This is a genomic window from Halodesulfovibrio spirochaetisodalis (genome assembly GCF_001672295.1).
Taxonomy (GTDB): domain Bacteria; phylum Desulfobacterota; class Desulfovibrionia; order Desulfovibrionales; family Desulfovibrionaceae; genus Halodesulfovibrio; species Halodesulfovibrio spirochaetisodalis.
Genome location: NZ_JXMS01000025.1, coordinates 1 through 53747, shown reverse-complemented (window position 1 = coordinate 53747; position 53747 = coordinate 1). Strand labels below are relative to the sequence as shown.

41 protein-coding genes and 2 pseudogenes are annotated in these 53747 nt (G+C 42.7%); 20 read left to right on the top strand and 23 right to left on the bottom strand.

The features are described from left to right. Positions 1-43 precede the first annotated feature (43 nt). The 3 genes and pseudogenes from SP90_RS12800 to SP90_RS12790 all read right to left on the bottom strand — a co-directional run bounded on the left by SP90_RS12800 (position 44) and on the right by SP90_RS12790 (position 1749). Positions 44-307 (bottom strand): hypothetical protein, encoded by a 264-nt coding sequence (locus tag SP90_RS12800; protein WP_066856948.1) that lies wholly within the window; start codon positions 305-307, stop codon positions 44-46. 215 nt (positions 308-522) lie between these two features. Further along, positions 523-1299, bottom strand: a pseudogene (locus tag SP90_RS12795) (hemagglutinin repeat-containing protein); the annotation flags it as partial. A gap of 129 nt (positions 1300-1428) precedes the next feature. Then, positions 1429-1749, bottom strand: a complete 321-nt coding sequence (locus SP90_RS12790; RefSeq protein ID WP_066856942.1) for a hypothetical protein — start codon at positions 1747-1749, stop codon at positions 1429-1431. 956 nt (positions 1750-2705) lie between these two features. Between SP90_RS12790 and SP90_RS12785 the strand changes: the two genes are divergently transcribed. The 3 genes from SP90_RS12785 (at position 2706) to SP90_RS12775 (ending at position 5003) form a co-directional block, all read left to right on the top strand. Then, complete coding sequence (locus tag SP90_RS12785; RefSeq protein WP_066856939.1) at positions 2706-3101, top strand: RNHCP domain-containing protein; 396 nt, start codon at positions 2706-2708, stop codon at positions 3099-3101. Next, the gene (gene rsgA / locus SP90_RS12780) at positions 3098-4174 is read left to right on the top strand and encodes a ribosome small subunit-dependent GTPase A (RefSeq protein ID WP_082936444.1); all 1077 of its coding nucleotides are present in this window, start codon (positions 3098-3100) and stop codon (positions 4172-4174) included. Before SP90_RS12785 ends, rsgA begins: the two co-directional genes overlap by 4 nt. Before the next feature lie 511 nt (positions 4175-4685). Next, positions 4686-5003 (top strand): YrhK family protein, encoded by a 318-nt coding sequence (locus tag SP90_RS12775; protein ID WP_066856936.1) that lies wholly within the window; start codon positions 4686-4688, stop codon positions 5001-5003. A gap of 237 nt (positions 5004-5240) precedes the next feature. Here SP90_RS12775 and SP90_RS16535 read toward each other — a convergent pair. From SP90_RS16535 to dgcN, 7 genes and pseudogenes are all read right to left on the bottom strand, one after another. After that, positions 5241-6277, bottom strand: a pseudogene (locus SP90_RS16535) (IS3 family transposase); the annotation flags it as partial. A 3-nt stretch (positions 6278-6280) separates the two neighbouring features. Further along, positions 6281-6547 (bottom strand): Imm32 family immunity protein, encoded by a 267-nt coding sequence (locus SP90_RS12760; protein WP_066856931.1) that lies wholly within the window; start codon positions 6545-6547, stop codon positions 6281-6283. 299 nt (positions 6548-6846) lie between these two features. Then, positions 6847-7146, bottom strand: a complete 300-nt coding sequence (locus tag SP90_RS12755) for a hypothetical protein (protein WP_066856926.1) — start codon at positions 7144-7146, stop codon at positions 6847-6849. Positions 7147-7239: 93 nt separating this feature from the next. After that, complete coding sequence (locus SP90_RS12750; RefSeq protein ID WP_066856922.1) at positions 7240-8139, bottom strand: thermonuclease family protein; 900 nt, start codon at positions 8137-8139, stop codon at positions 7240-7242. 344 nt (positions 8140-8483) lie between these two features. Further along, positions 8484-9329: a D-amino-acid transaminase gene (locus SP90_RS12745; protein ID WP_066856918.1), complete on the bottom strand. Its 846-nt coding sequence runs from the start codon at positions 9327-9329 to the stop codon at positions 8484-8486. Positions 9330-9361: 32 nt separating this feature from the next. Beyond that, entirely contained in the window at positions 9362-10348 is a 987-nt protein-coding gene (gene dgcA / locus SP90_RS12740; protein WP_066856915.1) for an N-acetyl-D-Glu racemase DgcA, read from the bottom strand. Then, positions 10339-11340, bottom strand: a complete 1002-nt coding sequence (gene dgcN / locus SP90_RS12735) for an N-acetyltransferase DgcN (protein ID WP_066856911.1) — start codon at positions 11338-11340, stop codon at positions 10339-10341. Before dgcN ends, dgcA begins: the two co-directional genes overlap by 10 nt. 770 nt (positions 11341-12110) lie before the next feature. On the opposite strand from dgcN, the gene SP90_RS12730 reads away from it, so the two are divergent. From SP90_RS12730 to SP90_RS12675, 12 genes are all read left to right on the top strand, one after another. After that, entirely contained in the window at positions 12111-13400 is a 1290-nt protein-coding gene (locus SP90_RS12730; protein ID WP_066856908.1) for a capsular polysaccharide export protein, LipB/KpsS family, read from the top strand. Further along, positions 13393-14757 carry a hypothetical protein gene (locus tag SP90_RS12725; protein WP_157471294.1) on the top strand — a complete coding sequence of 455 codons (1365 nt, stop codon included), beginning with the start codon at positions 13393-13395 and terminating at the stop codon, positions 14755-14757. Before SP90_RS12730 ends, SP90_RS12725 begins: the two co-directional genes overlap by 8 nt. 142 nt (positions 14758-14899) lie before the next feature. After that, entirely contained in the window at positions 14900-16627 is a 1728-nt protein-coding gene (locus SP90_RS12720; protein ID WP_066856902.1) for an ABC transporter ATP-binding protein, read from the top strand. 42 nt (positions 16628-16669) lie between these two features. Continuing rightward, complete coding sequence (pseB, locus tag SP90_RS12715; protein WP_066856899.1) at positions 16670-17671, top strand: UDP-N-acetylglucosamine 4,6-dehydratase (inverting); 1002 nt, start codon at positions 16670-16672, stop codon at positions 17669-17671. Between the two features lie 4 nt (positions 17672-17675). Next, a complete protein-coding gene (gene pseC, locus SP90_RS12710) occupies positions 17676-18791 on the top strand; it encodes a UDP-4-amino-4,6-dideoxy-N-acetyl-beta-L-altrosamine transaminase (RefSeq protein WP_066856896.1) in 1116 nt (371 codons plus the stop codon). A gap of 92 nt (positions 18792-18883) precedes the next feature. Continuing rightward, on the top strand, positions 18884-19576 hold the full coding sequence (gene pseF / locus SP90_RS12705) for a pseudaminic acid cytidylyltransferase (protein ID WP_066856892.1): 693 nt from the start codon (positions 18884-18886) through the stop codon (positions 19574-19576). After that, on the top strand, positions 19576-20562 hold the full coding sequence (gene pseG, locus SP90_RS12700) for a UDP-2,4-diacetamido-2,4,6-trideoxy-beta-L-altropyranose hydrolase (protein ID WP_066856889.1): 987 nt from the start codon (positions 19576-19578) through the stop codon (positions 20560-20562). Before pseF ends, pseG begins: the two co-directional genes overlap by 1 nt. A 51-nt stretch (positions 20563-20613) precedes the next feature. Further along, positions 20614-21189: a GNAT family N-acetyltransferase gene (locus SP90_RS12695; protein ID WP_066856885.1), complete on the top strand. Its 576-nt coding sequence runs from the start codon at positions 20614-20616 to the stop codon at positions 21187-21189. A gap of 31 nt (positions 21190-21220) precedes the next feature. Then, the gene (locus SP90_RS12690) at positions 21221-21439 is read left to right on the top strand and encodes a hypothetical protein (protein ID WP_066856883.1); all 219 of its coding nucleotides are present in this window, start codon (positions 21221-21223) and stop codon (positions 21437-21439) included. A 98-nt stretch (positions 21440-21537) separates the two neighbouring features. Continuing rightward, the gene (locus SP90_RS12685; RefSeq protein ID WP_066856881.1) at positions 21538-22533 is read left to right on the top strand and encodes a 3-oxoacyl-ACP synthase III family protein; all 996 of its coding nucleotides are present in this window, start codon (positions 21538-21540) and stop codon (positions 22531-22533) included. 55 nt (positions 22534-22588) lie between these two features. Further along, entirely contained in the window at positions 22589-23626 is a 1038-nt protein-coding gene (gene pseI, locus SP90_RS12680) for a pseudaminic acid synthase (RefSeq protein WP_066856879.1), read from the top strand. A gap of 156 nt (positions 23627-23782) precedes the next feature. Then, positions 23783-24238: a cytochrome P460 family protein gene (locus SP90_RS12675; RefSeq protein WP_066856876.1), complete on the top strand. Its 456-nt coding sequence runs from the start codon at positions 23783-23785 to the stop codon at positions 24236-24238. 24 nt (positions 24239-24262) lie between these two features. Here SP90_RS12675 and SP90_RS12670 read toward each other — a convergent pair whose 3' ends face one another. Further along, complete coding sequence (locus SP90_RS12670; protein ID WP_066856873.1) at positions 24263-25918, bottom strand: cation:proton antiporter family protein; 1656 nt, start codon at positions 25916-25918, stop codon at positions 24263-24265. 330 nt (positions 25919-26248) lie between these two features. Here SP90_RS12670 and SP90_RS12665 point away from each other — a divergent pair, with 330 nt between their 5' ends. Together SP90_RS12665 and SP90_RS12660 are read left to right on the top strand one after the other, a co-directional pair. After that, positions 26249-27337 carry an efflux RND transporter periplasmic adaptor subunit gene (locus SP90_RS12665; protein ID WP_066856870.1) on the top strand — a complete coding sequence of 363 codons (1089 nt, stop codon included), beginning with the start codon at positions 26249-26251 and terminating at the stop codon, positions 27335-27337. 12 nt (positions 27338-27349) lie between these two features. Beyond that, positions 27350-30427, top strand: a complete 3078-nt coding sequence (locus SP90_RS12660; RefSeq protein WP_066856867.1) for an efflux RND transporter permease subunit — start codon at positions 27350-27352, stop codon at positions 30425-30427. Positions 30428-30599: 172 nt separating this feature from the next. Here the strand turns inward: SP90_RS12660 and SP90_RS12655 are convergent, their stop codons facing one another. From SP90_RS12655 to SP90_RS12635, 5 genes are read right to left on the bottom strand one after another with little or no spacing between them, the layout of a single operon-like run. Continuing rightward, positions 30600-31643 carry a hypothetical protein gene (locus SP90_RS12655; protein WP_066856864.1) on the bottom strand — a complete coding sequence of 348 codons (1044 nt, stop codon included), beginning with the start codon at positions 31641-31643 and terminating at the stop codon, positions 30600-30602. An 8-nt stretch (positions 31644-31651) separates the two neighbouring features. Continuing rightward, positions 31652-32623 (bottom strand): tetratricopeptide repeat protein, encoded by a 972-nt coding sequence (locus SP90_RS12650; protein ID WP_197498799.1) that lies wholly within the window; start codon positions 32621-32623, stop codon positions 31652-31654. A gap of 50 nt (positions 32624-32673) precedes the next feature. Then, positions 32674-33468 carry a hypothetical protein gene (locus SP90_RS12645; RefSeq protein WP_066856861.1) on the bottom strand — a complete coding sequence of 265 codons (795 nt, stop codon included), beginning with the start codon at positions 33466-33468 and terminating at the stop codon, positions 32674-32676. Next, positions 33458-34075, bottom strand: a complete 618-nt coding sequence (locus SP90_RS12640) for an isoamylase early set domain-containing protein (protein WP_066856858.1) — start codon at positions 34073-34075, stop codon at positions 33458-33460. Before SP90_RS12640 ends, SP90_RS12645 begins: the two co-directional genes overlap by 11 nt. Beyond that, positions 34068-34628 carry an RNA polymerase sigma factor gene (locus SP90_RS12635; protein WP_066856855.1) on the bottom strand — a complete coding sequence of 187 codons (561 nt, stop codon included), beginning with the start codon at positions 34626-34628 and terminating at the stop codon, positions 34068-34070. The genes SP90_RS12640 and SP90_RS12635 overlap by 8 nt, the downstream gene beginning before the upstream one ends. A 962-nt stretch (positions 34629-35590) precedes the next feature. Here SP90_RS12635 and SP90_RS12630 point away from each other — a divergent pair. Then, positions 35591-37963, top strand: a complete 2373-nt coding sequence (locus SP90_RS12630) for a hypothetical protein (RefSeq protein ID WP_066856852.1) — start codon at positions 35591-35593, stop codon at positions 37961-37963. Between the two features lie 971 nt (positions 37964-38934). Then, on the top strand, positions 38935-41274 hold the full coding sequence (locus SP90_RS12625; RefSeq protein ID WP_066856850.1) for a hypothetical protein: 2340 nt from the start codon (positions 38935-38937) through the stop codon (positions 41272-41274). A gap of 133 nt (positions 41275-41407) precedes the next feature. On the opposite strand, the gene SP90_RS12620 is transcribed toward SP90_RS12625, so the two are convergent. Further along, positions 41408-41638: a hypothetical protein gene (locus SP90_RS12620; protein WP_066856847.1), complete on the bottom strand. Its 231-nt coding sequence runs from the start codon at positions 41636-41638 to the stop codon at positions 41408-41410. Positions 41639-41958: 320 nt separating this feature from the next. Here SP90_RS12620 and SP90_RS12615 point away from each other — a divergent pair, with 320 nt between their 5' ends. Beyond that, positions 41959-42408 carry a methylglyoxal synthase gene (locus SP90_RS12615; protein ID WP_066856844.1) on the top strand — a complete coding sequence of 150 codons (450 nt, stop codon included), beginning with the start codon at positions 41959-41961 and terminating at the stop codon, positions 42406-42408. Positions 42409-42512: 104 nt separating this feature from the next. On the opposite strand, the gene SP90_RS12610 is transcribed toward SP90_RS12615, so the two are convergent. The 6 genes from SP90_RS12610 to SP90_RS12585 form a co-directional block, all read right to left on the bottom strand. Beyond that, a complete protein-coding gene (locus SP90_RS12610) occupies positions 42513-43745 on the bottom strand; it encodes an outer membrane homotrimeric porin (protein ID WP_066856841.1) in 1233 nt (410 codons plus the stop codon). Between the two features lie 553 nt (positions 43746-44298). Next, positions 44299-45621, bottom strand: coding sequence for an HlyD family type I secretion periplasmic adaptor subunit (locus SP90_RS12605; RefSeq protein ID WP_066856838.1), 1323 nt, complete (start codon positions 45619-45621; stop codon positions 44299-44301). Continuing rightward, positions 45618-47729, bottom strand: coding sequence for a peptidase domain-containing ABC transporter (locus tag SP90_RS12600; RefSeq protein ID WP_066856835.1), 2112 nt, complete (start codon positions 47727-47729; stop codon positions 45618-45620). The genes SP90_RS12605 and SP90_RS12600 overlap by 4 nt, the downstream gene beginning before the upstream one ends. Continuing rightward, on the bottom strand, positions 47722-49056 hold the full coding sequence (locus SP90_RS12595; RefSeq protein ID WP_066856832.1) for a TolC family protein: 1335 nt from the start codon (positions 49054-49056) through the stop codon (positions 47722-47724). The genes SP90_RS12600 and SP90_RS12595 overlap by 8 nt, the downstream gene beginning before the upstream one ends. A gap of 67 nt (positions 49057-49123) precedes the next feature. Beyond that, positions 49124-50179: a calcium-binding protein gene (locus tag SP90_RS12590; RefSeq protein ID WP_066856829.1), complete on the bottom strand. Its 1056-nt coding sequence runs from the start codon at positions 50177-50179 to the stop codon at positions 49124-49126. A 110-nt stretch (positions 50180-50289) separates the two neighbouring features. Next, positions 50290-53747: beta strand repeat-containing protein (locus SP90_RS12585; RefSeq protein ID WP_269449360.1), on the bottom strand; the 3458-nt coding region annotated here is incomplete at its 5' end.

Below are 53747 nucleotides of genomic sequence, written 5' to 3'. Positions count from 1 at the left end.
AATAACAGCAAAGGCTCCCAACTTAATATGGGAGCCTTTGCTGTTAAAGTGGCGTTGGTGGTATGATTTTTATGTTATATTTTTTTATAATATGTTCAACATCTTGAAGCGTGACGAACCCTTGATTTTTTCTAAAATCATCCCAGGCTACTTCAATCCCTTCTTTTATATAGCCGAGGGTCTCAAGATAATCTATTAAGTCTTCGCCTTTTTCATCGTCAAAGATGTCCTCTAGTGATAACCATGTTGCGTCACATTCCTCACATGCGTATATTACTTGTCCCGTTTTTTTTAGTAAAATCTTCATAATTCTTCCATCTTGAAAGCCTGGGCAATAAATTTGACTAGATTTACCAACTACAATGTTTTTTATATTCACTTCTTTCTACCTTACTGGATATGCAGTTTGTATTTTTGTTGTATTCTCTTTTACTACGATGCGTACTTTAGTTTCGCACTTTAGTGCCGATAGCTCGCCCACTGGGATATTATAAGCAGTGTTTCCATATCTGGTAACCCCTTTCATTTTTGACGGCTTAGATGCCCATGCTTCATCAAGTAAAGGAAGGAGCTGTTCTTTAGGTATGCTAAAGACGCTGTGTATATCTTTAGCAGGGTCTGGCTTGGTATGAGATAGAACGTGTTTAATTCTGTTTGGGTGTTTTTTCCAGTGTAGATATTGACCTTCTTGTCACCTATGATGGATGTCTGCTGTTTAACCCATTTGGATTTAGCTTTGCTTTGACCACCTCCAAGACTTCCACCTGCGTTATTTTTTCCGCTTGAGGACAAGCCGCCACTGGCATTAAAGCCGAAGCCGATGGTTACAGACCCTCCAATGCTGAGTTGTGTACTTTTAGAACTTGTTCTTCCTTGAGTACTTGCGACTGTCAGATTCTCGCCAACGTTCATGTCAACAGTTGAACCATGCAGGTTAGCGCCTTGAATGGTAGTGTTTTTTCCAGAAACAACAGAAAGAGTTTCTCCGGCACTGACTTGCGTATTAACCGGAGTGGATATTTTACCTTCACCTTTTTGAAGAGCAAACGATGCAGAGACGGTTACGCCGAAGGCAGGAGTTCCAGCACCGACACTGGCACCAATGCCTGCACGTGCATCTGTATTGGTGGTGCTGAAGGCGGATGTATAAGTGTTGGCAGAAGAGGAGACAGTGACATTTTCTCCAGCAGAGAGAGAAACATCTTTTGCTGCATGTACAACTGCTCCAGTAATGGCGACATCTTTTTGGGCATCAATGGTGATGTTTTTACCGGACTGGATTGTTGAAGCCACAGCTGTTTCAGATGTTTTTTCCTACGTTGTTTTGAAGTGAGTTGAGTAAGTGAGGCTCTTATAATAAAAAAACGCTCTCATATTCCTGAGAGCGCCTTTCGTAGTTTTTTGTTTGTGGTCATGTTCTTTGTGCTACTAGAGCAAAACGACCTTTATTTTATATTTTTCAATAGTATCTTTTACTTCATCGAACTGAACAAACTCTCCATTTTCTAATATGCTATCCCAATCGTCAAAGCCTTCAGTTGTAATGTGCCCTTCATCTTCAAGGTAACCAGTGAAGAAGTCACTTTTCTTCAAAATTATTTCTTCAAGGCTAAACCAAAGGGATTCACATTCTTCACACACAAAAACTTCTTTTTGAATTTTCTTTAGAATAACTTTTTGTATCCGTCCCTGTTCACAGTCTGAACAATATATATATCCTTTTTTGTCTACTTCAATGTATTTTATCATATAATGTTTCTACCTTTTGGGGAACGAAGTGACTACTTGATCTGTGTTTTTGCCCTCAGTGACGATACGGATCGTTCTTTCGCTATTAGTTCTAATGACTCTATCATTGGAAAGCCAGCTTGGCGGGGAAACTTACGATGTTTCTGAGAATGCCTTTTGTGACTTTTTGCTAACAGTAATGTTGGTTGCGCTATTCTAGAACAACGACTTTTATTTTATGTTTTTCAACAATTTCTTTTATCTGTAACATTTCTTTTGATTGCGCCGCGCTGTCTATTATCTAGAATGAATTTAGTCCAGAGCGTCTGATCTTGCGTTTTCTGTCTCTTACGGGCGATGTTGTGCTCTGCATCGTGTCGTTTCTAGTATCTCTTCTGTCATCATTCTTAAAAAGTAAAACAAGTATTGACACTGCTCTGAAGAGCACTTAATTTGCCTTCTGACTGACCGGTCGGTCAGTATAGGGCGAAATAAGTAGCGAGAGCATAGTTATGCTACTTTTTTTGCCAACTTGGTTAGGGTGGCCGTTACTGATAGCTGTTCAATCTTTTTGAATATGCTGTGATCGAACGGCATGTATTATTAATCTCTAAAGGAGTTTTCATGTTTACAAATGTAAAAAAGATGTCCCTGTTCTAGGAACAACTTAAAAGACCTACACACCAACTAATTTGCTGTTCTAGCAAGCTGCGTAATCGCAGCCCGTCTTTTTTGTCATTCCACTCCCGCAGAACAGGGGCATCCTGCACCTGATTGCCATTACCCTGATTAGTTAATTTAAGACTGCTTACCAAAGCAGAGCCGTTGTTTTGCCTTCATTGCGCAAGTAAAGAAACCGTGAATATTTAATGCTTCAACGGTTTTATTTATTGTGCAATCTTGCTGGTAATTCAATGGTGGTTTTAGAAGTGGTTTTATATAGGGCAAATGTCTGTTGCATTTGCAGGAGTAGAGTCATGTCTAGACAACAGAAAACCATTCACTTTGATACAAACCCGTTTATTTGCGTAAATTGCGGGCTCACGGTGCCGTCACCAATGAGCGGAACCAAAAACCGAAATCATTGTATTCACTGCTTGCATAGTAAGCATGTGGATATGAAAATCGGAGATCGCCGCTCAGGCTGTCATGGGATTATGGAGCCTATTGGCTTATGGATAAAAGATAATGGCGAATGCGCTGTTATTCATCGATGCAAAAAGTGTGGATTTATCCGCACTAATCGAATTGCAGGTGACGATAATGAAGTTGTGCTGTTTACATTAGCAGCACGCCTTATAACTCAGTTGCCTTTTCCTGCCAAAATAGCTCTGGAAAAAATCGAAAGGCAGCAAATGGGTGACGACGTATGATAACTATTGATAAGTTAGGTTGGAATTCATTTTTTGACCTTCAGTTTCAAGCAGTTAAATCCGACGGCTTAAGTGTTGGTCGCGTGCTGAAAGAAGTACGTCATCAATACACGTTGTGCACAACGCAAGGCTTTGTTGAAGGTGAGGTTTCTGGACACTTCCATTTTACAGTAGAAAACCGGTCTGATTATCCAACTGTTGGGGATTGGGTGGTTTTTCGATCCTGTGATCACTTTGTTCAGATTGAAAAGGTGTTAGAACGAACAAGCGTTTTTTCCCGAAACAGATCTGGTAACAAAGCAGAGGAGCAGGTGATTGCTGCGAATATTGACTATTTATGCATAGTCAGTGGACTGGACGGGGGTAGAAATTATACTCTCAGAGGTATTGAGCGGTATATCACCCTGGCTGTTGATGGCGGAATTAACCCCATCATCGTATTAAACAAGTCTGATCTTTGTGCTGACGAAGACATAGCGTTATTGCAGGCCAGAAGTGTTGCGGAAGATATTCCGATTCATTTGGTCAGCACCGTGACAAAAGCAGGCATAGATAACCTCTCGATGAGTTTTCCTGAGGGAGCTAGTGTGGCTTTTACTGGCCCTTCAGGTGTTGGGAAGTCTTCCTTGATTAATTGTTTGGTCGGAACGGAGAGCGCGAAAACTGGAAAGCTGCGAAGGAGTGATCTGAGAGGAAAACATACGACCTCTCATAAGGAGCTGTTCTTTTTACAAAGCGGCGCTATGATAATAGATACTCCTGGCATGCGTGAACTTCAATTATGGGGAAGTCAGAATAGTTTAGAAGATGTTTACAGTGAAATCCATGAGGCAGCTCAGCGATGTCGTTTCAACGACTGCTCCCACCGGAATGAACCTGGTTGTGCAGTACTTGAGTTGCTCGTTGATGGTTCACTTGAGATGGAACGGTATGAAAACTATTTAGATCTGCACTCAGAACTTGCTTTTATTGAACCCAAAGTGAATGAAAATAAGAAGCTGGTAAGGAAGGCCAATGCAAAAGAGCTTTCCAAATTGATTCGAAAATCACAAAGGATTCCTAAAAGGCAATAAAGAAGGTTACGCCATCAACACGTTGGAAGTTGTCACATTGTTTTGTCTTAACGCATTGCAAGACATCTTCAAGGCTTAGAATAAAAGGCTCTGGTAACTCCAGAGCCTTTTTTGTTTTGCCTTTACATAAAGGTTATACCGCTTTCTAGCTTGAGATGTTTCAATTGTATTGAGTGAGTATTTATAAGGAAGATGTTGTAGCATCTATTTTGATAATTTGTAGAAGAACTGTTTGATGACAAAAATGAAATTAGAGCGTAAATCTTTTTTGATTTATTTAATGATGAGTAAAGGTTGTTGAACAGGGTGACGCAATGAGTGCGTCAATGGATGTATTTAACTACATCATTTCTTTTGGCAATAAGCACTGCATAGCAGTAAGAAAAAAGCAGATGGTCGATGTTTTCGTTCTAAAGCGGTGATGACAACTTTTTGTCCAATAAAGTCTGTGATGAGTTCAGTAGCCTGAAGAAACGTAAATGAAAATTATGAAAGTTCGGAATCGTGCAGTATGAATACATCTAATAAAGGTCGACTTGAAATTGAATTGGGTCAGAAGCATATTATAATTCAAAGACGTTATGAGGCCGTAGGTGCCTTTAATGATCTGCTTATTGCAATCTGGTTTTTGATCGGTAGCTTTTTTTTCCTTTCCAGTAGTCTTGTTACTGACGGTACATGGCTTTTTGTCGCTGGCAGTGCGCAACTTCTCATCAAGCCCATTATTAAACTTACCAGCTTGATACATGTGAGTAGGGTGTTACGTACTCAGGATAAAACAACAGATGTCACATGTGTAGCAGATCCTGATTATAAAATGTCTGCCTAGTTCAGCAGTCTCTTTGTATTTTCATGCAAGAAGCAAAGCTCCCGGGAATTGGTACTGGGAGCTTTTTTATTAAGCAGTGTCTGGTCGTTCCAGACGTAAGAATAAGTCTGCTGTACGGATCAAAGCGTTCTTTTTTGAATTTCAGATAGACAGCACCTTCTTTCCTGAGGAGTTTTTAAATAAAGGCATGCGGTTCTGTTTTTTCAGTTTGGTAGTATCTAGGCATAAGCTTCCCCGTCAAGCTGACAGTTCAAAATCAGAGTTTTCCGCGTTGATAGATAAAAATTCAGATGGGGTTAGTCCATTAAGGGCGTCGTGCGGACGTTCCTCATTGTAGGTCAGTTTTCACCAGTAGGTTATCTCCCGAACCTCGGCGAGATTGCGGAAGAGTTCTGTTCCATAGGTTTTGTTAAACCGTTCAATGTATGCATTCTGGTTGGTTTTCCCTGGTTGGATGTATTGAATAAACATTCCCACAGATTCAGCCCATGCGACAAACTCTCCCGAAAGAAACTCCGGGCCGTTATCTGTGCGCAGAATTTTCGGTAATCCCCTTTCATATCGAAGTCGCTCAAATACGCGTATTAACCGTTTTCCAGTTATGGAAGTATTGATTTCAATATGCAAAAGTTCTTGGCTAAAATCGTCAATAACGTTGAAAGGTCTAAAGCGCTTCCCCGCATAAAGTGAATCACTCATAACATCTGCCGACCATGTCTGGTTAGGCTGATCTGGAGTGTGGAGAGGCTGTTTAACCCGCTTAGGAAGGCGTTTTTTTGCTCTGCGTTTTTGATTTAACCGGAGTTCGCAATACACACGGTAGACCTTTTTATGATTCCATGAATAAGCACGGCGCAACGCACGAAAGCATTTCCAAAATCCCCAGCGAGGATGCTTTGCTATCAACTCGTTCAGGGCATAAATGACATCCTCATCTGACCGGATTTGTGGAAGCCGATAATACGCCGTTCGCGATAAGCCCACGCAAGCATAACCTCGAGAAATCGAAAGCTTGTGTTCTGCAATAAGAAATAGAACTGCTTCACGTCTGCTGGACGGCGTTAAAGCTTTTTTTCGATGAGATCCTTCAGAGCATGATTTTCGAGCGCCATGTCAGCGCGTACATCCGGTTTAATTGCAACAGGTCATGCTCCATGTCTTTCATCCGGAAGCCTTCAAGCCGCCTACTTTGATTTCCAATTGTAATAGGTAGCATTTGAAATTCCATGACTGCGGTAACTGTCTTTGACTTGTCTCTTTTTAAGGGAAGCTTCTTACTACCCTCGCTCAATAATAACATCACAAGACCCTTCTTCTAATCCACCGTATACATCATAGTGGACATGCATCCCCTTTCCAATTCCATCTTGAGCTAAGGTTAGCAAGTGAACTGCTAAAGTTTCTAACCCTTCTTTGTTTGCCAATATTCTTACAGAATTGTCTCCACAAATTTCGATCAGTATCTTATGCTCTTCAATCCAGTTTGTTCTTACGCTATACCCTGTTTCTTTTGGAATCTGTAATGTTTTTTCTAAATATTCCATAAGTAATCCTTAATAAAAAGGTGGATGTTTTCTACTCGCCTCATTCGCCAGATTTTCCTTTTACTGGCACAAAAAAATCAAATTCAACCTGAGACCTAAAAGATCTCAGGTATCGATAGCTTCCCCGTCAAGCTAACTATTCTTGTGATCGCGTATCCACTCAGCTTCATCAATAACTAAATACTTATTACCTGGTTCTTCTTGCAAGCATTGCTCTAATCTTTGACCACAGACTCCATGTTTTCAAAGGCTATCAATGCGCCTATCGACCTCATGATTTTACTACGAGATATAATTAGTTACTGCTCCTTCAGTGAGTTAGCATCAATTGGCACATATGTAATTTCATACTCTGCTCCAAGCTCTTTTTGCAAAGCGACAGCCAAAAATTTTCCTTCTTGAATATGTTTATTCAGTTGTTTTTGCGAAGAGAAACCTGAATTTGGAGGGTATTCATCATTAACCGTCATTTGAAATTCATAATTCCATTCTTCCAGTGCTTGCTTACATCCAATTGAAATAGCAAGGTCTTCAATTTCAATATGCCCAATTTCTTCAACATCATCACAAAGAACGAGTGAAGCCAGATACTCCAACATATCTCTAAGGTGTACTATAACTAACCTTTTATTTACTCATATTTTTTTGAAGCCAAGGAGCTATTCGGGCGATGCTTAACACATGTCGGACGATTATTTCACTACGTGGTCTTCATCCAGAGAAGCGATTTTTGCTCTGCAAAGCCCGACTTGGACGAGCTTTTTATTAAGCATTGTCCCGTCCTTCCATATGTATGCAATAAGTCTGTTGTACGGATCAAAGCGCTCTTTTTCGAATTCCAGATATACAGCACCTTCTTTTCCTAGAAATTTTTGAATAAAGGCATGTGTTTCTGTTCCCCCAGTTTGGTAGTATCCAGGGCAATCTACATTGAGAAGACGCACACGGGTGCGAACTCTTGCAGTTTCCACCAGTATTGAATCATCATCAAGAATTTCTATAAATTGTGCTCGAATAGAATTAATTGAGGGATATTCGGAAAGAAAATTAGCGTAAGATTCTACGGTAGCAGCCCCTAGCGATGTAATTTTTTGAAGTTCAGTTCGCATGTGTTTTGCAGATACTGCAAAGTTCTTTTGAACGTTCAGAGGAAACGTTTCTTTTGAGAGTATTAAGTTGGTGTTCTCTACAATCTTTGAATGGTACCAGTCTAAATTAAATTTAAGAGTAGTGATATTAAGTAAAACACTTGAAATTTCATCATGTGAAGATGTTTCAACGCTTGCTGCATACAGTGAGCCATGCATTAAGACCATTGTTTTGATGAGGCCTTCAAGGAGTTCAATATTTCTAAGATAGAGCAACTTATGTTCGGACTGTTTTAGTTGATTCATTCCTTCTGTTAAGTTCTTCTTCAAACATATAAGCGTATTGACGTGTTTAGAGTAAGGTACGGTTAATTGAGTGATTCTTTTGTCTCTGAAATCTAGAGCGAATGCAGAAGGAAGCATAATAGTGAAAACAATAAAGCTGATAAGCACAGAACAAGTAAAAATTAACATTTTTTTGTGTAGAAAGTTTGCAATATACAATGTGTGCTCCAGTTTTTTATTGAAAAACATTCTTAACAGTATGTAATGTTTGATTTCATAGTTGATCAACTTAAGCAACAGTGCATGTCGTTAGAATTTTTATTAGATACTCAATCGCACTGCATCGAATTAAGGTATGCCAGCCAGTTTTGCTTTAAATAGTTTTCGATAAGCCGAAGCTAACGATTAAAAAATGCTTTTGGGTGGCAGGGGGAGGGGGATCATTTCTTTGGCTGTCGGAGACAAAAAGAGAAAAGGTTTGGGGGCAGTCCAAATGTATTAAAAAACCGCCCTCGTCTTGTATATAGACGAGGGCGGTTCTGTCTCTAGCGTTCGTGGCAAAGCTAAATCGCAGCTTTACGACTTTCTTCAATGTACAGCTGGCTGAGTCGAGTTACTACAGGGCCAGGTTTGCCACCGGAAAGTTCTACGTGATCAATTTCAATAACTGGGTTCACAAATGCCGTGGCAGCGGTAACGAATGCTTCAGCAGCTTGCTGGGCTTCGTCGATGGTAAATGGACGTTCTTCAATTTCCATATCCAACTCAGAGGCAAGCTTTAAAACAGCGGCTCGAGTAATACCGTGCAGGATAGAGTTGGAAAGATTACGGGTAATGATTTTGCTATCTTTAGTTACAATGTATGCATTGCAAGAAGTGCCTTCGGTGACAAAACCGTCTTCAACCATCCAAGCGTCATCTTTGCCTGCTTCTTTCGCCAGCATTTTGGTCAAAGAAGGAGCAAGAAGCTGAACCGTTTTGATATCGCGGCGTCCCCAGCGTATGTCTGGGGCAGAAACTATACGGATTCCTGATTTTGGAGCTGAAATCGGTTTGGCTTGTGTAAAGAGAATGAGGGTCTGTTTGGCATTCTTTGGAAAAACAAAGTCTCTGTCTGCTGCACCACGCGTAATTTGCAGATAAATAGCACCTTCGTCCAACTTGTTATGCTTAATAAGCTCTCGATGGATTTCGAGCAGTTCATCACTGCTGACAGGAAGTTCCATTTTGAGTTCGTTAAGGGAACGCTCAAGACGGGTTACATGACCAGCAAAATCTACCAGTTTTCCATCTAAAACGGCAGTTACTTCATAAACACCGTCGGCAAACAGGAAGCCACGGTCAAAAATGGAGACAGTTGCTTTTTCTTCAGGCAGGTAGCTGCCGTTTACATAAACTGTGCGACTCATGATTATCCTTTATCTATCTGAGATAGTCTTTTCTAAGCAAGGGGATTGGAAGGAGCTCCCCATAGCTCCGCTTGTGGTGGGCGAACGCGACCGTCATCATATTGCAGCCCGTTGGGTCTATCTTTTGCCAACAATAAAGGGCCGTCGAGGTCGGTTACTTCAGCGTTTTGAGCAACAAGTACCGCAGGGGCCATGGCAAGAGAGGAACCGACCATGCATCCAACCATAATCTGGTAACCTTGTTTTCGTGCAAGGTCTCTTAACGCCAGAGCCTCTGTGAGTCCACCAGTCTTATCAAGTTTTATATTGATCATGTCATATTTGCCTTCCAGATCTGGAAGAGAGGTACGATCATGACATGATTCATCTGCGCAAACCGGTAATACGCGTTTGAGATTTTTCAGTGCGTCATCAGCTCCGGCAGGGAAGGGCTGTTCAACCATCTCAACACCGAGATTGAGCAAAACTGGAGCAATTTCTTGATATAACTCGGGCGTCCAGCCTTCGTTAGCATCGACAATGATGCGTGCATTCGGCGCTCCTTTTCGAACTGCCTCAATGCACTTGATATCATCCTTGCCGCCAAGTTTGATTTTTAACAGTGGTCGTGAGGAATTTTTTCGGGCTTCCTCAAGCATGTTCTGCGGAGTATCAAGAGAAAGTGTATATGCTGTAACTTCCGGCTTGGGTGCTTCAATACCTGCAAGTTCCCATACGGATTTTCCTGCACGTTTTGCTTCCAGATCCCATAAGGCACAATCTACTGCATTGCGTGCAGCACCTGCAGGAAGCTGAGCCTGCAAGGTCTCTCGTGTTATCGGCAAAGAAAGAGATTTTATTTGTGCTGTGACACTCTCAACAGTTTCATTATAGCGTGCATACGGCACACACTCTCCGCGTCCTGTTTCTCCGCCTTCTTCAATTTCAACACGTACTACCACGGCTTCTGTTTTGGAGCCGCGTGAAATGGTAAAAACCTTGGCAAGCGGAAATACATCGTTCGTAACGGTTATACGCATGTTAGAGCCTCAATGAGACGGCTTGGACCTTGCCTGAATGGATCAATAGTTGGAAGCCCCATCTCTTTCTCAACCTTGTTAAGATACGCCATGGCTTCAGCTTCTTCCATGTGTTGTGTATTGATCGAGATTCCGATGACTTTGCAGTCTGGATTAACGATTGTAGCCATGCGGAGAGAGAGGTCTCGCAACGCTTCAAGAGGCGGTAACTGATATTCTGGAAGGCCACGCATGTGTTCGCGTGTAGGCTCATGGCAAAGGATTAGGGCATCAGGTTGTCCGCCATGGATAAGCGCGGTTGTAACTCCTGAGTAAGAGGCATGGAATAGGCTTCCTTGTCCTTCAATAAGATCCCAGTGATCCTCAGCGTTGTCTGGAGTGAGCCATTCAATAGACCCAGCCATAAAGTCGGCGATGACAGCATCAAGCGGTACGCCATCACCTTCGATGAGAATGCCAGTTTGTCCGGTGGCTCTGAATGTCGCGTTCATACCGCATTTTTTCATTTCACGGTGCATGGACAGGGTTGTGTACATTTTTCCTACGGAGCAGTCGGTTCCTACAGCAAGACATCGCTTGCCGGAACGTTTTTTTCCGTTAGCAATGGGGTATTGTATAGACGGTACACGCACGTCATATAGTTTTTGTCCGGCTTTTTCTGCCGCTGCAACAAGGTCTGGTTCATCACGAAGCAGGTTGTGCAGTCCGGAAGCGATATCCATACCTGCTTCAAGAGCTTCTATGAGAACAGATTTCCAGCTTTCAGAAATAACGCCGCCTCTGTTAACAATGCCGATAACCAATGTTTTTGCTCCGGCAGCTACGGCATCTTGAATTGACAAATCTGTAATTCCGAGATCGACATTACAGTCTTTCATACGGAACTGGCCAACTGCGGACTCTGGACGCCAATCGTAAATGCCCTGCGCCATCTTTGCAGCAAGTCTGTCAGGTGCATCGCCAAGGAACAATAAGTAAGGTGCTTTAAACATTGATCTCTCCATGGGTAGCTGAGTTCGGGACAATTGATATAAAAACTGCGATGAGAATCGTGTATATCGAAAATCAGTTTTCAACATTGCTGTGACGAAAATGTCAAAACAGCTTTTCAGGTATTTTTGCGCTTTTTGAATGTGATTTGCAATGTTCAGATATGCAAAAAACATAGTGATGGTTATTGAGAAAAGCAGCGATGTTTTAGGTATGAAGGCGTGTGATCGCATGTTTGGTTTGACTATCATCAAACCCTAGTAGCAGGAGCTTAATCATGAGTTAATTGGTACCTGTGCTTTTTTTGTTTTTAAGTACAAGATAACAGCATGTTATGAAGATGTGGTCGTCTGAATGTTTTGATGGTGGTCGGTGTGCTTTTCTAAATTGAGGAGGCATATAGGGTGGGCGAAAAATGCAGCTTTCTAAGAAATCAGGACAAGAAAGGCATTTATTCTCTGAGTTGCTTATTGAGCATGTAAAATAACGTCTGTTGCTGAGTAGGTAGTTTTTAGCTGTAAACGCTGTGTGACAAGCCCTTAATACTTTTTCGTTGTAGGTTTAGACAATAAGTGGTACCGAATCCCCCGTCGTGGTAAGCAGCAGGATGTACTTTCTCTCCCTCTTTTTATGGTTCATAAGGAACTTTGTTTGGCTCTTCTTGCATAACCTGTAGCGCTCTCAAGCTTACCCTTCGGTAAGTGCTGGGGGGGGCATCCTTTTACCCTCGTAGTTAAAATAGATTACTTCCATATTGATCTAAGGAAAAGAAATGGCTTGTAAAAAAGCAGTGCTATATGGCTTTGATGGAATCGAAACAGTTATTTCTGCGTTGCAAGGCGCTGGATGTTTTTCTGTAGGAGCGTGGGTAAAGCATGAATCGAAGAATGCTACTGTTGATGTGAATGCTTTGCTTTTCAGTGAGGAATATACAATTACGTATCCCATCCCACTGGCACTGTATGAAAAAATTTTTAATAAGCATTTTGGGGAATTTTCGGCTCATGCTGGGCGTCTTAACGTTTATACCGGTCAGCACCTGAGATACGACCAGATACAGCTGATGTTTCGAAGGGTCGCAAGGGCTTGCTACGATGTTTTGGTTAAATCAAAGGCAGAACTTGTTGTGTCCAGTGGGATCGTTCATGAGTGTGTTGATACGTTGTTATTTGCTCTTGCGCACGAAATGGACATTCATACAGTGTCCTGCACTCCATTTTTTTATGTTTCGCCGCCTTGCTTTTTTATTACAGAGAATGGACAGTCTCATTATGTGATTTCTGTACCTGGTGAGAATAAAGACTTGGATCTTAGTCAGTTTGGTTTTTCCCCTAAGGCTCTTAAGGGGCATGCTTCGACTTTAAATAAAAAAATTGTAAAGCGAATACTGAACGCAAAAAATCCGCACATAGTTCACAATGTTTATCGACATCTAAGTTGGGTTCGGAAGGCAAAAGAGAATGTAACTGATGTTAGTGCACTTTCAAAAGATAAGCGATTCGTATATTTCCCGCTGCATTATCAGCCAGAAGCTTCAACCTGTCGAATGGCAGATGCAGCGTTCGAGCTACAGCTTGTTGCAATACAAGAAGTTTCACAGAAGCTACCCCCAAATTATCTTTTACTACTGAAAGAAAACCCTCTTCAAACGTTTTATTATCGGACAAATGATTTTTATGATGCGATTCATAAGTTAAAAAATGTCCGAATCGTAAGCAACGAAACTCCTTCGCATGAATTGCTGGAGAAGAGTGATTTTGCAGTAACTATCACAGGTACAGTCGGTTGGGAGGCACTACGTGCAGGAAAGCCGGTTGTGTTTTTTGGAAACCCGCAGTATCAGCATCTGAGTGGTGCATTTAGGTTTACTGATACCCTTAATTTACAGGATGTTGCTTCTCATGTTGTTGATCAGGATGTTTTGCAGGAAGAGGCAAATAGCCTGTACGCTTCAGCTTACAGTGGTGATCTTACAAGATCTAAGCCCCTCACAGAAGATGACATCGAAGTACTCATAAATTCTTTACGAAAGCATATAAAAAATAGGTTCTGTAGTGAGTGAAAAAAAAACAATTCTAATTTTAGCATATCATCAGGAAATAGTGCGTTTTTTTTCTGATGAAAGTCGTTACAAAATCGTTGCAGTTGCAGCATGTGATTTTAACTATGATAAGTTTAAAGAGCATTTACCTGCTTCTGCTTCTTTGTTTCGGGTAGAGGATGTTATTTATAACAGGGATTTTGAATTTTTTTCTCAGACGCTCGTAAAAGAATTTCGTGAAACTCAGCGAAAGGTTTCGTACTTTTTAGAACGATTGAGTGCAAGAAATTGGGAAAGTGATGATCTTTACTACGCTGCACTGGCTTTCTGGAATAAATTTTTTGCAACAACTAAAATAGATTTGGTTCTAAATTGCCATCCTGAGTTCGGGTCACCAATTTGTAGTATTCCGTATGCATTTGCTGCACGGGCCAACATACCTGTATATAGTATTTATACGTCCAGCTACACAGTCTACTCTTTATTGGACGTTGCAAAAAATGAATTAATCCCATTAGGGAACGTAGCTTGTTCCAAGAAGACTCTTCTTGAAAACTCTTTTTTCCAGAGTAGTAGTGTCACTGATTCTCCTTGGATCAAAAAATTAGTCAAGCGTTGTATCGGCATGGTCAATTACGAGATGCTGGTAGGGCTTGTGCGCCGAATAAGTTATCGTACGCAGTTTGGTGTTCGTATTCCTTTGTATAAATACTACCTTGGGTACCTGTACTCGTTTTATTTACCCAAAGCCTATAACAGGATTGCTTCTGAACCTGACCTTTCAGAAAAATATGTCTTTTACGCGCTTCATTTGGAGCCTGAAGCTGCAACAGGTGTACGAGTCGCAGTAAACAATCAGCTTGTACATATTCGAATGCTTGCCAAAAGTTTGCCAACAGGTTGGAAGCTCTACGTTAAAGAGCATCCAACCCAATTCAGGTTGAATCGTGAAGGTTTTACATATTTTCTATGTTCTACAAGACATTTCAAGAGCACTGGATTTTATAAAGAACTGGCTGACATCCCCAATGTTGAGCTTGTTTCCATGAGCTACAATTCAAAAGATTTGATTGAAAATTCACAAGCAACTGCCAGCATCACAGGTACAGTTTTGCTTGAAACTACGATGGCGAAGAAGCCGGTGTTCGCTTTTGAAAAGGAAGTCTCTTTGTTCAAAGACGGACCGACTTGTTTCTCCATTACGTCATTTGGAGATCTTCAAACTTCGTTTGCTAAGTTAGAGAGTACTAGCTTTTCTGAAAGTGATTATGAAAAAACTATTGATTCTGCAGTCTCTTTCTGTTTGCCGCGAACATATTCAATGGATGACGTAATGAAGCTGCTTTCTGAAAAAGATAGTCGTTTGAATTGGTTTTAAACTCTTATAATACTGTAAGAATAAAAGGTTCTGGTGTGTCGCTTTGACTCTGACTCCACTTCAATATGTATCTAGAATTAATCGCTTTTTAACTTCGAGACAAAAGCTGGCTTTAGTTCTTATCGTAGGGTTTACTTTATTCATGGCACTTGTAGAAATGCTCGTTGCCGGTTCGATCTCTTTTTTGGGGGTTGCAATGAGTGCCCCTGAAAAAATATATGAGATTTCTATAGTTAAGACCTTGTTTAGCTATGTGTCACTTCCAGATAAGTTTGAAGATGGCCTTCCGACGATATTGGCAATTGTAGTGTTTATTGTCTGTCTTCTCACTATAATAAAGAATATTTGCCAAACTTTTTTGCTTTACATTCAGGGTAAGGTCTCTATTGCAATTGCTTCTGATTTTGGGACAAGTTTGCTGACAAAGTTATTTGCTAAAGACTTTGAGTGGCATCTGAAACAGGATAGCGCAGATCTTTTGGCAATCATGGGGTACCGGGTACAGGTTGCGCGTTATATTAATGCGTTACTGGCTGTGCTGGCAAACATCATTGTTGCAATAGCATTAGTAGGATGCGGGCTTTTTATTTCTTTTGAAATTATGTGTATTGTTGTGCTGTTAGTGGGGGCTTTTGCTACTTTCTTCTATAATTTGTCCAAACGTAAGATATATATTCATACGAAAGTACTCGAAGAAAATAACAGAAATGTTTACCAGTTACTGCTTACTGCACTCAATGCAGTTCAAGAGATATATACATACGGCAAAAAAGATAAATTTGTAGAGCATCTTGATCAATATCTTGATGTTGACCGCAAGCATGTGCCGCTGCCTCCAACGTATCAAGCTGCCCCAGCGTTTGCTCTTGAAGCCGCAGGGATGTTGGCACTGTTTATTTCAGTCCTTGCTATGATTTGGCTCGAATATAGTGCGGTTCATTTGATTGCAACGCTTTCTTTATTAGCTGGGCTTGCTTGGCGCTTGCTTCCAACGTTCAGCAAATTGGTTAACAGTGTTGGTCAAGTGTACTTTCACACTCCGTATATGGAAAAGTTTTTTGAATTGTTTGAACTTGATACCGCACTTGAGGCAGTCGATACAGAATCGGTTTCATTTGATAACAGCCTTACGTTGCAGAGTGTAACCGTGAAATATGGAGAAAACTTTGCGTTGGATAATGTGAGTTTTTCTATCAAAAAAGGCGAGGTTGTCGGAATTATCGGTAGTTCCGGAGCAGGTAAAACTACCATGATGAGATTGCTTACCGGCGTCATTGCTCCTACTGAGGGTTTTGTAAAGATTGATGGAATTGACTTAGTTGACAATCAGCAGCAAGGCTATTGTGACTTGATAGGTGTCGTTCCACAACAGCCTTTTCTCTTAAATGCCTCTTTTGCTGAAAATATTGCCTTTTCTAAATGGGGTGAGGAAATAGATAGAGAAAAAGTGTTAAAGTGCTGTCAAATGGCTGCAATCGACTTTATTAGTCAGCTTTCAGATGGCTTGGATACAGTGCTGGGTGAAAGAGGGGTACGATTGTCCGGGGGACAAATTCAGCGAGTTGCTATTGCAAGAGCTTTGTATAACAGTCCAGAGATATTATTCTTTGATGAAGCTACAAGCGCACTTGATGGTGCAGCAGAGCAGCATATTCAAGAGACAGTTGAAAAATTATCTGAAGGGATAACAGTCGCAATTGTTGCACATCGTCTTACAACTGTTGAAAAATGTGACAGCATTATTTGGTTGGAAAAGGGACAGTTGATTATGCATGGAAATGCAGAAGAAGTGCTGTCTGAGTATAAAAAAAGTCTAAAAAACAAGTCTGCTGAGCTTGCTTCTGACGATGCGCTGCGTAGCGTAATGTAATTTTAAGATATAAACTGCATTTAACGAATGGATTGATAGAACGTGTTCAATAACAAGACGATTTTGATTACAGGTGGAACAGGGTCTTTCGGGAAAAAGTACACAAAAACGATTTTGGAAAAGTACTCTCCGAAACGTTTGATTATTTTCTCACGCGATGAATTGAAGCAATTTGAAATGCAGCAGGAGTACAATGCTCCTTGTATGCGCTATTTTATCGGTGATGTTCGTGATTCTGAACGTCTCATGCAGGCTATGAATGGTGTTGATTATGTTATTCACGCAGCAGCACTCAAGCAGGTACCAGCAGCAGAATACAATCCGATGGAGTGTATTAAAACCAATATTTATGGTGCGGAGAATGTAATCAAAGCTGCGCTTGCTAATAATGTTAAGAAAGTTATTGCACTCTCTACTGACAAAGCCGCAAATCCAATTAACTTATACGGTGCTACCAAACTTGCATCTGACAAACTCTTTGTTGCAGCTAACAATAATGTTGGTGATAGAGATACTCGTTTTGCTGTTGTTCGATACGGTAATGTTGTTGGTTCTCGTGGTTCTGTTGTACCTTTCTTCAAGAAACTTCTCCAGAATGGTACTGATCACTTACCAGTTACCCATGAAGACATGACTCGTTTTTGGATCAGCTTGCAGCAGGGTGTGGACTTCGTATTGAAAAACTTTGAGCGAATGCAGGGCGGTGAGATCTTTGTACCTAAGATTCCTTCTGTGCGTATTATGGATTTGGCAAAAGCCTATGGTCCAGATGTGCCGGCAAAAATAGTTGGTATCCGCCCTGGTGAAAAGCTGCATGAAATTATGTGTCCTTCAGACGATTCTCACCTTACTCTCGAGTTTGCTGATCACTATGTTATCAGTCCTTCAATCACGTTCCATTCTGTTCATTGCAACTACACATGTAACGCATTAGGCGAGACGGGAACTCCAGTCCCTCAAGGGTATGCTTATCATTCAGGTAATAACCCTGATTTTATGACTGTCGAAGAAATTATTGATTTCGACAAATACGCTGAAGAGTAATTTGATGAGTAATGCTCCTTTCTTACCTTACGGACGGCAGATTCTTGGTGATGATGATATTCAGGCCGTTGTGGATGCGTTAAAGTCGGACTGGCTTACCACCGGGCCTCGAGTAGGGCTCTTTGAAAAAGCTGTTTGTGATTATACAGGTGCAAAGCATGGTGTCGCTGTTAACAGCGGTACTGCTGCGTTACATGCTGCAATGTATGCCCTGAATGTTTCGAAGGGAGATGAAGTCATTGTTCCGGCAATGACGTTTGCGGCAACAGCAAACAGTGTCCTTTACTGTGGTGCTACTCCAGTGTTTGCAGATGTTTCGTTGGATACACTGCTTATTGATATTGAATCTGTTGAAGCAAATATTACTGCGAAAACAAAAGCAATCATTGCTGTTGATTATGCAGGGCAACCGTGTGACTGGGATGCCCTGCAATCTTTAGCAAATAGACATAACATCGCGTTGGTTGCAGATGCATGCCACGCTATTGGAGGAGCCTATAACGATACCTCCGTTGGGACGCTTGCCGATATTACTGTGTTCAGCTTCCATCCAGTTAAGCACATCACAACCGGTGAAGGCGGGATGGCTGTTACCGATGATGAGTTGTTAGCATCTAAAATGCGGGCATTTCGTAGTCATGGTATAACAACCGATGCACATCAAAGGGAAAAAGAGGGAGCATGGTTTTATGAAATGACAGACCTTGGCTTCAATTACCGGATTACTGATGTGCAATGTGCGTTGGGCGTTTCTCAGCTTGCTAAACTGGATGACTGGCTTGCTAAACGTAGTGAAGTTGCCGCGTGGTATGATTCTAAATTGAATTCAAGTTGTGCGATTTCTCTTCATAAAGCTGAAAATGTTCGTCACGCCTACCATCTCTATGTTGTGCGTGTTGACGACAGGGACGCTGTCTTTCAAAAAATGCGTGCTGACAATATCGGGGTTAATGTCCACTATATCCCGGTGTATCTGCATCCCTATTACCAAAAGCTTGGCTATAAAAAAGGACTGTGCCCGAATGCAGAAAAGGCATACGAGCAGATTATCAGCTTGCCAATGTGGGTAGGTATGGATGAAGCCGATGTTGATCGGGTAGTGTCTTCACTCTCAGCATAGTCTAATTATCCCTTACAGTCATACTTTTTGTTCTTGCCCAGCAAATAACTGTAATAATTACTGGCACATATATCTAGCTATAAGGAAGAATCATGCATATAGCGGTGATACCTGCTCGAGGTGGAAGCAAGCGTATTCCTCGTAAAAATATTCGTCCATTTTGTGGAAAACCCATCATTGCTTATTCTATCGAAGCCGCTTTGAAGTCTGGTTTTTTTTCATCAGTGGTTGTTTCTACTGATGACGCAGAAATCGCGGATGTTGCAAAAAAGTATGGAGCTGACGTCCCCTTTATGCGTCCTCCAGCGCTTGCAGATGATTTTACTGGGACGACACCTGTTGTCGTTCATGCTCTGAATCACTATTTGGAGCAGGGTGTCCAAGTTGATACCGTGTGTTGTATTTACGCAACGACCCCTTTTACAACTGTTTCGGATCTAAAATTAACATACAAAGCCCTTGAAACCGCGCCTGCTTCTTTTACGATTACAACGTATGACTTTCCAACTCATTGGGCCTTGGAACAAGACTCAGAAGGGCGAATGAGTATGAGCCAGCCACAATTTATTCGAGTTCGTTCTCAGGATTTACCTGAGAGTTATCATGGCACTGGGCAAATTTATTGGGGAACACGAGAGTTTTTACTTAATGGAAATGACTTCCAGGAGGGGAAAGCTGTGGGAGTTCAGGTGCCGCGCCATCGAGTGCAAGATATTGATACAGAAGAAGACTGGGTTCGGGCAGAAGCAATGTATCGTGCATTAAAAGAGACTGAGCAACTATAATGAGTGAGGTGCTTGTAATTCGTGCTGATGCAACTCCTGACATTGGTGCAGGACATGTAATGCGCTGTTTGGCACTGGCGCAGGCATGGGCAAGCAACGGTAACTCTGTGATCTTAGTTGGGCGTATTACTATTCCATGGGTCTGTGAGCGTCTCCGAACTGAGCAGATTGATGTTGAGTTTCTTGAAGAAGAAATTGAAACTACCCAAAATTTCCAGCATCTTTTTGCTGTTATGGAAAAGTACACTGTAGACTGGGTGGTTTTTGATGGCTATCATTTTACATATGCCGATCAAAAGTCTGTATGTGATGCTGGTTACAAGCTTTTGGTGATAGATGATTGTAATCATTTACCAGAATACTGTTGTGATATTCTTTTAAACCAGAATGTCGGTGCAGAGCGCTACTCATATCAAGGCTCAATAGGACATAAGTTATTGGGAATAGAGTATATTCTTTTGCGGCAAGAGGTTTTGAACGCGATTCCAATTGCAATGCAGAAGCAAACTGAATTACAAGTTCGGAATGTGCTGCTTACCCTAGGTGGTGGGGATATGGAACACAGATTTGATATGTTGCGTGATCTATTTAAGTTGCCTATGTGGAGTGGTGTCAGCTTACGTGTTGTTGCAGGGGGCACTTCGTTAGCTGCTTGGGATGATTTGCTTCAACGTTGTTCTGCACAAGTAGAGGTAATAAAATATGCTTCAGATATGGCAGAACTCATGCTCTGGGCAGATTTTACGATTACTGCAGGAGGTTCCACTTGCTGGGAGCTTTGTGCGCTCCAATCCCCATTTTCTACTATTGTCGTTGCTGAGAATCAACGAGATGTAGTGAATTATTTAGAAAGGCACAGTTTAAGTACTCCTGTGTCACTGCTTCCAGACGTTGGATTACAACAAGCGGCTAAGCTGTGTCCTTACCTGAAAGGGTTGGGTCAATTTTATGAAAAGATTGTATCTGCGATGGCAGCAGTTAACTAAAGTGATAGATACAGTGGGCTGCCAGCCTCGTTGATATGATATGCAGGAGATATGGTGCTGCAATTTAGGGAAATAGAGCTAGAAGACGCACGAAAAATATTGGATTGGCGTCTTTCACCAAGAATAGCATCGCAAATGATAACAGAGATTTCTGATGATATTCATGCGCAAAAACAGTGGATTGTAAACTCATATTCCAAGCCGGATTTTTATCACTGGATAATTCAAACAGATAATATTGATATCGGCTATTGCAGTTTTGCAGAATATGATTCAGCGAATAAAATTACCGAATGTGGATTTTATATTGGTGAAGTAGAGCACTCTGTTTTAGCTATTCCTGCATTGGCTATGCTGTATAATTTTTTATTTACAGCACTCGCTGTTAACGAAATTCATATATCTGTATTTGAAGGAAATCGGGTTAGTAGACTTCATGAAGCAAGTGGCTATACTCGTATCCCTTCCCAAGATGAGCGCATTGTTAAGCATGGTGAGGAAATCAATTTGCTGAAATATGTACTCACGAAGGAAGCCTTCTTAAATAGATCACGCACTATTGTTATTCCTAAGGCGCCTGTTCCTCTCGAGAAGTGGAATGGGTGCCCTTGGCGCGATCGTAAATAGACTATTCCTAATATTAAAATAGGTTATCGTTATGAAAGAAGATTTTTTAAGAAGTTTAGAAGCTATTTTAGCCGTTGCAACTGATACTTTGAACGGTGAGGAACCGCTGAGCGAATTTAAGGACTGGGACTCAATGGCAATTCTTGAATTGCAGGTCTATGTAGATAATACTTTTTCTAAAGGTTTAGATATAGAGGCGTTGGCGAAGGCACAAACTGTAAACGATGTATGGACTATTATTAGTCAATAGCGTTTTTCCAGAGCAGAGGAGAACTTTAATATATCTCCATAGGCCACCTGCAAATAATCTGATTAGTTATTACGGCGTGAATTGTCATGGAGGCAGTTATGAGTCGCATCCGTTCTATCGCATATCATTTTCCAGAAGCTAGCTTAACGAATACTCAACTTGCTGAGCTTTTTCCTGAGTGGAGTGCAGATAAGATCGTATTAAAAACAGGGATTGAAACACGATATATAGTAGCGAAGGAAGAGACTGCCTTAGATTTAGGAGTACGAGCAGCAGAAAAAATATTTAAGTCTGAACCTGCGTTACGTGACATCGTTGATGGACTGGTCTTCTGCACAGAATCTCCTGACTATACTATTCCTCCCAATGCATGTTTAGCCCAGTCAGAGCTCGGGTTGAGCGATCACGTGATTGCCTTTGACTATAATCTAGGCTGTTCAGGATATGTGTATGGGTTATCTATTGCACATGGGCTAATCGCTTCGGGACAGGCTTCAACCATTTTACTTATCACTGCTGAAACGTATTCAAAGCTCCTTGATGAAGATGATAGGGGGGTGAGAACTCTTTTTGGTGACGGTGCTACAGCAACGATTGTTGAGAAAAGTTTGCACAATGAGATTGGCAAGTTTGCATTTTATACAAACGGAGAGCAAGCTCATAACCTTATAGTCCCGCATAGTGGTGCTGCTACAGAAAAGCTGAAAAAACAAGAGAAAACTCTTATTGCAGGTCATAAAGCGTATGATAAGCTCTATATGAATGGTCCTGCTATTTTTCAGTTTACTTTAGATATTGTACCTAATCTCATACAACGCTGTATGGATACAGAAGAGCTTTCTTATGAAGATATTGATCATGTGGTAATGCATCAGGCAAACAAATTTATGCTGGATAATCTACGCATAAAATGCAAAATTCCAAATGAAAAATTTGTGATTGATGTAAAAGATGGTGGTAATACTGTTTCAAATACTATCCCCATAGCGTTAGCAAGAGCCTTGGACAGTGGAACTATCAAACAAGGTGATAAAGTGCTTCTTGCTGGTTTTGGTGTAGGTTTATCTGCAGCAGCAGTTGTAGTACAAATCTAGTATTTATGACGGTATTGCATGCTAACTTGTGTAGGATCGCTGTAAGGAATATGAAATGTCGAAGTTGCTTGAGACTCTTTCTAGAAACTCTTCAACCTATATAATAGCTGAAATTTCCGCCAACCATAATCAGGATATTAATCGCGCAAAAGCGATTATTGCTGAAGCTGCTAAGGCTGGCGCAGACGCAATCAAGATGCAGACATATACTGCAGATACGTTAACCATCGACTGCAATAATGAGCATTTTGTGGTTAAGGGAACAGCGTGGGAAGGAAGAACACTCTACGATCTTTATGATGAAGCACATACTCCTTGGGAGTGGCATGCCGAACTCATTAAGTATGCTAATGAGCTGGGACTTGACTGCTTCTCAACTCCTTTTGATGCCACTGCGGTGGACTTTTTAGAAGAATTGAATGTTCCTTGCCATAAGGTTGCAAGCTTTGAGCTGGTCGATATGTTGTTGCTTAAGAAAATTGCTTCAACTGGAAAGCCGGTAATTATGTCCACAGGCATGGGCAGTCTTTCTGAGATTGACGAAGCTGTAAAAACTTTGCGCAATAACGGGTGCCCAGAGATTGTTCTTTTGAAATGCACCTCTGCGTATCCTGCACTCCCAAAAGAAGCTAATTTGCTCACTATTCCGAATCTTTCCGAAACATTTAAGTGTGTTGCCGGATTGTCAGACCACACAATGGGGTCTGCGGTAGCAGTTGCTGCCGTGAGCATCGGCGCAAAAGTGGTGGAAAAGCATATTACTCTTTCCCGCGCTGACGGCGGGCCGGATTCCGGTTTCTCAATGGAGCCGCACGAGTTTAAGCAAATGGTAGATGACATTCGTACCGTAGAAGAAGCATTAGGTACGGTCAGTTACGATTTGACAGAAAAACAGCAGGTGAGCACCGCATTCCGTCGTTCACTTTTCGTAGTGAAAGACATGAAAGCCGGGGAAATATTTACGCACGAAAACGTGCGCAGTATTCGCCCTGGGAATGGGTTACATACTCGACACTATGATACAATTATCGGGAAAAAAGTGAAGATTGCGACTCCAAAAGGAACGCCGCTTAGTTTTGACCTTGTTGTGTAATATTGCATGTCACTTAGCCCCTTACATGAAAATGTAGGGGGCTTTTCTTTTCTAACATTCTCCAATGTACTCGTGCTAAATAAAGGAACCGGAACCAACAGGGTGATATGTAGGTAGAGTCTAACTGGACAAATTGTTGTTTAAGGAGATTCTAGTATGAAAAAATTATTCTTCGTTTTTGCTGTTGTTATGCTTTGGGTGACTCCGGCATTAGCCGATACTCCTGACGCAAAAGCATTATGGACTACGATTACTCATGAAGATCCATATAAAAAATGGGACAACTGGCCTGATCATGAAGGAATACAGCCCGGAGCGGCACCACATGGCCCGTTGCATGAAGTGTTTGTGAACAAAGCCGGCTTGTCAAAAAAGGGATACCCTAAGACCAATGGCACTATAATAGTGAAAGAGAACTTGACCAAAGAAAAGAAACTCGCGGCGATTACGGTTATGTATAAAGTGGACGGCTATAACCCTGAAGCCGGAAACTGGTACTGGGCAAAGTTCAGTCCAGATGGCACGGTAGATAAAGCAGGACAGGTTGCTGGCTGTATTAATTGTCATAGCAGTCGTAAGGCTCAGGATTACATTATGGTTTCTGACCATTAGTAAAATTATTGTAAGGCAGGGCAGCTAATCCAGGCTGTCCTGCTTTTTTAGTGGAAGAGATTCGCAGCCCATTTGTTTGCTTGAAAGGCATACATTCTCTTCAGATGGGTTTAATTGATAGGCAATTTCTGTCGCTAGTCCAATTCCCATCTCATCAAATATGTTGAATGCATAGTTTGCTCCACCTTCTAATAGTGGATCAATCTCATCATCATATTCTGTTATGGCTATAAGCCGACACAATGAGCCGGCTTGCTGTGCTGTTCGTAAGGCATAGAGCTTTACATCAAGACTGGGTACTGCAAGCACTCCGACTTTCAGAGACTCCAGCTTGGCCAGTTTTCGCCAGAAATCAGCATCTGTTATATCTGCAAAAATAACCTGTCGTCCTGCCTTACTATGTCTTTTTACCTTGTCCTGATCAGCATCCACTCCAAGCACAACGTCTCCAAGTCGTTGGCGCAGTGCATCATATGTTTGAGTTCCCATGCGCCCCATGCCGACAATAATAACCTGCCATTGCACTGAATTTGGAATGAATTCCTCGTCAGTGTGAGATGCTTTTGTTTCAAAACGGGTAAGGAAATCGCGCCAGCGCTCAAAAAGTTCTTCTACGTGTACATTTAATGGCGATGCGATGATAAATGAAAGCGATAAGGTAACCGCAAGCAGAATTAGCCATTTGCTCGCCAGCAATCCACTTTCGACTCCGATTGCTCCGACAATCAGCCCGAATTCGCTGTAGTTGGTAAGGTTTATAGCTGTAAGAAACGACGTACGGGCACTTAGTTTGAATCGCGTAAATAACAGGAAAAAGAGTAGACTCTTAAGCGGGACAAAAAGAACAAAAAAAGCACCGGCGATAAGCGTATCTATATCCGGCAACCCATCCATTCCAATGCTCAGGAAAAACCCTAATAGCATAAAATCTTTAATACTGAGTAGAGAGTCTGCCAGTTCTTCAGCTCTTGGGTGCGTTGCCAGTAGTATCCCCATAATTAATGCACCCAGATCTGATTTTAAGCCCACTAGTTCGAATGAGCCGGCACCGATTGCCAGCGCTAGCATCATTCCGAAAAGTACCTGCAATTCTCCATGTCCTGTATGCGTTAGGATGACACGGAACAACCAGCGGGCGGCCGGAAGCAGTGCGATTACAAGTAAAGCCCACATGGTGGGTGCTTTGCCTGTAGTAAATGTAATGAAAAGTACGGCTAGAATGTCTTGAATGATAAGTATGCCAATGGCAGTTTTGCCATTAAGTGCCTTACTCATCCTGTATTCTTCCATAATCTTTACAGCAAAAACCGTACTGGAAAAGCTTAAGGCAAAGCCAAGAAGAAAGGACGTTTGGATGCTCAGATTCATGAAAAAGCGCAAGCCAGTAAACGTCAGGAGTTGAAAACACAGTGCGAAAAAAAGGACAGTACAGGCCATATGAATAGAACCCACTGCCCAAATCTCCGGCCTCAGAAGTTGTTTGATTTTAAGTTTAAGCCCGATGGAGAATAAAAGAAGTGTTACCCCAAGCTCCCCGATCACTTTTATATTTTCAGAAGCACTGAAGCCGAGAGAATTCAGGATAAAGCCTGCAATAAGGAAACCCGCAAGCGGAGGTAATCCTATGCGGCTGGCAAATAACCCGAGAAAAAAAGTGACTGATAAAATGACAGGGTCCATGGAGCGCCTCTAAACTCAGAATTTTTCCCATGAGCTGCGGAGATTAACTCGAAAAAAGAACACCTTCTACGTAATAGTATAATATTTCGCGGTACTGAATAGTATTCTCTTGTTTGGTTAATATTATGAGCCAGTAAATAATGTGTCCGAAATAATGAAGTATAGGCATGCAACAGTAGGATCATTTTTGTTGTAACAGTTAGTTATCATAAGAGGCTGTTGGAAGTTCTTCGAATATAGTTGTTGCAGTTTTATGGCTCTGTTATTTTTTTAGAAGTGGGGAATCGTAACATAATCAATAATAGTACATAACAATCGTAAAGGTGAGCTATGACCTTGCGCCTCTATATATTATTTTTCTTTTTTTCAGGAATGCTTGTCACTGCGCTTACCGGATGCGGAGATAATGTAGCCAATGAGCCACCACCAAAGAAAGTTATTGTATATCGAGTGCCGGAAGTTCTTGAAACACGGGAGTGGTCAACATCCGGCACAGCTAAGGATGTTCTAGAAACCATACTTTCTTTTAGGGTCAGCGGCATGATAATAGCTCTTCCGGTTTCTGTAGGCCAAAAAGTTAAGCCTGGAGAGCTGGTTGCGGAGCTTGATCCGACTGATTTTCAACTGGAAATGCGTGAAGCAAAAGCATCACTTCAGGATATTCTTGCTGAACTGAGAAACGCAAAGTTGGATTATGACCGAAAAAAGAAACTTGTGAGTCAGGACGTAATCAGCCAGAGCGAATACGATCTTGCGGCTTCGTATCTGGATTCCATGAAAGCAAAATCCGCTGCTCAACGTGAACGGATAGAAATAGCACGCCGCAACTTATCGTATACCCGCCTTTTCGTGCCGGAATCCGGCACTATCAGCTCTGTTCCTGCTGAAGTTCATACAAATGTTGTAATCGGGGAACCAGTGGCAACCTTAAACTCCCGTGGAATGCTGGAGATGGAAATAGGTGTGCCTGATCGATTAATCGCGCTTGTTGAACTGGAGCAGCCAGTTACTATTCGTTTTGATGTTTTCAGGGATACGATTCTACAGGGAGAAGTAAAAGAAATTGGTGTGCGCTCCAATGAGACATCAACATTTCCTGTCACAATACGCATTCTTACACAGGATAAGCGGATCAGATCCGGCATGGTCGGTGAAGTTACGTTTAACTTCAGACAGGCTGAACGGTACAAGCTTGTGGTAATTCCGGCCGCAGCAGTGTTCGGGCTTCCGGATGGCGGGAAGTACGTATGGATAGTCGACCCGAAGGAAAATGTTGTTCACAAGCGCAGTGTTGTAATCAGTATCCCCGGGCATGGAGGGATAATAGTAGAAAAGGGACTTAACCCCCACGAGCTTGTTGTTATACGTGGGGTGCATAGCATTCAGGAAGGACAAAAAGTACGGCCTCAGGAACAGTAGGGGACAGTGGCAATGAATATTACTGAATGGAGTCTACGCAATAACATTACTTCAATCGCAATGTTTGTGATCATTGCTGTTGCAGGCGTCATCACTCTTGCTACTATTCCTCGCCAGGAAGACCCAGATTTTATCGTTCGTACTGCAGTAATCACTACCCAATTCCCTGGTGCCTCTCCGCAAAAAGTAGAAGAGCTTGTCACTGACAAACTGGAAGAAAAGATTCGGGAAATGGGAGAAATTGACTATATCGAGTCACAGTCATTAACCGGACTTTCCATAATAGAAGTAAATATTTTTGAGAGCATACGTAATGTTGCGCCCGTGTGGCAAAAATTACGGAATAAAGTTGATGACACTATTCCTATGCTTCCGGCTGAAGCTTCTGTTCCTTTTGTAAACGATGAATTCGGGGATGTTTTCGGTTTTCTTATCGCACTGACCAGTGACGGCTATACATATCGGGAAATGAAGGACGAAGCCGATATTGTCCGTAACCAAATTCTTCGTCACCAGACAGTTTCTAAGGTGGAGTTCTGGGGAGAGCAGGAGGAAAGGGTCTTTATTGAATTTTCTAACGCACGGTTCGCGGAGTTAGGACTCAGCCCTTTTGCACTGGCAACAGTTATTCAAGCACAGAATATTATTAAGCCGAGCGGGCAGGTCTATGATGATCCTGAGCGCATTAATATACGCTCCACAGGTGAATTTAAGAATGTAGATGACATCCGAAGGCTCTCGCTGAGATATCCGGGCGGGAAAGAAAGTGTTGCGCTTTCCGATATTGCCAATGTTAAAAGGGGATTTGTTGACCCTCCAACGATTATGGTGCGCTACAACGGGAAGCCGGCTGTTTTGTTGGCTGTCAGTATGAAAGTGGGAAACAATATCATTAAGCTTGGAGAGCAGCTTACAGCATTGCTGGACAATATAAATAAAGAACTCCCTGCTGGTCTTGATCTGGAAATGGCTATTTACACGCCTGAATACGTTAAGACGTCTATATTCGACTTTCTCATAAATCTTGTTCAGGCATTTATTTTTGTCATAATCGTGATGCTGCTGTTTGCCGGTTTTCGTGTGGGAATAATTTGTGGCACGCTTGTGCCTATGGCAATGCTTACTGCCCTTATTTTTATGCCCTTATTTGATGTGATGCTCGAACGAATATCTATTGCAGCCATGATCATTGCTTTGGGTATTCTTGTGGATAACGGTGTTGTTGTCAGCGAAAACATACTGGTAAAAATGGAAGCAGGGCTTGATCGAAAACAGGCTGTTGGAAGCACTGCGAATGAGCTTTCTTTCCCATTGCTAGCCGCCAGCTTAACAACCATTTTTGCCTTTCTACCTATCCCGCTGGCTCCGAGTGCGGCAGGAGAATACTGCCGGTCATTATTTGTTGTAATTTCCCTTACTCTGGCGGCGTCATGGCTATTGTCCATGACTATGGTTCCGATGATGTGCTACTACATACTCAAACCACAGCCGAGCACAGAGAGCTTTTCTGGCAGGCTTTACACCATGTATCGCAAAGTTTTGCTGTTAGCTCTTAAACACAGACTGTTGACGTTGCTTTTGGTGTTCGGGCTTTTTGCGCTTGCAGTTACGGGCTTCAGGTCTGTTCCTAATATCTTTTTCCCCCCCAATGAGCGCGGGCAATTTATGGTCGACTTCTGGCAACCATATGGAACAGACATTCGAGCCACAGGGCGTCGATACGAAAAGCTTGAAAAGTTCCTTATGAAGCAGCCGGAGTTCGAGTCTGTACTGACCTTTGTGGGAACAGGCGGGCCTAGGTGGTATCTGCCGCTTGATCTTGAACAGCAGAATGAAAATCTGGCTACGCTTATTGTTAACATAGATTCTTTTGATCATCTGGATAGCTTTTTGGAGAAAACGGAGCAGGAGTTAATTGAAAACTTTCCAGACACACGCTTCAGATTAAAAAAGATGATGCTTGGGCCGCCAGCAGGCGCTTCCATTGAGCTGCGGGTAGCGGGAGACAGTATAGAAACATTGTATGACCTGCGCGAACAGATTGGCAAAATCCTGATGAGTGAGGAAGGAGTCACCGTTGTCTGGGATGACTGGGGAGAGTGGACAAAGGAATTTGTTATTGATGTTAATCAGGACAGCGCGCGCCGTGCCGGATTAAGTAGTCAGGACATTGCCATGTCTATGCAGATGCAAATGTCTGAATTACCGGTTTCCGATTTTCGTGATGGTGATACTGTTATCCCTATTGTTCTGCGATCTGACGACGATTATCGGGATCAGGCAGACAAAATTCCCGCCATGAATGTTTATTCCTATACAGAAAAACGGAGCGTTCCTTTAGCGCAAGTCGCCAATGCATATTTTACGTGGCAACCTTCCAATGTGCGGCGCAGGGACGAGGTGCGTACAATGACTGTGATGGCTGATGTCTTTGGCCGGTATGCCTCTGATGTACTCAAAGATGTTCAACCTAAGCTCAAAGCGCTTATGGAATCTGATGAATGGCCGCTAAACTATACGTTGGAAGTCGGTGGTGAGGATGAGGAGAGCAGGAAAGCGCAGGCAGCGTTAATGCAAAATATGCCTCTTGCTATGGGGCTGTTGATTCTTGTGCTCGTTGCTCAGTTTAACTCCATACGTAAGCCGTTGATTATCTTGCTGACGTTACCGCCAATGATGATTGGGGTCGCCCCCGGTATGCTCCTGACAGGTCAACCGTTTGGTTTTATGCCATTGTTGGGATTAATCAGCTTACTCGGTATTATTGTTAATAACGCAATTATGCTTCTGGATAGGATTGATTTGCTGGCAAAAAGCGGCATTGATATTGAGGACGCATTGGTTTTATCTGGATTGCAACGTTCCAGACCTATTATTATGACGACTATCACAACCATAGTAGGGCTGGTGCCGTTAATTGTATCCGGTGGCGGAATGTGGCGTCCTATGGCTGTGTTAATGGTATCCGGTCTGGCTGTTGCCAGCGGGCTGACGTTGATACTGTGTCCTGTTCTGTATTCCACACTCTTTCGCATTAACTTTTCCAAGTACAGATGGGATGCGTCTGTTTTGGACGAAAAGAGTTCATAGGTTGAATAAAAAAGCTCTTAGCAGGTTACTGCTAAGAGCTTCATTATTGGCAGCCCGCTGTTGTCGGGTGAGTGGTTCGGTAGCATAAAGCAAAGAGAGGTGCATTTCCAAGCGTTACGCTATCCTGAGCAATTCAGTTCCACAGTGTTGAGCTGCCGTTACATAAAATTAGTTATTTTTTGCCGTTACCGCCGCCGTTTCCTCCACCTTTGCCGTTACCGCCGCTGTTGCTGCCACCTTTACCGTTGCCTTTAGCGCTACCATTGCCGCTGGCTCCGTTACCATTGTTTCCGCCATTTCCCCCACCTTTGCCGGAATTGCCGGAACTTGCGCTACGGGAACCTTGCTTGGACTGTCCAAGGCCGACAGCTTTGCTATCGCCGGATCTGCCTGCTTTAGCGCCTGGAGCAGTGGAGTAGCCTTTTTGGGTGTTACGAGCGGTAGCACGGTCAACGCGTGCCTGTGCACGATTCATACGTGCTGTAGCGCGGGTAGCTTTTGCTTGTGTACGAGCTTCAGCACGTTGCGCTCTTGCTTCTGCGCGATCCTGTTGGTTGGCTTTTTGATTTTTAGCTAGACCTCTGGCATTGGCTTTGCCGAGCACGCTAGGGTGTACACCGAGTTCTCGGGCAATTTCTCCCCAGCCCATGTTAGCGTCTCGCATAGCAGCAATGTCTGCTGTGGTAACAGAGGTAGCAGCTGCCATGGCAGCATGTGCTGCAGCTTTGGCAGCTTGGAGACTTTCTTCTGCAGCGGCAACAGCAGCAGGATCATCCGTCTGAGTTGCGTTCGCAAGTGCCTGCTCAGCATCCTGTACAGCACTTAAAGCTGCATCTACTGCTGGACTTGTTTGCTTTGCAGCAGCAGCTGCAATAGCTTCAGCCTTTGCAGCTTGTGTCGGGTTTGAAAACATCCCCACTTCGTCTGCAGGGTCATCAGTCTCCGTTCCTGTAGTAGTGTCAGAAGTATCGGTAGTTGTATCAGAGTCAGTGGCAGTGTCTGTTGTAGAAGAATCTGTATCTGTAGCAGTGTCGGTATCAGTAGTGCCAGCTGTGTCAGCATCAGTCGTTGAATCAGTAGAAGTATCTGTAGACTCTGATGCTGATGTTGTATCAGTTCCGGTAGTTGTATCTTCAGCGAATACGTGCACTGTGGTGGCGCAGAGTAAAACAAGTATCAGTAACAGTGCGTTGAGTGAGAGCGACTTAGTTTTCATACCAAATCCTAGTTGTTGATGTGAGTGATGAACTGAACTGACTCCGGCAAGTACAGGGCGCGCTTTCCTGCACGAACTTTTTCAGAAGTGCCGAACCAGCTGAGGATCAGTTGTTGTTTTTCGACGTCTGGAATGTATCCAAGGATATATTTCTTGACGGCTAATGCTCGTTGCTTGGCAAGAGACGTTTTCCCTTTTGCATAAACAACAATATTAACCCGTAATTTCGGTGAATTCTTTAACATTGAACCAAGTAGCTGTAAGGAAGGGCGGCTTTCAGATATGATTTGCGCTGTTCCCTTTTTAAACTTTACAGAAATAAAACTTACTCTACGTTTGCCAATGTAGCTGTTTCTCCAAGAGAAATCGCCAATGGCGTTAAGGCGGTCAACAGCTTTCAGGGCAAGCTGTCCGTCTGGGTAATATTTTAAGTAGGTAAGTAATGCCTTGTGTTCTTCTTTGCTTTTTTTCAATCCGCCTAACGCTGCTGAAATATTATACAGGGCTTCTGGATCGTATTTATCTCTTTTGAGTACGAGTTTGTACTGGTCGTGAGCGTTCTTCCATTCCTTGTTATCCAAATAGTTATGCCCGAGATACAAATGAGCATAGGTAGAACGCGGATTTAACGAGAGCGCTTTCAGGTAGCATTTTCTCTCATTTTTATAGTCCATAATCGCCCAGTAGGTGATACCGAGCCAAAAGTGGTAATCATCGTCGTCATTCTTCAGCTTTATTGCTTTTTTGAATAATGGAAGTGCCTTTTCCGGTTTGTCCTGAGCAAGCAGTAAGCGCCCGAGATAGTAGTTAGCTGATGGGTCTTCAGGAGCCTCAGCTAGCGCTTGTCTTATCTGCTTTTCCCCTTCGTCGTAGCGAGCCATTTTAAGGTAATACTCACCTTTCAGGCTGGTGCAGGCAGTTGAGCCAATAATAAATATTCCAAGTAATAAAAAACAGTACAGTTTTTTGAGCATGATCATGACTACTCTCAATCGTGTTGCAGGGTGGACGGTGCAGAATGTCCCGAACATCAGTTAGATTTAGTTGAAATTCCGAGATTTCGAGGTTGCAAAGAGAACTCGCGACTAAGTTCATGCGGTGCCTTATTTTTTTTAATGGCAGCAACCGCTTTTTGTATAAAAATATCAGGTTCAATACCGGTGCGTAATGCAATTGCAAGAAGCTGTGGCAGCTCTTTCCAACGTTGCAATCGTGTTTCGTTCTTCATGACTTCAGCCATGAGGGGGCGAAGCCGCTTGGGGCTTCCTCCAGCCTGTTGCAAGAGAGAGTATGTTTTTATGCCCTCAATACGTATGGCAACCGGTATCTGTTTGTAACGGGCAAAGAAATCCCGAACCTGAGTGTTGTCCTGCAGTTGTTCCAGTGCTTCAACCATTGTCTGCATTTCTTGTACGGAAAGGGGAGCACTTTGGTATTGCGCGATGAGCTTTCTGGAAAAATCCATGTCTTCAGATATGCGCCTAATAACGGTACAGATAATTTCCACCGGAACTTTCTTGGCAAGCCCTTCATTAATTTTTGCTTCCAGAATGGATACAGGAAGACCGTCTTTATGCGTTCTAATAATGGCAGCAAGTAAATTAACGGCACATTCTTTTGAAATTTTTGAAGTATACACGCCTTTCAGAACAGCCAGAAGCACTCGATCGTCAACGGCAATAGTCTGCGCTTGCGCCACAAGGCTTGCTAGCTCCTGTTTGTTTGGCTGGAGTGAATGGTGCTGAGCAACAGCATTCGCTGGTTGCAAGGCGCAGCTGAGTACAAACACAATGCTGAACAAAAAAGATCGGATGCTAAAGTTCATGCATAGCTCCGCGGACTTGCAGTAAAGCATTCTGATTCCCGAAGCTGTCGTTTACATACAGAGCTGCCGAAGGGTCAGAGACAGGGGCATTGCCATCTACCAGAAAGATGTATTGATATTCTCCGGCAGGAAGTTCGTGTTCGAGAATCCATGCACGTTTTTCTGTGTCGTATTTCATTTCAAAGCCGGTTTCCTGCCAGTGATTGAAAGACCCGATAACAACGGCAGATGTAAACGCCTTGTCAGGGTCGGGCAGGGTAAACTCCACCGGCTGCAATCGTACCGTAGAGTGGCTAGCTGTATATTCCGGTACGGACTGAATACGGTATGTTGTCACACTACATATAATGATAAGTAGTGCAGCCATCACCTGAAGCGGTGAGGTTGTGATGGATACCGGTCGGGTCATAGCGTTGCGGAGCATAGACCAGAAAGAAATAATGCCGGAACGCATAGACGTGTGGTGCTTTTCTTCTCTCTCACACGGCAATGACTCCATCACGCTCGATAAAAAGTCTTCAGGTGCCTCTATGTCATGCATTTCCGGTGAATTCCGGAATGCGTCACGAAGCTGAGTTTCAATGTCAGTGAAATCATGTTTAGTCATGGTGATCCTCCACCAGTAAGGCAATAGCCTCAACGCCGCGTTTAAGTCGCATTTTAGCGGCACTTGTTCCTATTCCTAAGGATTCTGCAACCTCAGGGATAGAGTAGTCATCTCTATAGCGTAGTAATAATGCTTCTTTGTATAAACAGGGCAACTTGTGGATAGCCTGCATGATTGTTCTGCGCTCAACCTGCTCTTCTGTTCCTATGGAAGAGTCAATAAGTTCAATATCCAACTCTTCTGTCTGCGATGCGGTAGCGCCTTCTTTGCGCCAGTAATCCCTGAGCCTGTTTACGGCAATGGCATTGAGCCATGTGGAGAATTTTTTATCAGCTGCATATTGATCAAGCTTTTCAAACGCCCGTAAAAAAACATCTTGTGCAAGTTCTGCTGCTAATGCCTCAGAGCGAAGCGACCGGATGAAAATGCTGTAAATCTTGCTCTGATAGCGTTTAACGAGCAAGGCATATGCATTCCTGTTACCTTTACGGATAGAGGCAACAATTTCGCTGTCAGATTGTAGGCTGGCGTCGGCGCGGGGAAAACTAAGCATTATATATACAACTACGAAGAAGGCTAAAGGTTGGTCACATCTTTTTTAGAAATTCTGAATAAAAAGCGAACAAACTGTTTCTGCTCAAACCTATTCATGTGTAATGAATGTATTATCAGCAGTAGAATGCTTGGTGAAAAATTAGACAAGCAGTGGTGACTTGTTTTGGGAGCATCCTAAAGTACGGTTTGTATTTGCTGGCTATCAAGCAGAAAGAGTCGAGAAAACATCATATTGAAAAGTGCGTTGGAGTGTTTTTTTATGCAGCAGTGCATGACGGGAGTGGCGAAAATCACTCCCGTTTTTTTATGCAATGCGGTGTGTTGTACGTGGTGGATGCAAGCATTTCATTTTCAACCATACATAGAGAGCAGGCACCATGTAATTTGTGAAAGAAATAAAAAGTAAATAATTTCGGAGTGGTGTTTTGTTTTGAGCATTTTTTTTCTCACAACGTTCTTTTTAAAGCGTGAGGCTGATTTCAATGCGAACAGTCATTGTCGCAAAATTGCATTGAGTCGTTATATGCATGCTCTCACATGAAAATGCTAATAATTAGCTAAAGTATGGTGCAAATCATACACACTTTGGCAGGAATTGAATGATGTTTTTATGTTTGTAACTGTAAAAGTTGAAGCAGTGCTATGGTAAAATAACGTCTTTATAATGTTTATCTGCTAAAATAAGGCGTTTTTTCTATTGTTTTCAGCCTGAGGTGTTAAAAAAGAATAGTAAACGTTATTTTGAAATGAGAATTGTCTTATAATTCATCTTTTAAAAAACCTAACCTCTTTAATAAAACTAAAATAACGCTGATTTTAGCGGCTTTTTTCATCTCCATGATATTTTGTAAGAACATTATCATTGTTACCTAATGAGCAATAAAACTAAATGGTTGGAAGCTTAGTGGTTTTATAGTCTCGTCTAGTGTTAATTTTATGAATTTTACAAAAGGACTAACAATGAAAAAAGCACTGTTATTGTTGGCGGTTCTCGCCCTCACTTTATCACTTACAGCTTGCGGCGACAGCGGAAGCAGCGATGACCCGCAGCCGTCTGTAGTGAAAAAGTTGACTGGTTGCGTTTCCGGTGCTCCTGTTAAGGGAGCAAAGGTATACGCAAAAAGCTCATGCTTACTTGAAGAAGTAAGAAAAGGTAAAGACGGGAATAAAGACATTCTCGTAGGTAGAACTGATAAAGATGGTTGTATCATTTTTGATGAAGCTGCTCTTTGCAAGCTTGACCGTACAAAGAACGTTTTCTTGTACTCAAAAGGCGGCATGGTCTTTAATTGCGAGTACGATTGTGAAGAAGATGCAAACCTTAAAGGTGGCGTGGATAAGAAGTGCTACTTTAGAGGCCAGCTCCGTGCAATTCTTGCCCCGGGTGCATGGTGCGTAAACCTTACTTTACCTAACACAATCGCTCATGACCTCGTAGTTGATTGCGGTAAGTCCCTTGAAGAAGCAAATAATCTTGTTAAAAAGCTGATTTGCTGCTGGATGTCCATCAAGCTGATGGAAGATCCACTTGGTAACGCTTGCTGCGATATCGTTAACTACGAATACATTGCACAGGCTCTCCTGCTTGGCATGGGTAGCAACGAAGACGGTCTTGCAAACAACACTCCTGAATACCGTGAAGCTCTTGCAAGAACAGTTAAGAAGCTTTGCTACTGGAATTGCCGTACTCAGGAAAGACTTGATGAGTTCAGAGCTGTTGCACGTCAGATTGAGCGTGTAAAAGCAGCTATGCTTCCTGTTCTTGGCGAAGCATACAGAACTGAAATCCAGTGCCTCACTCGTGAAGACATTCTGTCTGACAAAGTGTACACAACTGCTCTTGGCAAAAAATGCCTCAAGCCTATTATTTGTGACCTTACAGGTAAAGACTGCTGCTACATTCCTTACAGCCGTTACTACCCACCACGCTTTAACTTCAAAGTTATCTCTTGCTCCAACAAAGAACGTTGCAACGGCAAGTTTACAATTTGCGAACTTCCTGATTGCGGTGAACTCTACGCTAACTACAAACGCGTAAGCGTTGGTGATACTTTCGAAGGAACCCAAGAGTTTACTTTCAAAGTTACACGTGAAGAGTACAGAAACCTTCTTGGTAAAAAAGTTCTCTTTAAATTCAAAGCTTGTGACGGCTGCTACGTACCAGACATCGTAGTTTGCGGTAAGTACCTCTGCGAGCGTGACATTGCTGTTTCCAGCTTCAAACATAAAAAAGCTCCTGATTGCAGATGCGACCTTTATGCTGTTGAAGCTATGAATGAAGGCAAGTTTGACTTAAGCGTACCTGGCCGCATTAAGCTTGCAAGTCAGGAAGTTAGAGCACTTGATGCAGCAGCTCCATACATCAGAATGGTTCCTGCAGATCTTAAGAGCCTGCTTACCTTTACAACTGAAGGTGTTGGCATGCTTGAAAAAGGTCAGATGGTACGTGCTGAAGTTGAAGCACCTAAAGGCTTCGTATTTGCTTACGGTTCTGAAGTTACTGAAGAGTACAAAGCGACTCACGTAGTTTCTCCAGAGGGTGATAAGCTTATCGTAAGCGAAGAGATTACAGAAGAGAAAGCAGCTTCTGAATACGCAGAATTCGTGATGTTTGACGATGTTGCTGATGCTAACAAGCTCGAGCTTCGCTCTGCTGAAGAAGATCAGGTTGTAACCCTCTCTCACATTCACGCATCTATCTTTGCTAACGAAGAGCTCGTTGGTCGTTGTGGATACGATGAATCTGAAGATAATGCAGATGGTTGCGAACTCTACATCGTAGCTGACGAATCACAGACAATCGCTATGGAAGCGGTTATCGGTGAAGTCGCTGACATTACATCTGAAGACGTGACAGATGACGCAGCTGTATTCAACGTACCTGCAGAGACTCCGATTGCTATTGACGTTAAGTCTTGGATGACTGAGTCTGGTAGAGATTGTCAGTACAACTCTGACGACTACAAAGGTAAGTGGACTTGCGAAGTCGCTGAAGCTCTTGATGCAGAAGGCAAAGCTGTAGAATTCAAGACAACTAGCGGTGACACCACTACTTACACTACCGGCTTCGGTGAAGCTTCTGACATTAAAGGTGAAGTTGCCTTAGATAAGGAAGAGAGCGCTAACGCTAAAGGTAAAGCTAAAGGCAAAAAGCTGGAAGCTTCCTTTGCTGCTCAGCCATTCGTATTCGGCGCAGGTGTTGAGTCTGCAAAACTGAGATTCAAATACCAGTTGAAAGACGGCGACGCTGAAGTGTTTAATGGCGAACCTACCCGTACATTCACACTTAAGAGAAAGCCTGCTCCAGCTCCTGAAGAAGGTGGAGAAGGTTAAGCTTAGCTTGTTACATAACCTTACAACAATTAGCCCCCAGAAATGGGGGCTTTTCTTTTGCATATGGCTTGGAAAGGAAGTGGGTACTTACGTTGAAGCTTGCCTTAAACTGTAATGAATTAGATATGAGCGCTTTTCACTGTCTTTAAAGAACTCAAACAAACTTTATCTTTTATTAAGAAGCATTTTTTGTTTTTATGCCCTCGGCAATTGTACTGGAAATTGCTTTTAAAAAAGAAGCATTTTATTTTATCATTAGAGTTAATAATGACATTATCATGGAAATAAAATTGCTCATTCATGTACGTTGAAGTTGCTCCTTTTAATCATTGTATACATTGGGTGTATTTTGAGAGAAAGAGCATTCATAGAGAGTGGGGCGGGGGTTGTGCTTTATCCTCCGCCCTTTTTATTTGTAGGTGATATAGTTACTAACTGCGGTGTGTTGCAGTGGTATCAATGACGTTAATAGAGGCAGCCGTAGAGGCTGCCTTTTTTGTACTTGAGGTTTTGAGCTTAGAACGTACGTGATGTGCTCAATTGATCTTAGGTTGTTTTGTTGGTTGTGAGTGGGGAGCCGTCGAATGCTACTGCATGTCTGAAGCAAAATGTCTTTGATCTGATCTAATAGATCAAGCTATCTTATGTTACTTGATTGTTACTTATTTAATAAACAATGTTGATTTCAATAAAAAAGATAAAAAGTCATTAGTGAAAAAATTTAATGAAAAACAAGCTGCTGTTATTTAGATATGAAGAGTAATTAATCTTTTGTTATAAGTACTTTCCGCAAATTCAAGTAATTAATAAAATAAATAAAAGTAGCTAAAAATACGGCTTTCAATCGCTCTATTATATTTTGCAACTAGTTTATCATTGTTAGTAAATGGTTAATAAAATTAACTCGTTAGAAGCTTAGTGGTTTTATAGTTTCGTCTGGTTAATTTTTGAATCTTAGAAAAGGACTAACAATGAAAAAAGCACTGTTAATTATGGCGTTAATCGCGCTGTCATTTTCTTTGGCAGCTTGCGGTAGCAGTGGCAGCAGCGACAGTACTGACGATACTGGCAGCACGCCTATCATTCAAAAGAAACAGGGTTGCGTTTCAGGTGCTCCTGTTAAAGGTGCACAGGTTTACGCAAAAAACAATTGTGATGTTACGGATGAGAAAATTGACTGCGGCGGCAGAGATATTCTTGTTGGTGTGACAGACAAAAACGGCTGCATCATTTTTGATCAAGAAGCGCTTGCTAAACTTGACCGCTCCAAAAATGTTTTCCTTTATTCAAAGGGCGGCATGAGATTTAATTGTGAATATGATTGTGAAGCCGATGCAAAGCTGAAAGGCGCGCATCCAAGAAAGTGTTACTTTAAAGGTCAGCTGCGTGCTGTTCTTGCCCCGGGTAAATGCGAAGCTTTCTTGACTCTTCCAAATACTCTTGTTCACGACCTTGTTAAACGTGGTGAAACACTTGAAGTGGCAGAGAATCTTGTAAGAAAACTTATCTGCTGCTGGATGTCCATCAAGCTCATGAAAGATCCATTGGGCAATGGTTGTTGTGAACTCGTTAACTACGAGTACATTGCACAGGCTCTGTTGATTGGCATGGGCAGTTGTGAAGAAGGTCTTGCTACTAACTCCCCACGTTACCAGAAGGCTCTTAGAAGAGCTGTACGGGATATTGCAAATTGGAATACAAAGAACCTGAGAAGCTACAAAAACATTCCAATTGATGAAGTTAAAGGCGCAATGATTCCGGTTCTTGGCGAAGCCTACAGAGCAGAAATCAAGTGCCTTACACGTGATGACATATTCTGCGATAACTTCTACACAGTTGATCTGTATTCAAAGCACTACAAGCCCGCGTGTAACGACAAACGTTGCAACGATTGTTGTGTAATTCCATTTGTTGGTGACCCTCCAGTATTTAAGTTCTCAGTAGTTGCAACTTCAAACAAACCGCGTAAGCCGGGTGAATTTGTTGTTGCTGCACTTCCACCTAAAGGCAAGCTCACCGCTAACGGTAAAGAAGTAAAAGTTGGTGATGAATTTAAAGGCGAAGAACGCTTTAGATACATCTTAACCAATGAAGAATACGAAGAAGCACTTGGTAAAAAAGTTACCTTTACCTTTAAAGCTAAAAACGGCTGCTACGTTGCACCACTTATTGTGTGCGTAAAATACCTCAAAAAAGGTGATGCCGTAGTTACTGAGTTTAAACGTAAACAATGCGATAAGATTTACGAAGTAGAAGCGATTCCTCCGGGAACATTGGATACAAGCGACCCGACTGTAATTAAAGTTGTTGGTGGCGAGTATGCAAAGCTTAAAGATGGTAACGAAGCTGTTCCAAATGACACACCGGGTCTCTTCCAGCTCCTCACATTTACAATAGATGGTGAAGGTGTGCTCCGTGCCGGTGAAGAGCTTTCCGTTGAAGTTACTGCACCATTTGGCTTTGTTTTCGAATATTCAGACACTGCAACGCAAGAGTTTAAAGATCGTACAGAGATCTCAGCTACTGGCGCTGTATTTACTTCCATCCGTACCTTTGGTTCAGATAAGCCAGTATCCGACTTCGTCGACTATCCTCTGCTCGAGACAGATGAAATTGGCATGCTAATTCTTCGCACTACACAAAACCCGCAAAACGTGCAGAAATCAAACATCTCCGCAGTTCTTTACTTTGGCGATGAGCTGATGGCACGTTGTGGTGAAGTCCTGTTCGAAGACGAAGTTCCTCCTTGCGGTTGTGACTTCTACATTATTGCGAAAGGCGATGGCCCAACTCCTTGTATCCCTGACTCCATCTCAATTCCTGAAGACTTTGAGGACTTCCTCAGAGGACAAGGTGTTATTGGTACTCCTGGCGCAGGTCCGAGCGTGAATGCTCCTACACGTATCCTGATTACTATTAATCCAATAGGCGGCACATGTCCGGACGATGGATTTGTATTTAATCCTGACGAGTGGACTGCACTTGTAGTGAACCCTGATCCTCCTCAGAACCCTGTTGAAACTGGCTTTGGTACTGGCCCATATGTAGTTGAAGTGCCTCTAGCAGAGTGGGATCCAGCACCGCAATCTCGTGGTACATTTGGCGACTTGGCAAGTGGTGGCCCAATACCAACAGTTTGGGCAGTGTTTAAAGCACAGCCATTCAACTTAGGTGCAGATGCTCCGTTTATCGTAGGTCCTGGACCAGATAACCACTATGCTGATATCGTCTTTAAGTACAAAAGAGGTCCTATTGAGTTAGAAACAAATTCCTTCCGCATCTTTGAGAGAAACCCTCAATCAAATCCGTAAGGTGATTCCTACTCAACAAAAAACAGCCCCCAGCAATGGGGGCTTTCTTTTTTAGATGATGACAAGACAGGACAATAGAATAGGGTAGCCATAAAAAAGCTCGAACCATTTGGTTCGAGCTTTTGTTTGATACTTAATTATCACCACATGTTGCCAGTTGCTGTCGCAACCGTTCATTTTCAGAAAGCAGTTCATCAACGCACGATGCGCTTTGTTCCAGTGAGCTTTCAACGCTTCGCCAGATGAAATTTAGTTCAGGGTACTCATCCGCAGCATGTTCGTGCATTAAGCGCATAAGCGCGGATATCTCATACAAACAAGCGACAGTATTTGTACCAGTAGAGTGTGATTGGGGGCGTGTCATGCGACAACTCCTTATTCAAGGTTCAAATTTTGGAAAAAGATACAAACATCCGCTACTGTCGAGAGCGGCTACCGCTTGTTCTACGGTGTTTCGAAGCACCTGTTCTGACGCTATGAGAACCCCTTGCTCATGTCAAGACACACAACTTATTGTAACTATACGTTGTTTGATGGAAACAGAAGAGAGCCGCTTGTTTCGGATCAGTTGCTGAACGAATGCCAGCTTGCTGAAGTATCTGGTTCGCTTTAACATGGCTGTAACACCCCATGCGTATGGTATGTTCATTCAATCAATATGGTTTAAAAAAGGACGTAGAGCATATGGAATTAACAAAGAATATCGCGATTGTTGCTCATGATAACTGCAAGAAAACTATGTTGGAATTTGTCGACTGCCATTTTGATATTTTAGTGAATCACAACTTATACGGCACTGGAACAACCGGAAGCATGGTGGAAAAGCTTCTGTTTGAAAAAGAAGATGCGGCAGGTGCAACGCAGTTTGCAGGCGTGCATAAAATGAAGTCCGGCCCGCTGGGTGGTGACCAGCAATTGGGGGGATTGATTGCAGATGGTAAGATCGACGTGCTGTTGTTCTTCTGGGACCCTATGGAGCCTCAGCCGCACGATGTTGACGTAAAAGCACTGCTGCGCCTTGCTGTGCTGTATAATATCCCTACAGCAAGCAACCGATCTTCAGCAGACTTTCTTATTTCATCCCCGCTGTTTAATAGCGAGTACACCATTGCAGAATGCAGGTATGGCAAGTAACGCAGGGAGTTGTTGTATACGAAGCTGCCAGCGTTGAGCCTAAGTCTTAACAGAAAAAGTAATGCCAAGAAGGTCGCAGTAAACGCGACCTTTTTTCGTATGTATTAGAAGAAATATCCTACAAGTACTGCCAATTTGAATACGCTGTGTACGTATTTATCTTCGCCAGCAGCAAAGTCAGTAATTGCGTATGCAGTGTCGATAACAACATCAACATCTTCATGCAGGTTGTAAATAGAGGTCAGATCGACTTCGGTTACGCTGTCGTCTTTGCCCCAGTCACTTATGCTTTCTGATGCATGGTTTGTGCCTCGAGCATAGGTGATACGCACGGTATGGCTCAGCTTCTCGACAACAGTGAGTTCTTCAAGATGCAGACCTATTCCCCATTTCCCCAAAGCACCGCCGAAAACATACCCGATGTCAGGACCCATTGAGCCATCACCAATCAAAGTGGTAACAGCAAAGGCGTCATCTGTGATGCTGGGCATTTCTCCTTCACTGTTGTCGTTATTGCCGGAACCATACCAACAAAGAAGTGCAGGAACAGCGATCTTAGTAGAGTAAGCCACCTTGCCTGCCACCAAGTACCCACCAAGACGACCATGCTCTTTACCGTACACGCCATCAAATGCGAACATCAGGTTTTCTGTAGCTACTGCCTCAATTGATGTTCCAAACCAGTAGTGATTGTTTGCAATGCGTTGACCTGGCATTTCCACAGGAGCAGTGACATTTGCAAATAACCCATAGGGACTAATAATCACATTTCCCAAGTCAGCAGCAAAGGCACCCCCAAAGAAGTCGATGGTGGAAACTTTTATGTTGCTTCCTGTATCTGTCTTGAACGGGCGTGCAAAAAAAGCTGCAATATTGCTATCTCCAACGGATTGAGACGCGACAATTGCAGCGACATCGGCATCAAACACAGGGGAGGGTGCCACAGCTCCCGGAAGACCAACTCCCTGAATACCGGAGCGGATTTTCAGAGACGTAGAAGGTACGGTAAAATCGATATACGCACGGTCTGTGTTGATATTAACGCCGTCAGCACCCATTGCTCCGCCGGAGCCGACTCCAATATTGTCGTTAGCCTCTCCCCATGTCTGTTCAATACTGAAGAACGTGGTAGCAGATACGTTTTCTGAGACAATAATAGAGAATTGTGTATCCAGTCCCTGGATAAAAGAACCGCCATCACCGCTGAACCCGTTAACGTCAATGTAGTCGTAGCCAGACAGTGTTTTACCGACAGCATTGAATTCAACAGCGCGTGCGTAACCGACAGCGCCAAAAAAAATGCAAGCAGCAAGAGCTGATGCAAAAAAGCGTTTCATGAGTGGGCCTTCTTAAATTCGTGTGCTCAAAGGATGCAGTAATCAGTGCTTGAGCATTCATCACACTAAAATAACTTACGGATATATCTACCCGTTGTTGAAAGCTTCTTGGCGAGAGAAACTGCCAACATTGTTAGTGCTCAGAATGGATTCGCGTCTTTTTCTGAGAACAAAGTTTACTGCACAGGTGTGTTAGAGCTTAGAGACGTATTTTAAGCAGATGTCAAGCGTTTTGATACTGCCTAAACAGAGGGCGGGAAAGTTTTTGGACTTATGATGTGATAATATTGGATAGATAGCGAGCGGGGTGTTCTCGAAAAAGCAAAGCAATGCAGGCAAGTTGCTATTGCATTAAGTCCCAATGCAAGTGTGTAATGGCTTGTTGGATTGATGAAAAGGGTAGTGGAGGTGTTGTATAATACGAAATATTCGTCTTCCAAGTGTATGGGGTGAGATATTTAGCGAAGTTGCATGGCGTTACAGTATGTTATGGGATTTTGTGTGTTGAATAGTAAAAAAGCCCTTATCCAACATGGTAAGGGCTTTTTTACAGCTACTGTACGCTTAATCCTTCGTCCAGATACTTGATAAGAGGGTAGATAAAGAACTCAATAAGTCGCCTTGTTCCTACATTGATTTCAGCCAGTACGGTCATGCCTGAACTCATAGGAACCATTTCTCCATCTACTTTCAAGCGTGGATCGGTGATAGATATATATACCTTGTAAATATCGCCCAGTTTTTCATCTTTAATACTGTCTTTGGAAATCTGACTTACGGTACCCTCAAGCGTACCATATCGCTGATACGTAAAGGCGTTAACCTTAACGGTAACCGGCATGTCCTTTTCAATAAAGCCTACGTCCTTGTTAAGAACTTTGGTTTCTACAATCAAAGGGCTGTCCTTAGGGACAATGGATATCAGTTTCTCAGCCGGTGTAACAACGCCGCCCTCTGTTGTAATGAAGACTTCGTTAATTGTTCCAGCCACAGGAGAGACAATATTCTGCTTTTTGTTTGAGAACGAGATTCTGTCCAGACGAGCTTTGGTTGAAGCAAGCTTCATGGACGAATCTGCAAGTTCTTCACTCAGCTTATTGGTGAAATTATATTGCAGTGCTTCCTTCTGGTGCTGCAAGAGCTCGATGTGCGTTGTAACCTCTTTGATTTTTGCACTGACGTTGTTAGATGCAATTTGATTTTGTAAAATTTTGCGTAATATTTCATTATATTCATTGCGCGGAATGATATCGACTATCGGATCAAGACGAGTTTTTTGCTCTTCATACGTGGAAAGCAAGTCCACATAGCCTTCCTTTTCCAACGATAATCCCTTGAGTTGCTGATTTGATTTCAACAATTCGTCATTCTTCGCGGCAAGTTGCTTCTGGTGTCCATTTCGTAGGGATGTGTATATATCCTGCTGAACTTGCACGCATTCTTTTCCGAAGATGTTTTCTTCAGGAGTGAAAGGGCGGTCAGAAATGAGTGATTCAAGACGCATGATTGTTATTTCATACGTTTTAAGCTCTTCACGTAAAGATTCAATCGTCGGGTCAGTCGCAGAAGGGTCAATTTCAACAAGCAACTGCCCCTTGCTGACTTCTTCACCACGGTCACACAAAATTTTGCGGATAACTCCGGTTTCCAACGGTTGAACGACTTTTACTTTTCCAGAAGGAATGAATTTTCCCTGTCCGGAAACAACAATTTCAGTCTCACCAAAGGTAAGCCAGATTATGCTTACAAAAATAATCGTAATGATAACCCAAAGAACCAGCGAACCCAGTGGATTCGGCGGAGTTTCTTCGATTTCAGTCAAAATTGGTTTGAAGTAATGGCTATCGTCTCGGGATAAAAATTTTAAGAACCTCAATCTGTGCACTCCTGTAATGTATACAGCTTCTTATAGTAGCCATTCGGAATGCGCATGAGCTCTTCATGAGTACCAGCCTCAACCAATTCCCCATTATCCATGGCTAAAATTACAGTACAATTTTTCACAATAGAAATTTTGTGGGCAATGATGAACATTGTCCTGCCTTTGGCAATATTCTGCAGGTTTCTGCGGATAATGAGTTCAGACTCAATATCCAGAGCAGAAGTCGCTTCATCAAAAATAAGAATGCGCGGGTCTGTAATAAGTGCACGTGCAATCGCGATGCGCTGGCGCTGGCCGCCGGAAAGACCTTCCCCGCGTTCGCCGACTTCAGAGTCATACCCTTTAGGCATTCTTGATACAAAGTCATGGACGCCAGTTATTTTAGCAACGTGGAGAACTAAATCCATCGAAGCATTTGGTGCACCCATCACAATATTTTCTTTGATTGTCCCGCTGAACAGATAGTTTTCTTGTAAAACTACCCCAATATTACTGCGAAGCCAGATAGGGCTAACGTGGTTAATATCTACATCATCAATGCGAACACTACCGGAAGAGGGGATGTACAGTCGTTGGATTAATTTTGAAACTGTACTTTTGCCACTTCCGCTTCTGCCAACAACGCCAACGCATGCACCTGCAGGTATTGTAAAGTTTATCCCGTTAAGTACCATTGGCGCATCAGGCGCATAGCGGAACTGAACTTTTTCAAAAACTACCTGTCCAGACAGTTTGTTGAGAACAATTGCATTTTCATTCTGCACTTCAGATGGATGGTTCAAAATGTCAGACAACTTCTCAACAGAAAGCAGTGTTTGCTGAAGTTCGTTCCAAACACCAATCAATCGTAAGACAGGGCCTGCAAACTGGCCGGAAAGCATATTGAAGGCGATAAGCTGACCAATAGTAAGATCATTATTGAGAACAAGCCTAACCCCTAAGTAAAGAATAGAGATCGTCATTAGCTTCTGCAGGAAGCCGGCTGTGCCTCGAGTAATGTTACTCATGTTGGTCATTTTAAAGTTTGAGTGCACATATCGACCAAGATGGTCTTCCCATTTTCGTTGAATGCTTCCCTCAATTGCTAGAGACTTTACCGTCTGAATGCCAGTAACAGACTCAACAAGATAGGAGTTGGACTTCGCACCCATTTCGAACTTGGTATTCAAGCGTCTTCGTAGCTCTGGTGTAATGCATACATAAAGCAGACCGATTGCAGCCACAAAGCCCAGAACAATAAAGGTGAGTTGCATGCTGTACATAAGCATGACGACAACGAATACGACTGAGAAGACGAGGTCGATAATTACGGAGACTGTTTTGTTAGTAACAAAGTTACGTATGTTTTCCAGTTCTCGAACACGTGCAATGGTGTCACCTACGCGCCTGGATTCAAAATACGGGCAGGGGAGGGATAGCAAATGGCGGAATAATTGTGCTCCCAGCTTTGCGTCCATTTTATTTGCTGTGTGTGTAAATAGGTAGTTTCGAGCAAGGTTCAGGACATATTCAAAAACTGCAATGACAATGAATCCAATTGCAAGAATTTTAAGGGTTGTCATTGCACGGTGTACAAGGACTTTATCAAGAATTACCTGTGTAAATAACGGGGTAACTAGTCCGAAAAGTTGAACAACAAAAGAAGCGAGCAGAATTTCTGCCATAATGCCTTTTGCATTAAATACTTCCTTGAAAAACCAGCCTAAGCCAAAGCGTACAGATTCAGATAACAATCTGTGGCTGAGGATAATGTAGCGGTCTGTTGTCAGCTGTTTAAACTCATCCATAGGAACAGAGCGGGTAGCACCCTCTGCAGGAATGTACACAAGAACAGTTTGTTCTTCTTCCTTGAAGCCCAGCACCACAAAGTACGTATCGTCGCTAGCTTGAGCGATGATAGGGTAAGGGTATTTCTTGTGGCATTGATCTAAAGAGACATTTTTCTTTTTTGCTCTAAGTCCAAGACGTTTTGCAATTCGAACAAGTTCTTCACTTGAAATATCATCGGAAGAAATGCAGTGCTCACGAACAATATTCGGCACATCAATTCGAACTTTATTGATACGCGCAACGACCTCAAGTGATACTAATCCACTATTCATGTCTTGTTGCCTCCATCTGATATTGCAAGCGCAACAATTCATGTGACAGGTCTATTACACTTTTATCTAACGCAATTTTTTGTTCTAGTAACACAATGCTACGGCGAATAGCCGTTTCTGCATCTATCTCTTGTGCCTTTTTTAATCGGGTCAGCATCTTAAGTTCTTTTTCGAGAATATTTACCATGTCACGTTTGTTTTTTTGATCATTAATCAGATACTTATACTGCCGCTGACTTATATTCAGCTCAGTTTGTAATTGTTCTTGCAATTTTCTTTTTTCAGCACGGATACGCTGCTCAGTGAGTTCTGACTGTCTCACCTTATGTCTGTTCCGCAATGCATCAGAAAGAGGAACAACAAGGGAAACTCCTACTTTAAAGTTAGATTCAGATATGTTCTCGTAGGATTTAGCCATGTCTTTCCCGTCAGAGCCGTACAACAGGTACGAACTGTACAGCGATACTTTGGGGAAATATTCACCTTCGGAAGCAGCAGTTTTTGCATGTTGGCTTGCCAACTCATGCTTATAGCGTTCGATACTCGGGTGCTTTTCAACATCAAATAAAAAGTCTGTAAGATCCGGTTGCGGCAACTCTGTGAATTCAACTTTTTCTGGAACAGCGCATCCGGTGAAAAAACTTAATTCTTCAAGTTTCTTGTCAAACTCAAATTCACGTAAGGAAAGTTCGTTTTCTTTTCTTTTGAGCTCAGTAAACTGTCTTGCAGCGTCAATTGGCCCTTTTTTGCCAGCAGCAAGCAGCCGCTCATAGAGATGATTCAACTCTTGAGAGTAGCCAACAATTTTTTGTAAATTTTTAATCCGGTGAGAAAGAGACATGGCTGCAGAATATGTTTGCAGAACATTTAGACGCAGCTTTAACTTCTCTGCCAATACAGTCGACTTTGAAGCAAGAATAGCATTTTTTAATGCAAGTTCTTTTTGAAATCGAGTACCAAAGTCATACAAAACATAATTTGCACGTACTGAAACAGAGTTTTGATATTTTGTCCCTGTAGATTGGACAATATCACCTACAGAAACAACTGACCCCCACCCATTGCTTAAGTCAGAAGTGTATTCACTATTACCTTGTGCGCGCAACGTCGGGTAAAAATCATATTGCTGATCATCCAAGCGTGCTTGCTGTAACTGGGTTTCTACGGTGAATTTATCCAAGTCTGGAGAATGCTCTATTGCTTGCTGTTCTACTATGCCAAGAGAAAATTTTTTACAATAACTTATTGTAGTTCCAGCTGATATAGTAATGAATATTTCGAGTAGTAGTATGAGGATTATTTTTTTGTAAAAGGAAGCAGTGTGCACGTATTTCTCTCTAGTTAGTAACAAAAGCTCGCCACACTGCTGTAAAAGCAGTGTGGCGAGCAGGGTATTAGTTATCCCAGGCAGCAGTTACAATATTCATAAGCTCTTGATTGTTTTTAACATCTTCAACAGATGTAAAATCAAGACCATGATCTGATGCGTAATTGGATAAATCAGCTACAATCTGGTTTATCTCTGCAGAAGAGAGAGAGCTACCTGATGCGAGTTGAACGGTTTCAATTGCATGTTTTGAAACATGTTGTTCAATAACAGTGATTTTATCGTTTTCACCATAGGAAATGATTAACCCTTCTTTTTGCATAAAGAACGAGATGTCTTCTTTAGTAATTCCCTTACCAAATTTAATGGTGTCTGACCCTTCATTTACAATACAAGGTGGTGTTAGACTATCACGAACGTAGTCGATCCCATCACCTTTATTAAAGATGTATGTGTCTCCAAGATGGCTTCCAATTAGAGTATCACGTCCTGTGCCGCCAATGAGCGTAGCTTGGGATATAGTTGACTGAATAAAGTCCATTCCTGCACCACCGTAAGCTATGACATTTTTCCCAGAGAGAATCATTCTATCCATTCCCGCTCCACCATCAACGATAACTGAGCCCGCTCCAGTGAGCATAATGGTGTCCATTCCATCATGTCCGTTTATAATTTGAGTATTTGTTGTAACAGAAGGTAGATAGTTGCCCGTTTCTTTAGTTAGTTCGACTATGGATAATGCTGTTGTAAATTCGAGTTCAGTGCCATCAGTAAAGCAAATGGATTCGATCCCTGCAGATTCGCCGGTTTTAGCACCAACAATTCTAATTGAATCAGAATCATTGCCTCTGAAGTTGATGATTAGATCATCACCATCAGCAGAATAGCGAAGGTCTTCAATTCCAATACCAGCACCAAGCTGAATTTTATCTACGCAAGAGCAGGTAGGGTCAATAGAGGCTTCAATAATGGTGTCATGGCCATCTCCTATGTTGAAGATGTATGTGTCGCTACCTGAGCCCCCAGTGAGTTTGTCGTTACCAGCTCCGCCAATTATTGTGTCATCAGTTTTGCCTGCGGTGATAACATCATTTTCCGTTGTGCCTTCCCATAAATTGTCCATGCTAACTCCATGAGTGTTAAAAAAAGTAGCTACTGAATTAAAGTCAGCAACATCCTTAGATAATAAAAAGCTCGCCACACTGCTGTAAAAAACAGTGTGGCGAGCAGGGTTTAATTATCCCAAGCAGCAGTTACAATATTCATAAGTTCTTGATTGTTTTTAACATCTTCAACGGATGTAAAATCAAGACCATGATCTGATGCGTAATTGGATAAATCAGCTACAATCTGGTTTATCTCTGCAGAAGAGAGAGAGCTACCTGATGCGAGTTGCACGGTTTCAATTGCGTTTTTAGCGTTTGCTTGACCGAGGACGGTAACACGATCAGTTTCACCATAGGAAACAATGAGGTTTGGCCCTTCCATAAAGAACGCAACGTCATTTTTCGTAATTCCATTCCCCAATTTAATGGTGTCAGGATCAAAGTTTGCGACACAAGTCATTGGTACGTTATCATTGATGATGTCTTGTCCATCACCTTGAGCGAAGACGTAGGTATCTCCTAAGTATCCACCAGTTAATGTATCATTTCCTGTGCCACCAATGAACGTTGCCTTCCCATTGACCGCAGACAACATGTCCATGTCTGCACCACCATAGAGAATAGAATTGGCGGCGGTGCTCATTATCTGATCAATTCCAGACCCACCATCAACAATGCAATTTGTCGCTCCGGTTACGTTAATAAAGTCATTACCGCCATAACCGTTAATAATCGCAGTTTGGGCAGGAACTGGCATCATCTGGAAGTCCATATTCTCTGTAAGCTCAATTATTGTTACAGCAGACGATATTTCCATTTGTGTACCATCAGCAAAGCAAATGGATTCAATTCCAGCAGATGCGCCTGTTTTAGCGCCAACAATTCTGATTGAATCAGAATCATTGCCTCTGAAATTGATGATCAGATCATCACCATCAGCAGAATAGCGAAGGTCCTCAATTCCAATACCAACACCAAGCTGAATTTTATCTACGCAAGAGCAGGTAGGGTCAACAGAGGCTTCAATAATAGTGTCATGACCATCTCCGATGTTGAAGATGTATGTGTCGCTACCTGAGCCGCCTATCAGTGTATCGGTTCCAGTTCCACCAGTGATGGTGTCGTTACCGCCTCCTGCATTGATGGTATCGTTGCCAATGCCACCGTTCAGAATGTCATCTTTTGCGCCAGTACTAATTGAGTCATTTCCAGCACCGCCATTAATGATTGAAGCAGTGTCCCCACCAGTAATGGTGTCGTTACCGCCTCCTGCATTAATAACTGCAACATATTTGTCGGCTGGAACTACGATAGTATCGCTTGCATCAGTGTAATTCTGGCAGGATATGACTGTAGTCAGTGCGATAGAGGTACCATCTGTGAAGCTGATGTTTTCAACACCAAATGATGAAGTGCCATTAAGTGCACCGGTGATGCGGATGGAGTCTCCATCGTGACCTTTGATGCAAATGATGAGGTCGTTGCCATCAACTTTGTAGATGATATCACTAGAAGTGATACCAGCACCGAAGCTGATAGTGTCTACGCAAGAGCAAGTAGGGTCTACAGAAGCTTCAATGATAGTGTCGTGTCCATCTCCAATATTAAAGATGTATGTGTCACTACCGGAGCCACCTGTCAGGGTATCGGAACCAGTTCCGCCTGTGATGATGTCATTACCACCACCTGCATTGATGGTATCGTCGCCTTCACCACCAGTAAGGATGTCATCTTTTCCACCAGTGCTGATAGAATCATTACCTGTACCGCCGTTAATAATGGAAACAGTGTCACCACCAGTAATGGTGTCGTTACCGCCTCCTGCATTAATAACTACAACGTATTTGTCGGCTGGAACCACAATGGTGTCGCTGGCATCAGTGTAGTTATGGCAGGAAATGACAGTATTGAGGGTAATGCTAGTTCCGCTGGCAAAGGTGATAGTTTCAATGCCGTGTGAAGCACCGTTCAGCGCGCCAGTGATGCGGATGGAGTCTCCGTCGTGACCTTTAATGCAAATGATGAGGTCATTTCCATCAACTTTGTAGATAATATCACTGGAGGTGATACCAGCACCGAAGCTGATAGTGTCCACGCAGGTACAAGTAGGGTCAACAGAGGCTTCAATAATAGTGTCGTGTCCATCTCCAATGTTGAAGATGTATGTGTCACTACCGGAGCCACCTGTCAGGGTATCGGAACCAGTTCCGCCTGTGATGGTGTCATTACCGCCACCTGCATTAATGGTATCGTCGCCTTCACCACCTGTAAGAGTGTCATCTTTTCCACCGGTGCTGATAGAATCATTACCTGTACCGCCGTTGATGATGGAAACAGTGTCACCACCAGTAATGGTGTCGTTACCGCCTCCTGCATTAATAACTACAACGTATTTGTCGGCTGGAACCACAATGGTGTCGCTGGCATCAGTGTAGTTATGGCAGGAAATGACAGTATTGAGGGTAATGGTAGTTCCGCTGGCAAAGGTGATAGTTTCAATGCCGTGTGAAGCACCGTTCAGCGCGCCAGTGATGCGGATGGAGTCCCCGTCGTGGCCTTTGATACAAATGATAAGGTCGTTACCATCAACTTTGTAGATGATATCGCTGGAAGTGATACCAGCACCGAAGCTGATAGTGTCTACGCAAGAGCAAGTAGGGTCTACAGAAGCTTCAATGATAGTGTCATGTCCATCTCCAATGTTGAAGATGTATGTGTCACTACCGGAGCCACCTGTCAGAGTGTCGGAACCACCGCCGGCGTTAATGGTATCGTTACCAGTCCCGCCAGAAATAACATCACTTTTTGAACCTGTAGTAATGGTGTCGTTACCTGCTCCACCGTCAATTATGACAGAACTGTCTCCTGAAGTAACTGTGTCATTACCATCACCAGCGCTAATTTTCGTTATTTTTGAACTCACAGGGACGCTAATAGTATCATCACCATCCGAGTAAGTTGTATGCCTAATCGCCGCATTTTCCACATAGTATGTAGAAACTTGGCTAGCATTATAGCGATTTTCAATCAGGATTTTCTCTACAGCATGCTCAGGGTTAGTTGCAGCGTCTTTGATGCGAATAGAGTCCTCAGGGGAGTTTTTAAAAGTGATCAACAGGTCATTGCCGTCGATGGCGAATTGAAGATCATTGTACGCGATATCAGAGCTGAAACGTATTGCATCCAGAGTATGATCTGCAGTGACAGCACCGCTTTCATTGTCATAGATGACGTCGTGACCGTCGCCTTTGCTATACTTGTAGGTATCAGCATTAGCTCCGGCATGAATTATGTCATTCCCTTTGCCGGCATCAATGGTATTTGTACCATCACCAGCCCAAATGGTATCGTTATCGTCACCTGCGTCTATAGTATCATTTCCAGAGCCAGAATGAATTTCATCTTCCCCAGTTCCACCCCATATGGAGTTGTCACCTTCACCAGCCCAAATGGTATCGTTGTCTGCTCCTCCGATTATGGCATCATTTGCAGAACCAGTTCGTATAGTGTCATTACCATTGCCACCTTGAACATGCTGATAGGCGCTTCCTGTGGTGGTAATAGTATCGTCCCCGTCTTCTCCGT

What these genes read in the sequence shown, in the direction of transcription:
- SP90_RS12800 (WP_066856948.1), bottom strand. Translation starts at nt 307, where the DNA reads ATGAAGATTTTACTAAAAAAAACGGGACAAGTAATATACGCATGTGAG.
- SP90_RS12790 (WP_066856942.1), bottom strand. Translation starts at nt 1,749, where the DNA reads ATGATAAAATACATTGAAGTAGACAAAAAAGGATATATATATTGTTCA.
- SP90_RS12785 (WP_066856939.1), top strand. Translation starts at nt 2,706, where the DNA reads ATGTCTAGACAACAGAAAACCATTCACTTTGATACAAACCCGTTTATT.
- rsgA (WP_082936444.1), top strand. Translation starts at nt 3,098, where the DNA reads ATGATAACTATTGATAAGTTAGGTTGGAATTCATTTTTTGACCTTCAG.
- SP90_RS12775 (WP_066856936.1), top strand. Translation starts at nt 4,686, where the DNA reads ATGAATACATCTAATAAAGGTCGACTTGAAATTGAATTGGGTCAGAAG.
- SP90_RS12760 (WP_066856931.1), bottom strand. Translation starts at nt 6,547, where the DNA reads ATGGAATATTTAGAAAAAACATTACAGATTCCAAAAGAAACAGGGTAT.
- SP90_RS12755 (WP_066856926.1), bottom strand. Translation starts at nt 7,146, where the DNA reads ATGTTGGAGTATCTGGCTTCACTCGTTCTTTGTGATGATGTTGAAGAA.
- SP90_RS12745 (WP_066856918.1), bottom strand. Translation starts at nt 9,329, where the DNA reads ATGAGTCGCACAGTTTATGTAAACGGCAGCTACCTGCCTGAAGAAAAA.
- dgcA (WP_066856915.1), bottom strand. Translation starts at nt 10,348, where the DNA reads ATGCGTATAACCGTTACGAACGATGTATTTCCGCTTGCCAAGGTTTTT.
- dgcN (WP_066856911.1), bottom strand. Translation starts at nt 11,340, where the DNA reads ATGTTTAAAGCACCTTACTTATTGTTCCTTGGCGATGCACCTGACAGA.
- SP90_RS12730 (WP_066856908.1), top strand. Translation starts at nt 12,111, where the DNA reads ATGGCTTGTAAAAAAGCAGTGCTATATGGCTTTGATGGAATCGAAACA.
- SP90_RS12720 (WP_066856902.1), top strand. Translation starts at nt 14,900, where the DNA reads ATGGCACTTGTAGAAATGCTCGTTGCCGGTTCGATCTCTTTTTTGGGG.
- pseC (WP_066856896.1), top strand. Translation starts at nt 17,676, where the DNA reads ATGAGTAATGCTCCTTTCTTACCTTACGGACGGCAGATTCTTGGTGAT.
- pseF (WP_066856892.1), top strand. Translation starts at nt 18,884, where the DNA reads ATGCATATAGCGGTGATACCTGCTCGAGGTGGAAGCAAGCGTATTCCT.
- pseG (WP_066856889.1), top strand. Translation starts at nt 19,576, where the DNA reads ATGAGTGAGGTGCTTGTAATTCGTGCTGATGCAACTCCTGACATTGGT.
- SP90_RS12695 (WP_066856885.1), top strand. Translation starts at nt 20,614, where the DNA reads ATGGTGCTGCAATTTAGGGAAATAGAGCTAGAAGACGCACGAAAAATA.
- SP90_RS12690 (WP_066856883.1), top strand. Translation starts at nt 21,221, where the DNA reads ATGAAAGAAGATTTTTTAAGAAGTTTAGAAGCTATTTTAGCCGTTGCA.
- SP90_RS12685 (WP_066856881.1), top strand. Translation starts at nt 21,538, where the DNA reads ATGAGTCGCATCCGTTCTATCGCATATCATTTTCCAGAAGCTAGCTTA.
- pseI (WP_066856879.1), top strand. Translation starts at nt 22,589, where the DNA reads ATGTCGAAGTTGCTTGAGACTCTTTCTAGAAACTCTTCAACCTATATA.
- SP90_RS12675 (WP_066856876.1), top strand. Translation starts at nt 23,783, where the DNA reads ATGAAAAAATTATTCTTCGTTTTTGCTGTTGTTATGCTTTGGGTGACT.
- SP90_RS12670 (WP_066856873.1), bottom strand. Translation starts at nt 25,918, where the DNA reads ATGGACCCTGTCATTTTATCAGTCACTTTTTTTCTCGGGTTATTTGCC.
- SP90_RS12665 (WP_066856870.1), top strand. Translation starts at nt 26,249, where the DNA reads ATGACCTTGCGCCTCTATATATTATTTTTCTTTTTTTCAGGAATGCTT.
- SP90_RS12660 (WP_066856867.1), top strand. Translation starts at nt 27,350, where the DNA reads ATGAATATTACTGAATGGAGTCTACGCAATAACATTACTTCAATCGCA.
- SP90_RS12655 (WP_066856864.1), bottom strand. Translation starts at nt 31,643, where the DNA reads ATGAAAACTAAGTCGCTCTCACTCAACGCACTGTTACTGATACTTGTT.
- SP90_RS12650 (WP_197498799.1), bottom strand. Translation starts at nt 32,623, where the DNA reads ATGATCATGCTCAAAAAACTGTACTGTTTTTTATTACTTGGAATATTT.
- SP90_RS12645 (WP_066856861.1), bottom strand. Translation starts at nt 33,468, where the DNA reads ATGAACTTTAGCATCCGATCTTTTTTGTTCAGCATTGTGTTTGTACTC.
- SP90_RS12640 (WP_066856858.1), bottom strand. Translation starts at nt 34,075, where the DNA reads ATGACTAAACATGATTTCACTGACATTGAAACTCAGCTTCGTGACGCA.
- SP90_RS12635 (WP_066856855.1), bottom strand. Translation starts at nt 34,628, where the DNA reads ATGCTTAGTTTTCCCCGCGCCGACGCCAGCCTACAATCTGACAGCGAA.
- SP90_RS12630 (WP_066856852.1), top strand. Translation starts at nt 35,591, where the DNA reads ATGAAAAAAGCACTGTTATTGTTGGCGGTTCTCGCCCTCACTTTATCA.
- SP90_RS12625 (WP_066856850.1), top strand. Translation starts at nt 38,935, where the DNA reads ATGAAAAAAGCACTGTTAATTATGGCGTTAATCGCGCTGTCATTTTCT.
- SP90_RS12620 (WP_066856847.1), bottom strand. Translation starts at nt 41,638, where the DNA reads ATGACACGCCCCCAATCACACTCTACTGGTACAAATACTGTCGCTTGT.
- SP90_RS12615 (WP_066856844.1), top strand. Translation starts at nt 41,959, where the DNA reads ATGGAATTAACAAAGAATATCGCGATTGTTGCTCATGATAACTGCAAG.
- SP90_RS12610 (WP_066856841.1), bottom strand. Translation starts at nt 43,745, where the DNA reads ATGAAACGCTTTTTTGCATCAGCTCTTGCTGCTTGCATTTTTTTTGGC.
- SP90_RS12600 (WP_066856835.1), bottom strand. Translation starts at nt 47,729, where the DNA reads ATGAATAGTGGATTAGTATCACTTGAGGTCGTTGCGCGTATCAATAAA.
- SP90_RS12590 (WP_066856829.1), bottom strand. Translation starts at nt 50,179, where the DNA reads ATGGACAATTTATGGGAAGGCACAACGGAAAATGATGTTATCACCGCA.